50 protein-coding genes (2 of these 50 cut by a window edge) are annotated in these 57671 nt (G+C 41.3%); 23 read left to right on the top strand and 27 right to left on the bottom strand.

Features of this window, described 5'->3' with window-relative positions; all coding sequences use genetic code 11:
- The 16 genes from L2730_RS16220 to L2730_RS16150 form a co-directional block, all read right to left on the bottom strand.
- Positions 1-569 carry the 5' portion of a tetratricopeptide repeat protein gene (locus tag L2730_RS16220; RefSeq protein ID WP_248975543.1) on the bottom strand. Its footprint begins 463 nt before the window's first position, so only the first 569 of its 1032 coding nucleotides appear in the window; it begins with the start codon at positions 567-569; the stop codon falls past the left edge of the window.
- A 35-nt stretch (positions 570-604) separates the two neighbouring features.
- Entirely contained in the window at positions 605-1573 is a 969-nt protein-coding gene (locus tag L2730_RS16215; RefSeq protein WP_248975542.1) for a type II secretion system F family protein, read from the bottom strand.
- 1 nt (position 1574) lies between these two features.
- Positions 1575-2552, bottom strand: coding sequence for a type II secretion system F family protein (locus L2730_RS16210; RefSeq protein WP_248975541.1), 978 nt, complete (start codon positions 2550-2552; stop codon positions 1575-1577).
- 11 nt (positions 2553-2563) lie between these two features.
- The gene (locus L2730_RS16205) at positions 2564-3895 is read right to left on the bottom strand and encodes a TadA family conjugal transfer-associated ATPase (RefSeq protein WP_248975540.1); all 1332 of its coding nucleotides are present in this window, start codon (positions 3893-3895) and stop codon (positions 2564-2566) included.
- A gap of 1 nt (position 3896) precedes the next feature.
- Positions 3897-5129, bottom strand: coding sequence for a CpaE/TadZ family protein (locus L2730_RS16200; protein ID WP_248975539.1), 1233 nt, complete (start codon positions 5127-5129; stop codon positions 3897-3899).
- An 83-nt stretch (positions 5130-5212) separates the two neighbouring features.
- Positions 5213-5659: a TadE/TadG family type IV pilus assembly protein gene (locus tag L2730_RS16195; RefSeq protein ID WP_248975538.1), complete on the bottom strand. Its 447-nt coding sequence runs from the start codon at positions 5657-5659 to the stop codon at positions 5213-5215.
- Entirely contained in the window at positions 5656-6135 is a 480-nt protein-coding gene (locus L2730_RS16190; RefSeq protein ID WP_248975537.1) for a TadE/TadG family type IV pilus assembly protein, read from the bottom strand. The genes L2730_RS16195 and L2730_RS16190 overlap by 4 nt, the downstream gene beginning before the upstream one ends.
- 10 nt (positions 6136-6145) lie before the next feature.
- Positions 6146-7480 (bottom strand): Tad domain-containing protein, encoded by a 1335-nt coding sequence (locus L2730_RS16185; protein ID WP_248975536.1) that lies wholly within the window; start codon positions 7478-7480, stop codon positions 6146-6148.
- A gap of 14 nt (positions 7481-7494) precedes the next feature.
- Positions 7495-7785 carry a hypothetical protein gene (locus L2730_RS16180; protein ID WP_248975535.1) on the bottom strand — a complete coding sequence of 97 codons (291 nt, stop codon included), beginning with the start codon at positions 7783-7785 and terminating at the stop codon, positions 7495-7497.
- 16 nt (positions 7786-7801) lie between these two features.
- Positions 7802-9238 carry a type II and III secretion system protein family protein gene (locus tag L2730_RS16175; RefSeq protein WP_248975534.1) on the bottom strand — a complete coding sequence of 479 codons (1437 nt, stop codon included), beginning with the start codon at positions 9236-9238 and terminating at the stop codon, positions 7802-7804.
- 46 nt (positions 9239-9284) lie between these two features.
- Positions 9285-10088 carry a Flp pilus assembly protein CpaB gene (gene cpaB / locus L2730_RS16170; protein ID WP_248975533.1) on the bottom strand — a complete coding sequence of 268 codons (804 nt, stop codon included), beginning with the start codon at positions 10086-10088 and terminating at the stop codon, positions 9285-9287.
- A 32-nt stretch (positions 10089-10120) separates the two neighbouring features.
- Positions 10121-11443: an ATP-binding protein gene (locus tag L2730_RS16165; RefSeq protein ID WP_248975532.1), complete on the bottom strand. Its 1323-nt coding sequence runs from the start codon at positions 11441-11443 to the stop codon at positions 10121-10123.
- Between the two features lie 9 nt (positions 11444-11452).
- Entirely contained in the window at positions 11453-12016 is a 564-nt protein-coding gene (locus tag L2730_RS16160) for an A24 family peptidase (protein ID WP_248975531.1), read from the bottom strand.
- Between the two features lie 77 nt (positions 12017-12093).
- Positions 12094-12285, bottom strand: coding sequence for a Flp family type IVb pilin (locus L2730_RS16155; protein WP_220736441.1), 192 nt, complete (start codon positions 12283-12285; stop codon positions 12094-12096).
- A gap of 548 nt (positions 12286-12833) precedes the next feature.
- Positions 12834-13184: a helix-turn-helix domain-containing protein gene (locus L2730_RS22095; protein ID WP_428848465.1), complete on the bottom strand. Its 351-nt coding sequence runs from the start codon at positions 13182-13184 to the stop codon at positions 12834-12836.
- A 65-nt stretch (positions 13185-13249) separates the two neighbouring features.
- Positions 13250-14482: a L,D-transpeptidase family protein gene (locus tag L2730_RS16150; protein ID WP_248975530.1), complete on the bottom strand. Its 1233-nt coding sequence runs from the start codon at positions 14480-14482 to the stop codon at positions 13250-13252.
- A gap of 695 nt (positions 14483-15177) precedes the next feature.
- Between L2730_RS16150 and L2730_RS16145 the strand changes: the two genes are divergently transcribed.
- The 3 genes from L2730_RS16145 to L2730_RS16135 all read left to right on the top strand — a co-directional run bounded on the left by L2730_RS16145 (position 15178) and on the right by L2730_RS16135 (position 18967).
- Positions 15178-17187, top strand: coding sequence for a sulfatase-like hydrolase/transferase (locus L2730_RS16145; RefSeq protein WP_248975529.1), 2010 nt, complete (start codon positions 15178-15180; stop codon positions 17185-17187).
- Positions 17180-18481 carry an O-antigen ligase family protein gene (locus L2730_RS16140; protein WP_248975528.1) on the top strand — a complete coding sequence of 434 codons (1302 nt, stop codon included), beginning with the start codon at positions 17180-17182 and terminating at the stop codon, positions 18479-18481. The genes L2730_RS16145 and L2730_RS16140 overlap by 8 nt, the downstream gene beginning before the upstream one ends.
- Before the next feature lie 66 nt (positions 18482-18547).
- Positions 18548-18967 (top strand): secondary thiamine-phosphate synthase enzyme YjbQ, encoded by a 420-nt coding sequence (locus L2730_RS16135; RefSeq protein WP_248975527.1) that lies wholly within the window; start codon positions 18548-18550, stop codon positions 18965-18967.
- A gap of 128 nt (positions 18968-19095) precedes the next feature.
- On the opposite strand, the gene L2730_RS16130 is transcribed toward L2730_RS16135, so the two are convergent.
- The 3 genes from L2730_RS16130 to L2730_RS16120 all read right to left on the bottom strand — a co-directional run bounded on the left by L2730_RS16130 (position 19096) and on the right by L2730_RS16120 (position 23412).
- Complete coding sequence (locus tag L2730_RS16130) at positions 19096-20313, bottom strand: RsmB/NOP family class I SAM-dependent RNA methyltransferase (RefSeq protein WP_248975526.1); 1218 nt, start codon at positions 20311-20313, stop codon at positions 19096-19098.
- Between the two features lie 152 nt (positions 20314-20465).
- On the bottom strand, positions 20466-21731 hold the full coding sequence (locus L2730_RS16125; RefSeq protein WP_248975525.1) for a sugar MFS transporter: 1266 nt from the start codon (positions 21729-21731) through the stop codon (positions 20466-20468).
- A gap of 52 nt (positions 21732-21783) precedes the next feature.
- Positions 21784-23412, bottom strand: a complete 1629-nt coding sequence (locus L2730_RS16120) for an alpha-amylase family glycosyl hydrolase (RefSeq protein WP_248975524.1) — start codon at positions 23410-23412, stop codon at positions 21784-21786.
- A gap of 474 nt (positions 23413-23886) precedes the next feature.
- On the opposite strand from L2730_RS16120, the gene L2730_RS16115 reads away from it, so the two are divergent.
- From L2730_RS16115 to L2730_RS16100, 4 genes are all read left to right on the top strand, one after another.
- Positions 23887-26709 carry a TonB-dependent receptor gene (locus L2730_RS16115; RefSeq protein ID WP_248975523.1) on the top strand — a complete coding sequence of 941 codons (2823 nt, stop codon included), beginning with the start codon at positions 23887-23889 and terminating at the stop codon, positions 26707-26709.
- A gap of 82 nt (positions 26710-26791) precedes the next feature.
- Positions 26792-28723, top strand: coding sequence for a glycoside hydrolase family 13 protein (locus L2730_RS16110; protein ID WP_428848464.1), 1932 nt, complete (start codon positions 26792-26794; stop codon positions 28721-28723).
- A 40-nt stretch (positions 28724-28763) separates the two neighbouring features.
- Positions 28764-30830, top strand: a complete 2067-nt coding sequence (locus L2730_RS16105; RefSeq protein WP_248975522.1) for an alpha-amylase family protein — start codon at positions 28764-28766, stop codon at positions 30828-30830.
- Positions 30831-31049: 219 nt separating this feature from the next.
- Positions 31050-33179 carry a glycoside hydrolase family 97 protein gene (locus L2730_RS16100; protein WP_248975521.1) on the top strand — a complete coding sequence of 710 codons (2130 nt, stop codon included), beginning with the start codon at positions 31050-31052 and terminating at the stop codon, positions 33177-33179.
- Positions 33180-33262: 83 nt separating this feature from the next.
- On the opposite strand, the gene L2730_RS16095 is transcribed toward L2730_RS16100, so the two are convergent.
- Complete coding sequence (locus tag L2730_RS16095) at positions 33263-33775, bottom strand: aldolase/citrate lyase/malate synthase family protein (RefSeq protein ID WP_248975520.1); 513 nt, start codon at positions 33773-33775, stop codon at positions 33263-33265.
- A 156-nt stretch (positions 33776-33931) separates the two neighbouring features.
- On the opposite strand from L2730_RS16095, the gene L2730_RS16090 reads away from it, so the two are divergent.
- Positions 33932-35467 carry a DUF3612 domain-containing protein gene (locus L2730_RS16090; RefSeq protein WP_248975519.1) on the top strand — a complete coding sequence of 512 codons (1536 nt, stop codon included), beginning with the start codon at positions 33932-33934 and terminating at the stop codon, positions 35465-35467.
- A 1-nt stretch (position 35468) separates the two neighbouring features.
- On the opposite strand, the gene L2730_RS16085 is transcribed toward L2730_RS16090, so the two are convergent.
- A complete protein-coding gene (locus L2730_RS16085; RefSeq protein WP_248975518.1) occupies positions 35469-35828 on the bottom strand; it encodes a hypothetical protein in 360 nt (119 codons plus the stop codon).
- 339 nt (positions 35829-36167) lie between these two features.
- Here L2730_RS16085 and L2730_RS16080 point away from each other — a divergent pair, with 339 nt between their 5' ends.
- Together L2730_RS16080 and L2730_RS16075 are read left to right on the top strand one after the other, a co-directional pair.
- Positions 36168-37721, top strand: coding sequence for an MFS transporter (locus L2730_RS16080; protein ID WP_248975517.1), 1554 nt, complete (start codon positions 36168-36170; stop codon positions 37719-37721).
- Between the two features lie 94 nt (positions 37722-37815).
- Complete coding sequence (locus tag L2730_RS16075; protein WP_248975516.1) at positions 37816-40353, top strand: glycoside hydrolase family 15 protein; 2538 nt, start codon at positions 37816-37818, stop codon at positions 40351-40353.
- Positions 40354-40477: 124 nt separating this feature from the next.
- On the opposite strand, the gene L2730_RS16070 is transcribed toward L2730_RS16075, so the two are convergent.
- From L2730_RS16070 to L2730_RS22060, 3 genes are read right to left on the bottom strand one after another with little or no spacing between them, the layout of a single operon-like run.
- A complete protein-coding gene (locus L2730_RS16070; RefSeq protein WP_283105758.1) occupies positions 40478-41011 on the bottom strand; it encodes a GNAT family N-acetyltransferase in 534 nt (177 codons plus the stop codon).
- Between the two features lie 2 nt (positions 41012-41013).
- Complete coding sequence (locus L2730_RS16065) at positions 41014-41529, bottom strand: GNAT family N-acetyltransferase (RefSeq protein ID WP_248975514.1); 516 nt, start codon at positions 41527-41529, stop codon at positions 41014-41016.
- 44 nt (positions 41530-41573) lie between these two features.
- Complete coding sequence (locus L2730_RS22060) at positions 41574-42086, bottom strand: GreA/GreB family elongation factor (protein ID WP_248975513.1); 513 nt, start codon at positions 42084-42086, stop codon at positions 41574-41576.
- A 168-nt stretch (positions 42087-42254) separates the two neighbouring features.
- On the opposite strand from L2730_RS22060, the gene L2730_RS16055 reads away from it, so the two are divergent.
- Entirely contained in the window at positions 42255-43175 is a 921-nt protein-coding gene (locus L2730_RS16055) for a transporter (RefSeq protein ID WP_248975512.1), read from the top strand.
- Between the two features lie 113 nt (positions 43176-43288).
- Here the strand turns inward: L2730_RS16055 and L2730_RS16050 are convergent, their stop codons facing one another.
- Positions 43289-44434, bottom strand: coding sequence for a cupin domain-containing protein (locus tag L2730_RS16050; protein WP_248975511.1), 1146 nt, complete (start codon positions 44432-44434; stop codon positions 43289-43291).
- 171 nt (positions 44435-44605) lie between these two features.
- Here L2730_RS16050 and L2730_RS16045 point away from each other — a divergent pair, with 171 nt between their 5' ends.
- On the top strand, positions 44606-45274 hold the full coding sequence (locus tag L2730_RS16045; protein ID WP_283105757.1) for a 3'-5' exonuclease: 669 nt from the start codon (positions 44606-44608) through the stop codon (positions 45272-45274).
- Between the two features lie 50 nt (positions 45275-45324).
- Here L2730_RS16045 and L2730_RS16040 read toward each other — a convergent pair whose 3' ends face one another.
- Together L2730_RS16040 and L2730_RS16035 are read right to left on the bottom strand one after the other, a co-directional pair.
- Positions 45325-46341, bottom strand: coding sequence for a LacI family DNA-binding transcriptional regulator (locus tag L2730_RS16040; protein ID WP_248975510.1), 1017 nt, complete (start codon positions 46339-46341; stop codon positions 45325-45327).
- 99 nt (positions 46342-46440) lie between these two features.
- Positions 46441-47139: a DUF3334 family protein gene (locus L2730_RS16035; RefSeq protein ID WP_248975509.1), complete on the bottom strand. Its 699-nt coding sequence runs from the start codon at positions 47137-47139 to the stop codon at positions 46441-46443.
- 336 nt (positions 47140-47475) lie between these two features.
- Between L2730_RS16035 and L2730_RS16030 the strand changes: the two genes are divergently transcribed.
- The 11 genes from L2730_RS16030 to kdnA form a co-directional block, all read left to right on the top strand.
- The gene (locus L2730_RS16030) at positions 47476-49116 is read left to right on the top strand and encodes a methyl-accepting chemotaxis protein (RefSeq protein ID WP_248975508.1); all 1641 of its coding nucleotides are present in this window, start codon (positions 47476-47478) and stop codon (positions 49114-49116) included.
- 107 nt (positions 49117-49223) lie between these two features.
- A complete protein-coding gene (locus L2730_RS16025) occupies positions 49224-49616 on the top strand; it encodes an ACT domain-containing protein (protein ID WP_248975507.1) in 393 nt (130 codons plus the stop codon).
- Between the two features lie 48 nt (positions 49617-49664).
- Entirely contained in the window at positions 49665-49922 is a 258-nt protein-coding gene (locus L2730_RS16020; RefSeq protein WP_220736465.1) for an HPr family phosphocarrier protein, read from the top strand.
- An 11-nt stretch (positions 49923-49933) separates the two neighbouring features.
- Positions 49934-51640, top strand: a complete 1707-nt coding sequence (gene ptsP / locus L2730_RS16015; protein ID WP_248975506.1) for a phosphoenolpyruvate--protein phosphotransferase — start codon at positions 49934-49936, stop codon at positions 51638-51640.
- Positions 51641-51696: 56 nt separating this feature from the next.
- Entirely contained in the window at positions 51697-52206 is a 510-nt protein-coding gene (gene crr / locus L2730_RS16010; protein WP_248975505.1) for a PTS glucose transporter subunit IIA, read from the top strand.
- A 232-nt stretch (positions 52207-52438) separates the two neighbouring features.
- The gene (locus L2730_RS16005) at positions 52439-52783 is read left to right on the top strand and encodes an ArsC family reductase (RefSeq protein ID WP_487250774.1); all 345 of its coding nucleotides are present in this window, start codon (positions 52439-52441) and stop codon (positions 52781-52783) included.
- Complete coding sequence (gene dapE, locus L2730_RS16000; protein WP_248975503.1) at positions 52780-53925, top strand: succinyl-diaminopimelate desuccinylase; 1146 nt, start codon at positions 52780-52782, stop codon at positions 53923-53925. The genes L2730_RS16005 and dapE overlap by 4 nt, the downstream gene beginning before the upstream one ends.
- Positions 53916-54593, top strand: a complete 678-nt coding sequence (locus tag L2730_RS15995; RefSeq protein WP_248975502.1) for a M15 family metallopeptidase — start codon at positions 53916-53918, stop codon at positions 54591-54593. Before dapE ends, L2730_RS15995 begins: the two co-directional genes overlap by 10 nt.
- Before the next feature lie 50 nt (positions 54594-54643).
- Complete coding sequence (locus L2730_RS15990) at positions 54644-55474, top strand: alpha/beta fold hydrolase (RefSeq protein WP_248975501.1); 831 nt, start codon at positions 54644-54646, stop codon at positions 55472-55474.
- A gap of 167 nt (positions 55475-55641) precedes the next feature.
- A complete protein-coding gene (gene can / locus L2730_RS15985; RefSeq protein WP_020912789.1) occupies positions 55642-56253 on the top strand; it encodes a carbonate dehydratase in 612 nt (203 codons plus the stop codon).
- A 242-nt stretch (positions 56254-56495) separates the two neighbouring features.
- Positions 56496-57671: the 5' portion of an 8-amino-3,8-dideoxy-alpha-D-manno-octulosonate transaminase KdnA gene (kdnA, locus tag L2730_RS15980; protein ID WP_220736473.1), read on the top strand. The gene runs 9 nt beyond the window's last position; the window shows 1176 of its 1185 coding nt (coding positions 1-1176); the start codon lies at positions 56496-56498; the stop codon falls past the right edge of the window.

Raw genomic sequence — 57671 nt, 5'->3', positions numbered from 1 at the left:
ACTCTTGCTGGCGAGTCTCGGTCAGGAACATAAAAGCTGCCAATCATACGACTAACTGAAACTGATGCTAACCGCTTTTGATCAAGCTCAATGGCTTTAGTCAGGTGTATTCTCGCTTCTCTATATTGGCGTTTATCCATGCTCACCACTCCCAGATCTGCATGCACCATAATGAGATTTGGGTCTAAAGCTAAAGCTTCGTTATAGGCTCTAAAGGCAATCTCAGGATTACCACGCATAGTGTGGATCCTACCTATGTGATAAAAAGTTTCTGCATTTTCAGCGTTAAAATCTAATGCTTGGATGTATGCATACAGTGCTTTTTCAAGATTTCCAGATTGTTCCTCTTTGCGCGCTTTCATTAAGGCTTCAGCTTCAGTCTGTGGCGCTTCAAAGTCTGAAGTAATAGAAGATAAGGCACCCGCATCAAGTAAGTCTTGTCTATTAGGAGCTTTGATCTCTTGTGGTTCCTCTGGTGTGGTTGAGGAACAGGCAGTAAGACCACTCAGCAGCAGGAGCATCAATAAAAAGATCAATGAACGTTTAAAAGAACCTTCAACAGCCATCATATTTATCCTTATACTTCACCGTAGTGAAGATTCTTTTAGAATGCTTGTCCCCAAACTTTCATCACTTTCAGCACCGCAGGCCCTACCGCAACAATAAAAAATGAAGGCCATATACAGCACATCATGGGAAATATCATCTTAACGGCTAGCTTAGCAGCTTGTTCTTCAGCCGCCTGTAAGCGCTTATCTCGATATTCGTCAGAAAAAACCCTAAGGGTTTCTGCAATACCAGTACCTAAACGCATGCTTTGCGAAATTGCAGAATTAAGTCCTTTAATATCTTCCAAACCTGTTCTATCTGTGAACTCTTGTAGAGCCACTTTAATCGTTAAACCTGCGCGTACCTTACTGCAGACCAAATCTAGCTCACTGGCGAGACTTGGATGACTAAAAGCAAGTTCTTTGGCTACACGCTGCAGAGCGGCCATTAATCCGAGTCCGGCTTCGCAACACACAACAAGCAGATCTAATGCATCTGGAAAACCGACCCTAAGTAGTCGCATTCTTCGGTTGGCTAAAGATTGTAGAATCATTGAGGGCAAAATGAACGCACCACCAATGAACAAACAGAATATGTAAACGATCCAGATGCCCGCGATTTTGGGGAATATGTTAAGAATGACAACTGAAATTACAGCACCAAGTAGCAAAAGCAGTAAACGAGCAGCATTGAAGATAGCTAACGAATTTTCAGAGTGAAATCCAGCGTGAATTAACAGTCTTCTCGTTTCATGATTAGAAAAGTTCAAAAATGGCTTTTTTGCCATTTCCCCAATTCCATGTTCTAGGGTTTCGGAAACTGCATCACCGCTAGTACTGGCACTAACATCACTTTCATTTAATTTTTTCAAACGCTTTCTTAGCGGAGAGTAAACCCCACTAATGAAGTATGAAATTGATATTGCTAGAGTAACCCCAGCAATTCCAGCTACTATGTATATAACCCATTCAACGTGTTGTGGATCATCAAAAAACTGTCCAAGTAAGCCTATTAAGAATTCCATATTACATATCAATCCTTATAATTTTACTAATCCAAAAGCCACCGACGAACATACCAATAGCCCCCCACATCAACAATTTGTGCCCCTCTTCCGTGCCTGTTAGCTCTCCCACGTAGCCAGGGGTTTGTAGATAGATCACAGCAAATAGAACAAAGGGTAGCAAGATTAGGATCCAAGCAGACAAGCGCCCTTCCGCTGACAAAGTTCTAACTCTTCGTCTAAAAGTAAACCTCAGCCTTATCACCCTTGCAAGATTTTGAATATTTTCGGCAAGGTTACCTCCGGTCTCTTTTTGAACCATAACGGCACTGGCAAATGCCATAGCTGAAACACTTGGCACACGCTCAATAAAACTGAGCAGTGCTCGCTTGGTATCTTTACTGTAGTTGATGTTGGCAAACATCAAGCTAAACTCTTTCGCTAGAGGTCCCTCCATCTCTTCTGTTACCAATTTTACGGCGTCAGAAAAAGAATACCCCGCCTGTAACGCTCGTCTTAATACGTCCAAGGCATCTGGAAAACTTTCTTCAATTTTGTCCATACGCTTATTGGTATCCCGCACCAGCTTAAAATTAAATAAGAAAAGAACCAACGCAAATACGAAAACGCCTGCCACTATCTCACCTAAATAAAGCCAAGCTCCAACTGAAGTAATGGACGCGGTGACTAAGGCTAAAAAAAGGAACTGATGCCCTAGTAATTTGTAATCTGCGAGTTCGAGTCGATAACTTAAATTCTCTATAAATTGAAAGCTTTCTAAATAACGCCCAACACTCCCTAGTTTTGCCAACCGGCTTTTCCGCAACAGCGAAGTTTCAAAGGTTGTATTTTCACCGTCTTCAGATAAACTTTTTAAGCGTTTTCTTACTAACGCGGTATTGGCACGTTGTGGGCTATAGACAGGTAAAAAAAGTGCTTGGGACAAAAAGATTACCGCAATAAAAATAAGACCAAGAAAGATAACTTCATTTGAAAACATAAATTAGCCTCCTAAAATTCAGCAAATGGATCGCCACAGTTAAATAGATTATAAGGAAGCTCTATACCATGCTGTTTTAACTTACTATGGAAGCCTGGAATTACGCCTGTCGCTTCAAATTCTCCAACAATCTCTCCACCTTCCTTCATACCGGTTCGACTAAATCTGAAAATTTCAGACATCGTTATAATCTCTCCCTCCATGCCATTGATCTCTTGAATACTAGTAACACGACGTCGCCCATCTTCCTGACGCTCTAGCTGTACGACAAGGTCTATTGCAGAAGCGACTTGAGTACGTATGTTGCTTACGGGCATATCAAAACCTGCCATACAAACCATATACTCCAAGCGACCTAAAGCGTCTCTAGGACTGTTTGCATGGAGTGTTGTTAACGAGCCTTCATGGCCTGTGTTCATCGCTGTAAGCATATCGAGAGCCTCACCACCACGAACCTCACCAATAACGATACGGTCAGGTCTCATACGCAGACAGTTTTTCACCAGGTCTCGCTGCGAAACCTCACCTTTTCCTTCTATATTTTGTGGTCGTGTTTCTAATCTCACGGTATGAGGCTGTTGTAACTGTAATTCTGCTGAATCTTCAATGGTGACGATGCGCTCATCGGATGGAATATAGCCCGACAGCATATTTAGCAGGGTCGTTTTTCCACTACCGGTACCGCCTGAAACCAAAATATTCAGCTTGCCTTTTACGCTGCCTTGCAACAATTCAATCATTTCTTCCGTGACCGAACCTATGTCTATAAGTTGTTTTGCATTTAGCTTATCGACGGCAAAGCGTCGAATAGATAATGATGGGCCATCTAAAGCTAATGGTGGAATAATTGCGTTGACTCGCGAACCATCAGCAAGACGAGCATCCACCATCGGTGAGGACTCATCAATGCGTCTACCGACACTCGATACAATACGATCAATAATATTTAGTAGATGGGCATTGCTATGGAATTTAATGTTAACCGGCTGCAGTTTACCCTTTCTTTCTACATAAACACGATCATAAGAATTGACCAATATGTCGGATATAGACGGGTCAGCAAGTAGTATTTCAAGCGGACCAAGCCCAAGAACTTCATCGATGATGAGCTTTATCAAGCGCTTTCTTGATGAAAGATTCAATGGTAGGCGCATGTCCGACAAGATTTTGTCGCAAATCTGACTAATTTGAATTTCTGCTTGTTCTTTTGAAACCGTTTCAATCAGCGACAAATCCATTACACTTAATAATTTGTCATAGAGCTGAATTTTAATATCTTGTTCTTCTTGGCTTAGTGGTTGAAATTCAGAAGACTCGTTCCCATTATGCTGATTAATATCCATATCATTTTCCTAGTAATCGCCCCCAAAAACCCGCCTTTTTTATACTTTCTACTTTATCAAGCGGCATTAACTTAGTTACTAGATACTGAATATCTTGTAACATCTTCTGTTTCTTAGCTATTTCAGTTATTGATTGTCCTATTTCAACGCATTCGCTCGATAACTTGTAGTCATTAACAATAGTAAAAACCGAGTCAATGCCAATAGTTTGTTTTACGTCAGCGATTTTAATATCCGATTGCTTGTCATACCGGTTAACTACCAAGTTTATATTATCGCGGGCGATCCCCATTTGATTGGTTAATTGTTTAATTAAATCTTTAGTTTGGCGCAAGTGCATAATATTTTGCTGAGTAATAACTAAAATTTTAGCATCGAGTAACAGATTCTCGTTCCATAGCTCCGGGCCTCTAGAAAAATCCAATATAACTTGCTTATAATATTGACGGCACTTTCTGACTAAATCAGTCGTTTTACTGAGATCCAGTTCACTGTTCATAGAAAGCAACTCAAACGGTTTGGATGTCAATAAATTCAAATTTTTATGGGTTGTCATAGTGCTTTTCAGGGCAACCTCATCCAGCTCTTCTAATGACCAAAGAACATCACAGATAGAATAATTAGACTCCATACCTAAAATATGAGCTAAAGAACCATGATGCAGATCGGTATCGAGTAAGCAGACATCGTAACTTTCTCTTTGTGCTGCTACGCTCGCTATACTTGCAGCAATGAAACTTGCCCCTGAACCCGCTTTTCCATTCACGACGGCTAAAACAGGTGCAAGTTCAGCCTCATCTATTAAGCGATTTGAAACCTTTAATATTGCTCCATATATCTCTTCTATAGGCGCGTCATTGGCAATAAAGTCACTTACCTTATACTGAAAAGCCAACCGTAAAATACTTGGCGGTGTATCTTTGCCTAACAAAATAATATCAGCACCATAGTTAGCTGCGTAACCGAGCGCCTGTTTTGCTTCACGTTCATCATTAGGTAAATGTAACAGTATTAGGTTGATATCATTATTCGGATCATTTTTAAGCTCTTCTAAATAGGAATTCGCAGAGCAAGACAAACGCTCTATTTCGCTAAGTAGAGATACCGATGGTTCTAAGTTTGAAAGATCTTTAACCGCAACAATTGCATTAACAGGAAAAGGTAATAGCATAGGCGTCACTGATTTAGGCTCACCATTAATATTCGCAACGCAAAGTTCTAGCGGATTGTCCATCTGCCTCCTGCCTCCCTAATTAAATTCACTTACATTGACTATAGCTATTATTTTCTAAGTTATGATTTTATTTAGATAAAAAATCAACTGCAGTTGGTAGAGCCACCTTTGAACACACCTAAACTTTCTCTAGGCAAGGTCGAAGAAAATATTGGAGAATTAAGAGTAATAAAAAGCCCTGGGACTATGAACTGATGTTGATAGTTTATAATTTCAGCCCTGACTAATTTAATGTCACTGCCATAGGTTAAGTCTGTTGACGCTGTACCATCAATATCTAAGTAACTAATCTTTAAGTTAGCTACATTTAAATTTGGAACCAAGGATGCTCCATTGAAAAGACCCAAGTTGCGAGTGTCATCAGTAATTAAACACACAACTGCGACTCTAGCAGCCCTTCGTGCTGCTTCATGCAGTACATTATAGGTGTAAAGCAGTCTTCCCACTTCTATAGCACTAAATAAAAGCAAAAAGAAAACACTCGCCACGATAGAAAATTCAACCGCATAGAGTCCACGAACACGCTTCATATTGCCCTCATTGCATATTTAGCACTCAAATTAAAACTTAAATCAATTCCATCACCAAAACCAAAACCTTGTAACTTATCAAAAAATATTGGCGTCCAATCATAGTCAACAGTAATAACCATGATGCCACTATCAGCGGGCATTTCTGCAATGCTGACATCGGTGATACTAATTCCGGACAGTAGCGCGCTGCTTCCTGTATTAGCGCCGTAAACTAACAGGTGCTTCGTATCTGAGATACATCCGTCACAGTTAGCATCAGTCAATGTAGAGGGGATTCCATTACCCGTAGTGATAACTGTTTGAGATAGGTGCCGACCAGCATCTCTGACCATTCTTGTCAAATGACTATATTGATATATACCCCGCCCTAACTCTGCGGTAATAAATATTAACAACAGGAAAATAGGGATAAGTAACGTAAACTCAACGGCTGCGACCCCAGATTGTTCTGTATAATTTCTTCGTGTTCTCATCTCAATGTCCCTAGGAGTCTGGGCTATCTGGATCCCAGTATAAAACGATGGTTGAACTATCGCCTACATAAGCGGGGTCTAAAGAAGCAGTACCTGTATTCTTACAGATACTTAAAAACTCCCCAACGATGTAGGAACTTTGACCATTGCCGCCCACCTGCTGAGTAAGAAAAAAACATGCCGTTCCAATAATATCGATATCATAAGAACCATTTTGATTTGGGTCACAAACCCCAACAACTACATTTAACTCTCTTCTGTTAGCTAAAGCATTAGGATCAGAGGTAGTCGCGCAAGCCTGTGGCGTTTCAGAATGATTATCACTGTCATACTGACTCCATGAGTACGCACCATCAGAGTTGGTAATGATAGTTTCCATCACAGGTTTTCCTTTATCGTCAACAACTGGTACGCCGTCAACTTCTGATTGCACTTCGCCTATTGTTACTGGAGTTCCTTCGCATATATTGGTGTCTCTTGGATTATCGACACTATTGGTACCTGCTTGCCCCCACTCACCAAATCGGGTATTCATCCCCTGTGCAGCCGGGCCCACAGTATTACCCGTTTTGGTCGTTGCAGTAATTCCGGCGCCGACACACTGATCCGGTGAATATGTTCCAGAGAAAGCATCGCGTAAGTCACTACCGCCACGATCTCCGTTAAGACTAATTAGCTGAAAGTTACCGGCACCATTAGCACTTGGTGCGCCAGATCCGACTTTCATAACATGCAGCCCTGTTGCCAATCCGTAGTTATCTTCCGCAGATGAACCAGGATCACCACAGACTAATAAAGGTACAACTTTATTAACACACAGTAAGTCTTGACTTCGACCCGCAACAGCAGAGGCTCGAATATGTTTACTAAAATTTAATATGTCTGCTAAAAAGTTTGATAAAGGTACATCTTCAACCTTAACTCTTACGTATTCACTGCCTTCAAGGAGCACGGCGGTAAAAGGGTCTGGTAGTTGTGAGAATTCGATCTGAAGATGGCTAGTTACTTGAGTTTCATTGAAATCAGGTGTTACAAGTGAGGCTGCGGTTTTTAATTCGCCATTTTCACTAAAGTTTAGATTCTGAACTAAGATTTCGTAAGCGGCTTCTCTTGCTTCGTATAATGTTGCGCCATCTTGCAAGACTTTTGCAGCACTCAAAGCCGCTGCATCTACAGCATTTTGTAAGCGCCCTTTGCTTAACAACATGTGTCCACCATCTAATGCAAGTGCCGCAAATGCGACAATGGCAAAGATACCGATAGTGAACATGACCAGAATAGCTCCGGATTGAAACTTGTTCTTAGTTTGAATTATTGGTTTGCGAAAACGCTTTAAATCACGCATAACCCGCCTCTAGTTCAATTGCTGCTCGAACTACCCGCTGTAACCGAGCCCATACTTTTGGACGATTGAGGTGCAACAGAGCTATTTCTATAAGACTGCATTACCTTACGACCATAGTTGCCTTCAAGACTAAGTATAATACCGTCGTTTTTTTCTGCTGCATCCGGATCCAATATTTGTACTTGCTTAATCTGGTAATGACTCTCACCCATAGGAAAATCATTAACTTGAGTACAGCCTGTGGTAATGATTAACCCTGAAATAAACATTGTTAACCGAGCAAAACCTTCAGATTTTAATTTCATAATATTTTCTCCAATTCTAAAGTGAATGCCCATACTTCTGTTGAGTGCCGGTATCATCTAGTTTTGCATCTGATTCTGCTGGTTGATATGGAGTATCGCTAGTACCTTCGTTTTTTTCTTTGTGCGATAACTTACCTAACAAATAGAATTCGACGTCAGAGGGCAATACAAATCCATCTGTTGGTAGCGATATGTCTTTTCTATTGAATGGCCTGACTAATCGAGGTGTGACCAGAATGACCAGCTCACTTTGACCATTTTGAAAACTTTTACTGGTAAACAATTGTCCCAGAACGGGGACGTCGCCAAGTCCAGGTAACTTATCAATATTTTCTCTTAATGTGTCACTGATTAATCCACTAATGGCAATAGTTTGCCCATCAGCTAATTCAACTGTGGTTGCTGTACTTCTTTTAGTTAGTGAGGGAACAATTAAAGAGCTAGACGTATTACCTGAAATTGAGAAACCATTTGCTGTACTAATCTCACTCACAACAACATTTAGGTTTAGATTAATTTGGCCTGAGTCAAGAACAGTAGGTACAAATTTAACACCTACGCCATAATCACGGTACTGAACCGTTGTGTTGCCATCATCTCCAGGTACAGGAATAGGAAATTCACCACCTGATAGGAACTCAGCAGATTGCCCGCTCATTGCGGTCACATTGGGCTCAGCCAACACTTTTGCAAGTCCATTTTGCTTAGCAACATCCAGCGCAAAGTTCATTAAAAGATCACCATTCACATACTGGGCAAAAAGCCCCTTGCCGTCTACACCTCCAATTCCACCAGGGTCAAAACCACCTCCACCGCCAATAACACCACCCGCAAGATTGTCCCCCTGATTGAAAATAAAGAACTTGGAGTCAAATTGGCGAGCAACATTACGCTGAACTTCTGCTACAACGACTTCTAACATCACTTGGTGATCGCCACCAATAGTCATCATATTTAATACACGGCTTGGAGCGGTTCCTCCGGCAGCGGCCTCTGCATATCCTTGCGCTAATTCTACTGCTGTATTCATTTTTTGCAGGTTAGAAGCTTGACCACTTAAAAGTAGTTGTCCTTGTGAAGTCTGAACACCCAGCTTCTCAGTTGGCAAAAACTCATGTAATCTAGTTTTCAATCCATTAAGATCATGGGTAACCTCGATATCCATTATCTTCGAAAGTTGCTCATTCTTATCCCATATCATGATATTGGTACTGCCAAGCTGTTTCCCCAAAATATACAACTCATCATTGGGCAACAGCTTAATATCAGCAATACTAGGATTACCGACAGAAACTCTATGTACAGGCTCTTTAAGCATAAGAACTCGTGACTTGAATATTGGTATTTTTTGAATGTCACTTCTAACTTTTGCGGTCGGCCCTCCAGCATTAACGAGTGAAGTAAAAAGCAGTGCTAACAAACATAAAAATGAATATTTCCTAAAGAGTGGCATGTTGTTCTCCTGTCAAACACTATGCATTGCACTTGTTAAGTACTATCTAATTATTTACTTTAATCTCTTGCTCTTTCATACCTTTAAGTAAAAGAATTTTATCTGTATTTTTAGGCTCAGATCTCATGACCGATTGCACTAACAGTGGTTTTACTTCTTTTTCTTTTCTAATATCAGCTTCTTCAACTTCAGCAAGTTCAATGACGGCTTTATCATTTGGATTACGTAGCGCAAGTTGTAAAGAACCTCTACTTTTAGCAATCATTAATATTTCAGCCTGATCGAGACTAAGTTCTAAAGTGACAGCCCTAACTAAAACAGGCTTGTTCTCATCATTGGAAGCACGCTGATCTATCGCCAATATCTTTACATTAGAAAGCACTATGTCGGTCTTAATGCCACTGCTCTTAAAAATATTAATGATATCGACTCGGTTACCTGGTAACAGAAATCCTGCGACACCGACTACGTCGTTAACTCGAATGGTAACTGCTCGCATTGTGGGAGTAATCAAGCTTGCTAACGTACTACCCTCTCCCTTCGCAGTTAAGCGTTCAGATCGCAGCACTTCACCTGGATAGAGTTTCTGTTTAACTACCTTTCCTTCAGCCTCTGCTAAATCCACTACAGCTCCTTTGGGGATCAGTGCCTCAGGAACTGATGTCAGTGAAAGGTGTTTACGTTGTAATATTGCTCCTAAAGGAACTTCGGTCGCCATAGTGATTACCGTTCCACTAGAGGTTACAACTTCCTCTTTCGTGTTAGATTTTAGCCAGTTCTGGGCAAGGTAAACCGCAGTAACGCCAAATACTAATGATAAAACAACAAATAAAAGGGTTTTATTATTCATTTAGAGCTCCTACAACATGTAGATTATTGTCTTTAAACAAAATAGATTGACCATGCAGAATCAATCAAAGAAGGAGTGACTACAGATTCAAACTCCATAAAACTTATTTGATCTGACATAATCCCTAACAAGTCTCTTGGGTAACAAGGTATTAGTGGCTTGTTATATCTCTGATGAAATTCAATCAACAAGTATTGAAAAACTTCTTCTGTACAATTTAGGTTTAAATCGGCACACACCTGAAACCATATTTTTCGATATAATTGCTCATCTAGTGCATCAAAATGAATCTTGTATCCTAAGCGTCTTAAAAATGCTTCATCTACCAACTCCTTAGGATCAAGGTTAGTAGAAAAAAGTAGAATTAGTTCAAAAGGGATCTCAAAATGTTCACCGGACTGTAAACTAAGAAAATCCCTTCGCTCTTCCATGGGAATGATCCACCGGTTAAACAACTGCTTAGCACTGATTTTTTGTCTACCTAAATCATCTAAAAGCAATATCCCGTTGTTTGCTTTTAACTGCAGTGGAGCCATATAGGTCCGACTATGACTATCAAACTGCACTTCCAACATTTCAGCAGTAAGTTCACCACCAGTGATCCGTAACGGCCGTTTACATCTTAACCAACGTGGATCATGCCCTTTTGCGAGATCTAAACTTGCAGGTGCAGTATCCCCAACAACTCTATGATGCAACTCGGGATCATAAACTTGAATAACTTCGTTACCGATTGCCAAAGCGTAAGGGATTAAAACATCATCGCCAATGGTGAGATTAAGGTGACGGCACAAATAACTTTTACCAGTACCTGGTGGGCCATAAATGAGTACAGGACGGCTTGAATTCATAGCAGGACCTATTTTGAATAATAAATCCTTTGGCAGCACTAGTGCTGACAATCCTTTCTCAAGCATCTCAAATGTTATGGGATTTGCGCGACTAGACTGTTTCCTGCACACAGTATTATATTGAGCTAGAGGCACTGGCGCTAATCCAAGGTAGCCATTGCGGGACAAAGCTTGTTTAGCATGTAGTTCTCCGCCCATACTTAGTGCGTAACGCATTTGTCCATCAGCGGTTGTCTGTCTATTTTCTACCCAGGCAAGGGTTTTTGCAGCGTCCAATAAGTATTGAATAATGCCGCCAGTCACGCCCATCAACTTGACCATTTGCTCTTTAGTTAGCACGCCACCATTTAATAAGTGCTTTAATAACAGGTCGAGTAAAAGAGACTCAGACAATCCAGTATGTTCAATGCTCGTGGGTCTTGGTGCTAGGCCCCCTGGTCCAGCAGATATTGAACTGACCTTAAATTCAGGAGAAAGTTGTTTTAAGTGGGAATCTTGTTGCATAAATCACCTCTAAAAATAACTTTGGCTAATCGTAGTATATAAATGATTTATTTGTGGGTTGATACTACACGCCCATAACCAACCAAGTGCAAGTGCGGGTGCGTAAGGAACCTTTTGTCCTGCGGCTTCACCTTGCTCTGGTTTAAAGTAAGTTCTTAAATAGAAACAATCCCAATATCGTTTAGCAGTAATTTTTATACCGGTAATACCCGTTTTCCAAGCAATTAACATAATGCTTGTAATAGCACCGGCAACAACAGCATATAAAATACTCCAAAGAAGTAGTGTAGGCCCCATAATGGCCCCTATACCCATCATAAGCTTGATATCGCCAGCACCCAGTATTTTCAAAACAAAGGTTGGAAATAACAGCACAAAAGCAGCAGTAAAACCAATAAACGCAATAAGTAAGCCGCTCAACTGAGCAAAGTAACTATTGATTGCAAATCCTGAGAAAATGGCTATGAGACAAAGCCAATTTGGTATTCGTTCTTTAGACAAATCAAAGACTATTGCAAAAGAGAAAAACACGCCAGCCATGATCACTTGAATAGTAATTTGCAGGTCACTCATTACTGTCCTTAAATTGCTAGTTGTACCGATTAAAGCCCACTTTACAGTGGGCGTTTTTCATACTTCTAAATGCTTTATTAACCACAATCAGAACTTTTACCGTTCACCGCAGATGCAAGACAGTTGATCTTACTTGTTGCATTGTCACCTAGGAGATTGAAGGCTCCAATCATCCCGCCAACAACCAAACCTCCAGCAATAGCGTACTCAACTGCCGTTAAGCCACTCTCATCTTCAATAAACTCTGTTAATAACGATTTTATGTTCATGTTGTACTCCAGAAAAAATTAAGTTGGTTATGGCACTAATCTAAAGGTTTTGGATACCTTATTTACTCAACATCGTTTATTACGTTAACAATGCTTACGTATAAAGGTAGCAAAGCTGTAGGAAACTGCCTTTGTTGAATAATTATGTGTACTACCTGTAAGCTTTATATATTCCTCAACGAACGCCTAATTAAACTTGCTCCCTAATGATAAAAAGACCAAACACCAACCTAAATCTTCCTTAATCACAAAAATGTGTATGATACCATCAGAACCTTGACCTAATTTAGTAAATGGCTAAAGAACATGCACATAAAAGGAAGTACGAGTCTGAGAATGATATGTGAAAATTTTATTAAATTAGACCATAAATTTATTCTGCAATACGCAGTAAAAGTAAAGTCAAAAGAGTATTAAACTTTGAGTTTCCCCATAAATTCTATAAGTTAGCGAAAAAAAGTAGGCCACGGTGATAGAGGTATAAATTAAAAAAGGATTAATTTTGAAGAAAATAAATAAGAATTGAAAAATTAAACAGCGTAAATGATTTAGTGATTATTATAGCCCAAGCGCTCTAGAATCTTATAAATACTTGAGATCTCATATTCAATTCCAAATTCGGAACTTATATACTTTTGTATTTCAGGCCCTTTTAACTTAACAGAATGCGGATTTTTGTTACTACTATCAATAAAATTAGTCAACTTTGACCTCTGCGCGGTAGATAATGCTGATGGGCGTCCTGTATGCTTTTTTTCCTCTAAGCCATGCAAACCATTTGAAAGATAGTTACTAATCCATCGATTTACACTTGTTCTGCTCACTTTAAGATATGACGCTATTTGATATCGGGACTTACCATCTTGAAAGTGCAGTACTGCTAGTAACTTAAGTCTCATCCTAGCGTTTTTTTCCTTTCTAATCAGTTGATTCAAAGCAAGATTGTCATGGCAGTAATTATCCATTATTCTGTAACCTCTCGATTATAAACATTGGCTCTCACCTGCAGTACATTATCCTTATCTACCCAGACATTCTGATTAGTTATTACGATTGGAATAGGCCTTTTCAATTTAATATCGACAGTTTTGGTTCCTTGCTTTGCTACAGATAAGCGATTTCGACTGTAGGATTGTTCTCGCTTAATTAAGTAGTTTGCCAATAATTCGGGCTGAGCAATTCGGATACAACCATGACTTAATGCCCGGTTTCTCTGTAAAAAGGCTTTTTTATTCGGAGTATCATGCAAAAATATTAGTTGGGAATTTGGAATGGTGAATCGATACTTACCTAGTGCATTCCAGTAACCTGCTGTTTGAACAAGTTGATAGTGTTTTAATGATCGTTTTACTTGTTGTACCGTCATCCCTTTTAAACTCTTAACCTCCTGTTTTGAGTCCCTGTTGACTAACACGAATCTCTCATTTACAAGAAAGTCAGCGTCATTTTCTAATGCTAGAAGCAGTTCATCATACAAAATTGAATTAGGAGGCGTCCAAGTCGGGTTAACAGTGATTTTACTAATATGTGTATTAAGAAGTGGAGTCTTATTATTTATTCTGCCAACAATTATAGGAAGCTCAAGTTTTGATAAGTCGTCACCTTTTATGCGTAGCTTAAAATCAGCGATATTAACTTCAATGTAAGTGCCTTGTTGATATTCGTACTTTGATATTTTGTACTGCAATGCCCGTTGTAGCTCTATAAGCCTCTCATTAGGGTTCACATTTAGAAGTTTTATCGTTTCAACAGTTAGTTCTCCATCAGGAATGAAGCCGTGACGCTTTTGAAAATGTTTAATCCCCCTTGTTATACTTGGATCATAAACTTGTTCTCTATAAGCAGAGATGTTTTTAACTTCTAAATCATCGAGTTCTGTCAACATCCATCTAAGCTTAGCTATATCCTTCGCCTTTTGCCCTAGCTGAAATTCATTGGGTTGTAAGTGTGGCCATTTGTATTGTGAGAGTTTCTTATACTGCCTTATTTTAAACCTTAACCTTTGAATCTGTTTATCTGAATCAGTAAACGCTACCAATTTTTCAAAATTAGACATATCTGTAAGATATAGCTCTCTACGGTTAACGTAGCCTTCTCTTTGGCTAAAAACTCTTTCTATAATTTCACCCTTAAGCAGCTGAAATTGTTTGGCATTAATATCTCCCTCCCCTAGATTCACTCCAAGATCTTTTGCCAACTCATAGGTCCTGTCGCTTATTGACTCAGTTAACGCAGCGCTTGCGCTAGAGAATACAAGACACAAAAAATAGGTAAAGAGCTTCAAATTATTAACCTCAAGGTACTGACTTTAGAAATAGGTAGACTTATTTCTCAACGGCTTCATCCTTGAATATTAGGAATATCACATATTACATATTACACTGAGAGAATATGTACTTTCCTGACAATATTTTTAGTCTATATCTCCAAAGAACACAAAATTTCGACGCAATTTTTATAGCAGTAATTAAGATTTTATTGCGATATCACAATTTTCTAGCTTCCTTAGATGAAAATAACCAGCAATTAATCAACTATTTACCAAAGAGCATCTATACTTAATGTGAATATCTAAAAAATAATGTTTTATTTAAAAGGGTTATGATAAATGGCACAGAATAGGTACAAGATCATATCTATTAGTCAGTTAAAAATTATGGTGCTATTGGTCCTCATTATTACTACTTCTGCTATACACTTTGAGGCTCTGCTCTATACCTACCAGAGTGTTGAAAACATAAGGTCGGAAAACCCATCGGGTTCTACATTAGCAGAAAGGTATCTAATTTTAGGTGATTGGCCGGCTAGTCGAACTAACAATCTAAACAATTTCACCTTAAATTACCAAATCCTAAAAAGCTCAAAAGAGCCAACGATAAGTAAGGCTGATGAATGAAGAGTAATAGCAATAACTCATCTTTAAGAATATTACTTAGAACTTTTGGAGTACTGCTGTTATTTACAGTAATGCTGGTTAACTATCGAAGCAGTATCCTACCCTATTCGGCATTCTCTATTGCCAATGCGATGACACACCTAGATTTTGAACACTTTAATAGCATTGGCCTGATAAAAGATATTATGTACTTTTTCATAATACTATTGCTCCTACATGTTGTTTGGGCAATGTTGATAACAACTAGTTTCAACTCAGTAAAAGACTCTAATTCCAGTGATTTAAAAAATGAACTCACATGGTTGTTACTGGTTCTGAGTCACCTAACTTTTGTCGTAGGATTAAATTCTTATCTCTACCCAACATCCATAACCGCTTACTTCCGAAATTCTTTTTACTCTAACCCAATGTTTTTATTGATACTTGGAGTTGTTTTATTAGTACTTTTTATCATTGGAGTAACACATTACAGAGCTAAAAATTTTATTTTCACAACAGTTTTAGCATCTACGCTACTTCTTGTTTACCCATTAGCAGTCAACAAAGGAACTCAGACATCACTATCCAAGCCCAATATACTAATCGTTGGCGTTGATGGACTGAGACCAGACCACCTTTCATATGCTGGAGCACCTGTAACCGATGCTCCTTTTATAAATAATTTATTATCAAATTCTTATGTATACAGGAATAGCTATAGTCCCCAAGGGAGAACATATGTTGCTTGGATGAGTATTCTAACTGGACAGTACCCTAAAACAAACGGAGCAAGATTTAACTTAGCTCCTCCAGAACTAATTAATAAAAATTTACCAATAATTGAATCTCTTAATTATAATGACTATCACACTGTTTATGCTATGGATGAGAGAAGATTTAATCAGATAGATAGGACATACGGATTTAGCAGCACAATTGGCCCTAAAATTGGTGCGGCAGATGCTTTTATTTCAAGTTTCGCTGACTTGCCGATTATCAATACTCTACTAAATCACCCATATTCTGGGTTTATTTTTCCTTATTTACATAATAATAGAGCTTATGGAAAAACTTATCAGCCCAAATTATTTAATAATGAGGTCATCAGTTCATTAAGCACTACAAAACCCAACTTTTTAGCGGTTCATTTCTGTCAACTGCATTGGCCATATACATCAAATGATTTTATAGATAATGAGTCTTCAAGTTGGGATGGGAACTATAGTCATTTTATGTATAAAGCGATGCTGAAAAAAGTAGACCAACAATTAGCGCATTTTTTTGCCGAATTAAAGGAGAAGAATTACTTAGAAAATTCAATAGTGTACCTAATCTCCGATCATGGAGAGGGGTTCAAATTAAGCGATAGTTTTAATTTAGAAGTAGATGATAATGCACCTGCCCCTCAGTCCTGGGGGCATGGAACAAATATATTAGATCAGGCTCAAGCTAATGTATTGCTTGCACGAATGCAATTTGCAAATGGTGAGGTATCCAGTGATCCAAAAATCATCGAAGGGCTTTTTTCGCTTATAGATATTTTACCTACTATCAATAAGCAACTAAAGCTAAACTTAGTCAGTCAATTCGATGGTTACCCGTTACCTACAGACTCGACAGATTTTAATGCAGAACGACATCTATTTGTTGAATCATCACTGCCCCTGAAAGCAATGAACGCAAGCTTTATTGATGAAAAGAAAGTTGTTTCAGAAGTAGGCTCCAGTTATACCGTTCGCTCATCGGGTAAAGCCGTTATGAAACCGCAAGAATACTTAAGCTTAGTCTCTCGAAAACAACGATCTGTTTATCAGGCCAATCATCAATTAGCACTTCTACCTGAATCAGACAGTTTGGTATTAGTCGATTTTGCAAATAAAGATCTTAAAGTCATTAACGATGATGAGAACAATTTACGCGCCAACAAGTTGTTGACCATGCTTTGTCAGTTTTACAAAGACGATTATGGCTTTGATGAAACGAATCGATGTCTACGCCTAAACGAGAAAGGCGGTAACAATGGATAATGAAATCAGTTCTCCAATCTCTAAGGCTTACATTTATCGTGACCAACTACTCTACATATCTTTATTGCTATTTTCTGTTTCCGTACTGCTGATAGGTGACTTTTCCGCTTTCAAGACCGGCATATATACAGCCGGCTACCAAATCGCTTTCATTATTATTTATTTATTTTCAGACTTTAAAAGTAAAGAATCAATTTCAATAGTAAACGGTAAAAATAGTCTTTTCATAACTACGTTAGCAATTTTATTATATTGTACCTATGTATTATCCTATATGACAAACATCATTGATGTTAACTCTGAAACCCATAGGTTAGCAATGAGTTTGAAAATGTTATTTTATACGACCCACCTCTGTTTCTTATACACTTTAATACAATATTTCTATAAAACAATCAGAGTTAACACCAACTTCTTTTCCGTTGTGCCAGTCACGGTCACAATTATTATCAGTTGCATATTATCTATCTACTTTATATATTCAAATCCACAGATAGATTACACCGCAACAAACATACCGTTTGCGACAAATATAAGGCACCTCGGGTATATAGCTACGATGGGTTCAGTTATTTCCACAGTGAAAATACTGCGCAATTTCAATACAAAAAATTTAAGCTTAGCTATGTGGATGGTTATATTAACACTTAACCTCTCCTTGCTATTCTGGCTTGGCGGGCGAGCGGCGCTATTATCTTACACATTTACTATTGCGATATACTCCTATTTCTTATTAAAAGATTATTCATTTTTAAAAAAGTATTTAATTTATATTGTCATATCGATAATAATAGCTATTTTTATTTCCACATCGGTCTCAATATACCCTTGGAATGGAATACTCAGAGTAAAAGAGTCAATAGAAGAATTTAGCGATGTTAACCAACTATCAAGCAATAGGCTTGAAATGTGGACTCATTGTTTTCGATATGGATTAGAAAGTTTTTGGCTTGGACACGGTCCAGACGCTTACCGCTTTATGCCTACAAAAACGGCAGGAGTTCAACCTCATAACCTTTTTTTACAGGTTTTCTTAGAAGCTGGTTTTATCGGATTACTCTGCTTCTCTGCAATACTCATCTCCTCGATTTATAAAGCAATTTTATTACTGGTTAATAAAGTGAAATCAGAGCATGAAGAAGCAGTATCACTAGCCTTCGTGGTCATAGTAGCAATGACTATCCACGGCACTCTATCAGGAACCTACTACCATGCCCAACCCTTGTATTTCATTATGCTATCCTTTGCCGTCATAGCGAGCATATCTATCCAACATCAAGAATGTAGAAAATAATTAATATTACTTTATCCCTTTAGTCCCGTTAGTTTATAGTAAGGTTTTACTAAAAAGAATCTGACTATGTGGCTACAAACAAGTATCAATTTATCTGCTCGAAGAAGAGGCTTCCACTTAGTCACAGACGAGATTGAGCGTGGCTTACCTTCATTAGCAAATATGACTGTTGGTATTGCTCACATTTTATTGCAACACACCTCGGCATCTCTGTCACTCAATGAAAATGCAGATCCAAGTGTTCGGGTTGACTTTGAGTCCTTTATCAATCGATTAGCGCCTGAACGTGCGGCTTACTATACCCATACCTATGAGGGAGATGATGATATGCCGGCACATCTCAAATCAAGTCTACTTGGCGTCAGTTTAACGCTGCCGATTACCAATGGCCGATTTAATTTGGGTACTTGGCAAGGAATATATTTAGGTGAGCATAGAGATTATGGCGGGTCAAGAAAGGTCATCGTCACCTTACAAGGTGAATAACTTTATCCCAATGGGAACCGCTATTTAATCGGATATAGTGTTTAGGTGTAACACCCTAAGTCATCGAATTTTAGCTAACAAAAAGAGCGCATCAAGCGCTCTTTTTTAGATATTGGCCAGTAGCATTATTACGCTTCAGCGATACGTTCTAGTTTAGCGTAGTAAAAACCATCAAAGCCCGTTTCAGCTGGACTGATGTTCTCATCTTCTATAAATCGAAAATGCTTATTCTCAGCTAGAAATGCTTCGACTTGATCGCGATTCTCTTCAGGCATAATTGAGCAAGTAGCATAAATTAAAATTCCACCGACTTTGACCATTCTGCTATAACTTTGCAAAATGTGCTTTTGCAGTTCAACGAGAACGGGTAACCGCTCAGGAGTATCACGCCATTTCGCATCAGGGTTACGTTTAAGTACACCAAGGCCTGAACACGGTACATCAAGTAAAACTCGATCGGCTGATAGCTTAAGACGCTTAATCGTTTTGCTGCTAGCAATAATGCGTGTCTCAACATTATGAGCGGCAGCTCGTCGAGCACGCTGTTTAAGATTATCGAGCTTCCATTGTTCTACGTCCATCGCGAGCAAACGGCCTTTGCCCTCCATTTGGGCAGAGATAGACAGTGTTTTACCGCCCGCTCCGGCACAAGCATCAACAACACGCATACCTGGCTTTGCATCAAGCGCTTTGGCTATAAGCTGCGAGCCAGCATCTTGCTGCTCAAACCAACCTTTCTTAAAACACTCAGTTCTAAACAGTGCTGAATCAGAAACCACCTCTAAAGCAGTGTCAACGCCTTCAACTTCTATCGTTTGCACCCGTTCATTACGCAATTTTTTCGCTAATTCATCACGGGTACATTTGAGAGTATTAACACGTAAAAAACGTTTAGCAGGCTTGTTAAGTGCAGCTCTCTCTGCAGGCCAACGGTCGCCCATTTGTGCCTGTCCCATCTCGTTTAGCCAGTCAGGACAGCCATCCCACAATACAGGTTGCTGCTTTGCAGTTTTAATACGTGTCGCCAGTTCTTGCTCATCGACTTGTAGAGCATATTTCATTTTTGGTAACGGTAATTGGTGAAATATATGCCATACGTTTAATAAACGCGACCCCATTCTCGCCATCTCCTCTGGCTTTACGTCAGACAAAAAGCAGTAAAGGTTTAAACGTCTTAAGATATCACCCGTTACTAGAGTGATCCGCCCCTGCTCAGAAGGTTCTAGTTGCAGCCCCGAAAAGTGCTGCGAATAAGCTCGATCCAGTGGTTTGCCCTCTTTTAAGACAAGGTCAAGAATACTAATCACAAGTTCTGTAGAGCTAGGGGATAAAGACGAATTCAACATTAAAAAGTTACCATAGAAAGAAAACGCAGCGATCATAGGAGTAAAGTGCTAAATACGCAAGCTTACTCGTGAAAAGTCGCAATAAAAAAGCGACTTGAAACAAGTCGCTTTTCATAAGTAATTACAAGTGCTGCTATAGCTAATCTAAAATCCTACAGTTTAGAACCTTTAGCGCCATAATATAGAATAAACCCATAGCAGATAACGGGTAGGATAAATGCAGGTTGGATCCCCATACTATCGGCCATCACACCTTGTAGTAACGGAATAATTGCACCGCCCACTATCGCTAAGCATAAGAATCCACTTCCTTGAGAGGTATGTGGGCCTAAATCACGTAGCGCCAAACTAAAGATAGTTGGAAACATGATGGAGTTAAACAGTCCGACCGCGAGTATTGACCACATTGCAACTTCACCTGAAGTATTCATCGCAACAACAACTAGGCTAGCAGCCATAAATGCATTAAAAGCCAATACCGTTCCTGCAGGAATTTTTTGCATCACCGCGGAGCCAATAAAACGTCCTACCATCGCCCCGCCCCAGTAGTAAGCGATATATTTTGCAGCGTCAGCTTCTTTCATACCGACAATATGCTCTTCACCTAAAAAGTTAACTAAAAAGCTACCTATCGAAACCTCTGCACCGACATAGACGAAGATCCCAACAGCACCAAGCACCAAGTGCTTATACTGACTTGCACTGGTTTTACCGTTTTTATCAGCGACACCTTCAACAGTCGGCTCGGAATGAGCTGTAATGACTGGTAGTTTTAGCCTTGAGAATATAATCGCTAAACTGGCTAACATTGCTGACAATAGTAGATACGGCAATTTGACAACTTCTGCTTCCGCTTGCATTTGCGAAAGCCCTGATTGAGCCTCTACCGCAACAGATAGTATTAAGATTGCACCAAAATAAGGTGCAACGGTTGTACCTAATGCATTAAATGCTTGAGTTAGATTTAGACGACTTGAAGCCGTTTCAACACTACCTAATGCATTTACATAGGGGTTAGCCGCAACCTGTAGAATAGTGATCCCCGAAGCAAGCACAAACAGTGCGCCAAGAAATAGCGGGTAAATCGCCAGCGCCGCAGCAGGATAAAACAATGCACATCCTATACTTGCAATAACAAGCCCGGTGATAATCCCACGCTGATAGCCCATGGTCTTAACCAGCTTACCTGCTGGTACTGACACTAAAAAATAGGCACCAAAAAAGCAAAACTGGATGAGCATTGCTTCAGTGTAGCTAAGCGAAAAAACTGCTTTTAAGTGGGGGATCAAGATATCATTTAAGCATGTGATAAAACCCCACATGAAAAACAGTGAAGTAAGTGAAACCAAAGCAAAGCGATAATTGCCGTTATCAGCCGCTGCTGCAGTCGCTGTATTAGAACTAAAAGATGAAGCCATATTATTTTCTCTCTTATCAGGTCAATCTTCTCGAATTGATGTCATTTAACGACTATTTATGACTAAGTTTGGCGTAAAAACTGCCGTAGGGTGGCAAAGTTAATACTCCGTTCTTGATGTTACCCTTGACCAAACCATGGTCGTTAAACTCATGTTCCACTTCTACATTGGGTAGCGGCACTGACAGCTGTTCTTTTCCCAAATTAAAACAGACTAAATAGCTGATACTGTTATCGCTACGAATAAAACACAGTGTTGGTTCCGGAGTATCAATAAAGCGAATGTTGCCATCAATGAGCACCGGATGCTGTTTTCGCCACGCAAGAAAGGCCCTATAACAGTTTAAAATAGAGTCCTTTTTCAGCTCTTGGCTTTCAACCGCCAATGAATAGTGCTCTTTGGCAACAGGTAACCAAGGCACGCCATCACTAAAGCCAGCGTTAAGCATTTGATTAGACCAAGGCATCGGGGTGCGACAGCCATCTCGACCTTTGAACATTGGCCAAAATGCAATACCGAATGGATCTTGTAGTTGCTCAAACTCTATTTGGGCTTCAGTTAACCCAAGTTCTTCACCTTGATAACTACAAACGCTGCCTCTAAGCGAACATAACAAGGCATTGAGCATCTTTATCATATCGATAGAAGCTCGCCCTTGACCCCAACGTGATGCCACCCGCTGTACATCATGGTTACCAATAGCCCAACATGGCCAGCCATCCCCAATCCGGCCTTCTAGCGCTTCAACGGTCTCCCGAATGTAACTTGCACTGTAGTCATTGGTTAACAGCTCAAAACTATAAGCCATATGTAATCGGTCATTACCTTGGGTGTATTCAGCCATTGTGGCTAAGGAGTCTTCTGAAGAGACTTCACCTAAGGTTACCGCACCGGGATAATGGTTAATCAGAGCCCGCAACTCTTCTATAAAACTAACAGTTTCAGGGCGAGTATTGTTGAAATAGTGATACTGATAAGCATAAGGGTTATCTTCACTAAAACCGCGCCCCTGACGTTTGTCTTTGGGTTTTGCCGGGTTATCACGTAGAAGATCATCATGAAAGCAGAATGTAATCGCATCGAGCCTAAAGCCATCAACGCCCTTATCTAACCAAAATTGCACATTGGCTAATACGGCTGAGCGCACTTGCGGATTGTGAAAATTAAGATCGGGTTGGCTGGTTAAAAAGTTATGCAAGTAATATTGCTGCCGTCTTGGTTCCCATTCCCATGCACAGCCACCGAAAATAGCTAGCCAATTATTAGGCGCTGTGCCATCTTCTTGTGGTTCCGCCCAAACATACCAATCATGCTTAGGGTTCGATCTATCTTGTCTGCTCTCGATAAACCATTGATGGTGATCAGAGGTATGGCTAAGCACCTGGTCAATGACGACTTTAAGGTTGAGAGCGTGTGCTTTGGCAATGAGCAGATCGAAGTCGGCCATGTTACCGAACATAGGATCAATATCTCGATAATCACTAATGTCATAACCAAAATCTTTCATTGGCGAAGTAAAAAACGGTGAAATCCAGATGGCATCAACATTTAGGCTGGCAATGTAATCCAGCTTTTCAATAATCCCTTGTAGATCCCCAATTCCATCACCATTTGTATCCAACATACTACGAGGATAAATTTGATAGATGACAGCGCCACGCCACCATGTGAGTAGATCCATTCTTGCCCCTTAACACTCAATATTTAGAACTAACAAGTACGACCGCTAGTTAAAACAATGTTGCAACCTAAAGATTGATCGCTTTTGTTGTTAGAATGTTGGCAGCATACGTGATTTGCGAAATAAGGTTCAATATCTCTGCATACGTATGCATTAAAACCGTTAACAACAGTGAAACATTACAATTTGATAAAATCCTTTATAAACAACAACAAAAATCCCAATTAGCTATCTACAAATGGATTAACAAATCACTCTGCTAGAGTCATTTTTAGAAGGTGAAATGATTGAATACGTATGCATAACATTGTTATGGTCAGAATCTCGGGAGTAATATCTTCACCGTTGCGCAACAATATACTTATAAACGCTGCGAATATGTTGTAACACGTGCGCTTCTGTACCCAATTTCGTTACAACGTCAGTGATAATTAAAAAAGTAACTAGCCGACAGTCTAGTTAAAGGGGATGAAGATGTTGCAATTTAAACCTAGCGTGCTGACCTTAGCATTAGTCGCTGCTGGCGCGAGTATGAGCAGTTATGCTGCTGAAGAATCCAAAGCAGAAAAAGACGAAAAAGCGCAAGAAGAGCAAATAGAAGTTATTGAAGTTAAGGGATTTCGAACCAGTGTCATTAAGTCGCTTAATGTAAAACGCTTTGCAGATACCGTCTCCGAAAGCATCTCTGCGGATGACTTAGGTGCTTTGCCTGATCAATCTATCGCAGATGCGCTAACTCGCCTACCAGGTGTCACTGCAGTCAGAACGGGAGGCCAAGCCAGTGGTTTGAACATTCGCGGCTTAGACGGAGATTTCGTTTTCGCAACGTTAAACGGCCGTGAACAGGTAACTACCGGCGGTAAACGCGCAGTAGAGTTTGACCAATACCCTTCCGAATTGATCACTCAAGCCCAAGTCTACAAATCACAAAAGGCATCACTTATTGAAGGTGGAGTTGCCGGTACTGTAGAGCTTAAAACAGCTGACCCGTTACAAAATGAAAAAGAACACTCTTTTGTCGTTAACATGCGCGGTAGTTTCAATGACCAAGCTGCAGATATAGCCGATGCAGAAGAATTCGGTAACCGCTTAAGCTTTTCATACCAAGGTAAATATTTAGAAGACACTTTAGGCGTGGCTGTTGGTTACGCTCACCTCTACCAACCTTATGTAGCTAGCCAATTCATTGGCCTTAGGTTTAATGATGATTCACGCGACGTTAATGGTGACGGTGAAGCAGAATCAATCAGCGAAGGTTTTGAGATGCAACAAAAAGGCGGCGAAGATACCCGCGATGGCTATATGGGTGCAATCCATTGGCAACCCAATGATAACTGGAGCATCAAAGGCGATGTATTCCACTCCAAATTTGATTCAGAAAACTTTGCCCGCGGTTTTCGCGTAAAATCGCTTAAAAATGGCGAGATCAGGAACGCTACAGTCCAAAACGGTTCAATGACTGGCGGTACAGTATCCACTGATGGAACAGACAACTTTGCCGTGTTTGTTGTCAATGATAACGATTCAAAATACTCTAGCCTTACCTCAGGTGCGTTTAACGTCACCTGGAATAATGGCGATGCACTTACCGTTGCAGCAGATATAAGTTACTCAAAAGCTGATGGTGAGTTCGTTAATGGTGGCACTAGAGCAGTCATTTATGACGATATAGATAATCAAATTCGTGCGTCAGAGTCGATCGATTACCAATTAAACGGTCTTAATCCAGCAGATGTCAGCTTCGACAAGAGTTATACCGATACAGCCACTCTAGGACTTAGAGAAGTGGGTATGTGGCCTTACGATCAACAAAACGATCTTATCGCTTATAAACTCGATTTTAACTATGTATTAGATAACGACTTTATCTCTTCTGTTGATTTTGGCGTCCGATATTCACAGCGAGAATTTAACGCCCAGCGCTCACAAGCGGGATACGGCTTCGAATTTGGTGACAACCCAGGCAATCAGCCCGTTCTTCACCTAACCGATGATATGACCGACGTAGTTAACTTCGGTGGTGATCTTTCAAACTACCCAAGTTTTCTTAAAATTGATTTTAATAAAGCGGTTGATTTAGTTAACCAACAACTTGCAGCTACCGGGCAAGATCCATTTACTCCAACAGCAAATTGGGATAATAATTGGACAATGATCCAAAGTGGTTCAGTTAATGAAGACGTACTAGCCGGTTATGTGCAGGTAAACCTAAACATGGAGATCGGCAGCTTACCCGTTACCGGTAATATCGGTGTACGTGTCGTCAATACTGACCAATCGAGCAAAGGCTTACAACAAGTTGGTTTTGGTTTAGGTGAAGAGATCGCCGATGAAAAAGGTGTCATTAGCACCGATTATGTTCGCAACGAAGTCGGTAAAACCTATACCGATTACCTGCCCTCAATGAACTTGAACTTTCACCTTACTGATAATGACCAAATTCGTTTTGCCGCAGCTTCAGTTATGGCTCGCCCACCTATCGATAAGTTAAAGTCGGGTATGGGCTCTTGGTACGATGACTCAGCGACACCGGGATACAAAAAGTACAACGCATGGGGTAATACGAGTCCGCTACTTGACCCGTTTTATGCAGACCAATTTGATCTGTCTTACGAACATTACTTTGAAGACAGCGAAGGCGCAATTGCATTAGCCTTGTTCTACAAAGACATTAAGTCGTTTATCAACAACTTTACCATTCAGCCATTTGATTTTGAGCAAGCTGGTTTTATTGTTCCAGATACTATTGTCGATAATGGCGTTGAATTCCCGGTGGTTAAGGATGAAGGTCAATATCAAACTGCAATAAACAACGACAATGGCGGCTACATCCGCGGTGTTGAACTTGCTTATACGCAAATCTTTGACTTTTTACCTGGCGCATTTGCAGGCTTAGGTTTCACAGGGAGTTACTCATACTCAGACAGTGAAGTAGAGTTTGAAACTGACCTAAGTGGCCAATCACTCGCTATCCCTCTTCCTGGTTTATCAGAACATGTTGCTAACACTACACTGTTCTACACATTGGAAGGTTTTGATACTCGTGTGAGCATGCGCTACAGAAGTGAATATGTTTCAGAGCAAGTTGCAGTTGAATCTCAACTCGCTTTCTTTGATGCAGAAACAATATTTGATTACCAAGCATCGTACGCGATGGAAAACGGCTTAAAGCTACTATTCCAAGTGAACAACCTCACTGATGAACCAAACAAAACTTACTTTGGTCAGCCACAACAAACTGGAACCATTCAAACTTTCGGTCGTCAATATTACTTAGGATTTAGCTACAGCATGTAATCTTAATTAACCAAAGCCTACTTCTTGAAAGAAGTAGGCTTTTTTTGATTTAAAAGGCTCTATAGGCAACAAGGCTCTGATAATGAACTCATCTCTAAAATGGCTTAGCGCGCCAACGATTTCGATACTTTTCTGTACTGCTTTAATGCAAGATTGTCAGGCCGCTAGCCTGTCAACATCAACCTTAGAGCAAACATTGAAAACGGAGCGACTTAGAGTAGAACCGGAGTTCTGGTGGGCGGATATGGTCAATCCAACGCTTGAGCTGATGTTTCACGGCGACAATATCGCGTCAATGCAAGCATCCTTACTGACTCGTTCCAATATCAATATTGTTGAGCAATCAACCACAGAAAATCCAAACTATTTATTTATAAAGTTATCTCTAAAAGATGCTAAAGCGCAGACCATCACTCTGTCGCTAACAAAAAATAAGACTCAAATGCATCAGTTTGATTACCAAATCAAGCAACGACGTACTGGTTCTAGCCAGCGACAAGGCTTCGATAACAGCGATGTCATCTACCTAATTACTCCAGATCGCTTCGTTAACGGCGATACATCAAATGATAATCACAGCTCAATGCTTGAAAAGGTCAATAGAGCAGATAAAGATGGTCGTCATGGCGGTGATATACAAGGTATTATTAATAGCCTAGATTACTTACAAAAGCTTGGTGTGACCCAGCTTTGGGTCAACCCACTGCTTGAAAATAATCAGCAACAATACTCCTACCATGGCTACTCAACAACAGATCACTACAAGATTGACCCGCGTTTCGGCAGTAATGCGGACTACCGTCAACTTAGTGATGCCGCTAAAGATAGGGGCATTGGGATCATCAAAGATATCATCGTCAACCATATCGGCTCTAACCATTGGTGGATGACAGATATTCCTAGCAAAACCTGGATCAATGGTTTGGCTGCTAATCAGCCCATCAATACCAGTAAGTTGCCGTTTACCACTCATCGTCGTACTACAGTACAAGATCCCTACTCTGCGCCAAGCGATTTGAGCAACTTCGTCGATGGCTGGTTTGTTGATAGCATGCCAGATTTAAACCAAACGGATGAAAAACTAGCAACTTACCTGATTCAAAACAGTATCTGGTGGGTTGAGTACGCCAATTTATCCGGCATTCGCGAAGATACCTACTCCTATGCCGATAAAGCATTTTTGGCCCAATGGTCGAAAGCAATTATGGCAGAGTACCCCAAGTTTAATATTATTGGCGAAGAATGGACTGCCAATCCCATAACAGTCTCCTATTGGCAGAGGGGAAAAGTCAACCAAGATGGCTATGTCTCTTACCTTCCAAGCCTAATGGACTTCCCACTCTACGAGACCATGCTAAAAGCCTTTAATCATCCAGAATCTTGGGACAAAGGTTTTATTGAATTATATGAGATAATGGCAAATGATGTGGTCTATGCAGATCCAACTAATCTAGTGTTATTTGAAGGCAACCACGACACCAACCGTTTATTCAGCCTTTTGGATAACAATTTATCCCGTTACAAGATGGCAATGGCGTACACATTGACGTCCAATCGTATTCCGCAGATTTTTTACGGCACTGAAGTGTTAATGCAAAGCCCGGTAGAGGGTCGCCACGACGGTGCAGTAAGAGCTGACTTTCCCGGTGGTTGGTCATCCGACGCTAGCAATGCGATGACCCAACAGGGATTAACCTCGCAGCAGTTGGACGCCCAACATTTTGTAAGTACATTACTCAATTTTAGAAAAGGCTCATCAGCCATTGCTAACGGTAAGCTGATTCATTACGTACCAGAAAACGGCGTTTATGTTTACTTTAGAGCGGATAAGACAGAAACGGTGATGGTCGTGATGAACAAGAACGATGAGCTGATAACTCTAGATAGTGAAAGATTCAAAACACAGTTGAAAGACTTTTCAACCGCAACCGATGTGATAACAGGTCAATCGCAAAATATCTTACATAGCTTAAAAAGCCCTGCAAACTCGGTGTTAGTACTAAGCCTAAACTAATCAATAAGAACAACTAAATCAATGAATAGGGTTAGATTTCATGACGTTTAAAACAAAGTTAGTTGATGTATGTGGAATTAACAATACTGTTGAAAAGAGCAAACTAAAGATATCAAAAAGCGCGTTAATAGTCAGTCTTGTCTTACCTGCGTTTTTTGCAACCGGTTGCACAGAATCATCAAAGAATAGCGACGTAAACACTGCAGAAAAAGCACCTGCAAACAAAAGCACTGTTTCGACGCATAAACAAGTAAAGCCGGTGGTTTATCAAGTCTTCACGCGCTTGTTTGGCAACAAAAACACCAACAATCAACCATGGGGAACACAACAGCAAAACGGCGTTGGCAAGTTTAGTGATTTTGATAATACTGCATTGCAAAGTATTAAAGCCCTCGGAGCTACCCACATTTGGTATACCGGCGTTCCCCATCATGCTTTGGTTGCTGACTATAAAGCCTACGGTATTAGCGACGATGACCCAGATGTCGTTAAAGGACGCGCAGGTTCGCCTTATGCTGTAAAAGATTACTACAATGTGAACCCAGATCTTGCTGATAATGTAGAGAACAGGCGGCAAGAGTTTAAAGACTTAATCAAACGCACCCATGAAAACGGCATGAAGGTAGTAATCGACATTGTGCCAAACCATGTTGCTAGAGCTTATCAATCTAATTATACCCAGCATGGCGTTAGTAGCTTCGGCGTTAATGATGACACCAGTACAAGTTATAAAAGACATAATAACTTCTACTATGTGGTAGACGATATTGGCAATGAGATAACAGCAAGAGCTTTCAAAGTCCCTCAGTTAGCACACGATAATGCACCGCTAGGAGGAGAGGCTCATCCCCTTTCCGATAGTAAATTTGCAGAATTCCCCGCTAAGTGGACCGGCAATGGCTCTCGCGCAGCGCAGCCGGATGCAAATGACTGGTACGAAACCGTGAAAATCAATTATGGCGTAAAACCAGACGGCAGTTACGACTTCCCTAGCCTGCCTTCTTCACTTGCAAGTCAAGACGCTAACGTCCACTATCAGCATTGGTTAACAATAGAAACTGAAGATAAAGCACTGCCTTTTGAAGACAAGCGCATTCCCGACTCATGGGTAAAATTCAAACAAATCACTCAATTTTGGCTAGCCCAGGGTGTCGATGGTTTTCGTTATGACATGGCAGAGATGGTGCCGGTGGCATTTTGGAGTTATCTAAACGCAAATATTAAACACACCAATCCTGAAGCGTTTTTATTGGCCGAAGTCTATAACCCTGCGCTTTATCGAGACTATATCCAACTTGGTAAAATGGACTATTTGTACGACAAAGTGGATATGTACGATACGCTAAAAGCCATTATTCAAGGGCAAGAAAGCACAGCCGCTATCGCAGAGAAACAAGCCTTAGTCAGTGATATCTCATCAAACATGCTGCATTTTTTGGAAAACCATGATGAGCAAAGGATTGCCAGTGCCGATTTTGCTGATGATGCTTTTGCCGCACTGCCCGCTATGGTTGTTTCAACTACCATAAGCTCCGCCCCTACTCTTATTTATTTCGGACAAGATGTTGGTGAAAAAGCAGCAGAGAAAGCAGGTTTTGGTAGTCCTACCCGTACCAGTATTTTCGATTATATCGGTGTTCCAGCCCATCAGCGCTACATGAACAACGGCAAATTTGATGGCGGGCAATCAACGGCAAAAGAACTTGAACTTAGACGATATTACACAAAGCTGCTCAACCTAAGCCATAGCGCGTCGGCACTAACAGGTGAGTATATCGAACTCGATAGTTTTAACCGCGCAAACAAAGTGATTGGCTATGATGAGCAAACATTTGCATTTAGTCGATACAATGCTGAGCAGCAACTGATTATCGTGAGTAACTTTAGCCAGCAACACAGTAAGATGTTTACCTTACAACTACCGCATTCACTCATCTCGAAGTGGAAGATTAACGCCAAGCAAATAGCGCTGGTGGACCTTTTAAATGAACCTCAAAAGTCATTAAGCGCCCGAGAGTACACACTGACAGTTGACGATCATAAGGGAGCCGTCGCTTTGACCCTTGAGCCTAATGAGTCAAAAGTACTGATGCTTAATCATCAATAAATACCAATATCCATACCAATAAAAAGTAATACAAAGCCCGTATAGACGGGCTTTGTTATTTATCTGAAAGCTAAACTTAACCAAAATGCTCTACAACTATCTTCTCCATTTGAATACGTATGCAAGCCATTGCAGCTGGTTTAAGGTTCAACTTAGTATGCTAACAACACCGCGATTACAATAAAAATATAACAATAAATTAGACACAAGGATGGCACCATGAACTCACAGCACCTCGCACCACTTTCACACGATGATGACGCCTCAACACATAAACACGACTTTAACGCTAAAAAGCATTCATTATCTAAATTGGCCGCCATCACTTCAATTATACTAGGTACGGCGTTTAGCAATGTCGCAGTGGCTAAAACGGTTTCAGTAACCTCTCCCGACAAACAAATAGTGATCTCTATTTTTGATGACAATGGCCAGCCAGAATATAACGTTGAGTTTCATGGAAAAAAGGTCATCTCTGACTCTCGCCTTGGGCTAGTTTTTCAGTCTTTAGGGGAATTTTCAAAAGGCTTTACCATTGAGCAAAGCAAACTAAGCAACACTCAAAATCGTTGGCAGCAGCCATGGGGCGAGCAAGAATGGATAGAAGATAATTACAACCAAGCTAACATCACCCTAAGCAATGGCGAATATAAGCTTAAATTGCATTTTAAAGCCTATGATGACGGTATCGGCTTTCGATATGAGCTGCCAAAACAAGCAGAGCTAAGCCAATTAACCATCACCAATGAGTTGACCGAATTTTCAGTTCCACAGCCCGAAAAAGCGCAAGCCTGGTGGATCCCTGCCCGAGGCTGGAATCGTTATGAGTACCTATACAGCAACAGCGCTTTAGACAAAGTGACTAATGTACACACCCCTTTTACTTTTAGGCTTAATTCAGGTGTGCACATGAGCATTCACGAAGCGGCACTTGTTGACTACGCTTCGATGACCCTAAATCAGCGTCGTAGCGGTAAACTAAAAGCTGATCTCACTCCCTGGTCAGACGGCAGTTTAGTCAAAACTCAAGCCGGCTTCTTCTCTCCATGGCGTACCATCCAGATAAGCGACGACGCTGCAGGTTTACTAAATTCGCATTTAATTCTGAATTTGAATGAACCCAATAAACTTGGCGATGTAAGCTGGGTAAAGCCAGGGAAATATGTCGGTATTTGGTGGGGGATGCACCTTAATGAGAATACTTGGGGCTCAGGTGAAAAGCACGGCGCCACCACCAGCGAAACCAAGCGTTATATGGATTTTGCAGCGAATAATGGCTTCGATGGTGTGTTAGTAGAAGGCTGGAATCTAGGTTGGGATGGCAGCTGGTTCCATAATGGTGACGTGTTCAGTTTTACTCAAGCCTACTCCGATTTTAACCTTGATGCGGTGAGTCATTACGGCAGCCAAAAAGGGGTTAAGCTAATTGGCCATCACGAAACCTCTGGCTCAGTGACAAACTACCGAAATCAGATGCAAGACGCCTACGATCTTTACCAACAGCATGGCGTCAGCCAGATAAAGACTGGCTATGTCGCTGATGGCGGCGATATTAAGCGTATAGATGAAAACGGTATTACTCGCCATGAATGGCATGATGGTCAATTTATGGCAAACGAATATCTATATAGCGTTCAGGAGGCAGCTAAACGTCAGCTCAGTATTAACACTCACGAACCGATAAAAGATACCGGATTACGCCGTACCTATCCAAACTGGATTTCTCGTGAAGGTGCCCGTGGACAAGAGTTTAACGCCTGGGGCACACCGCCGAACAATCCGGCACACACCACAACGCTTGCCTTTACCCGCATGTTAGCTGGGCCAATGGATTTCACCCCAGGTATATTCGACCTTGCCCCAAAAGGGCTTGATGCGATTAATCGAGTACAAACCACTTTAACCAAGCAACTCGCTCTGTATGTCGTACTTTATAGCCCTATTCAGATGGCAGCGGATCTTCCTAGAAACTACCTTGAACGCCAAGATGCGTTTCAGTTCATCAAAGATGTACCCACCGATTGGCATCAAAGTATCGCCTTGGCAGGTGAAGTTGGCGAGTATGTGGTATTTGCGCGACAAGAACGAGCTGGAAAAAGTGACGGCAAAGATTGGTACCTAGGTGCAATTACCGACGACAACGCCAGAGAAATTGAAGTAAAACTTGATTTTTTAACCCAAGGAATGCGTTACGAGGCGCAGATCTACCGTGATGGTAAAGGCGCTAACTGGCAAAATAATCCTTATGACTATGTCATCGAGACCAAACTAGTAAACGCTGCAGATATACTCACACTAAAGCTTGCTTCAAGCGGCGGAACCGCAATTCGTTTTAAGGCTGTTGATTAGAAAAAACTCGCCTTTTCTATGGCATAAACTGAAAAAAGCCCTTAATTAAGGGCTTTTTCTTTTACTTACTTTCTTAGCAAGTTTTAGCGCTTTAGCTGGTAGTCGCTACCATCTTTCGCGGTAAACTCTTGATCGAGTACCGATGAGGCAACCACAGTATTTTCAACATTGACCAGGCTTATCCAGTACTGGTGACCTTCAACTAGAATATCCTCAATGTTGGCACAATCTTCTGCGCCCTTTTCACTTTGTCTATCAAAAGTTAGCTCCACATGCACGCCATTATCTTTAAGCAATATTGCGGTAGGCTCACTCTTATGACCGTTAAGCGCCACAAACTGTTTAGGGCAACGTAAGCCCGTTTGGCTACCGTCTTTCATAAACACTAGCAGTTGTTGGTAGTAGACAACATAGCTGCAAGCATCCTTGTGCGATCCTTTAGATAGCGGAAACTTGTCATCCAAAAATATTTTGGCACAAGGTGTTGAGGTATCATTTGCTGCCTGACGGACAACATTCACATCAACAAAATCCGAACCAATATATACATTATTCTCGTGGTTGTTTGCAGTGTTATTGATTGTTGATATATCCATTGTCCTGTCCTCATTCGTTCCTAAAATAGGTCACTCACCGTTACTTGCTTTGAAAGCTTTCAAAAAACTGTTTATTTCCTGACTGCTTGATTTGTAGTCTAGTGTAAAAATCGCTACAATTTCACAATAAAAATTTTACAATGTGAATTTTACAATATGAAAAGTAATCAGAGCCTGATCAGAAAGTCACATTTTCTCGGTACCAAGATTAGAAATTTGCGTAAGAGAAACCACCTTACAATGGAAGATCTTTCAGCCCGCTGTGTGCGTGTCGATCCTGAGTCAGCCCCCTCTGTATCTTACCTTTCGATGATTGAACGGGGTAAACGAGTTCCTAGTGCTGGTATGCTGACGGTGATTGCTGCAGTGTTTCAAAAAGAGGTTGATTGGTTTCTTGATGACGTGCCAGAAGACAACGCAATAACACCAGAAAAAGGTCGCCGCGGTGGAATAAGTGGCATGGCTTTAGAGCCAAGTTTTCTGTTTTCGAGTGATATTTTACAGATTGCCATACCCGAAATGCTGTCGCAAACCGGGACAACCGGTCGAGAATTTGCCCATTTATTGATCCGCGCACACCAAGAACACCATCAAAACCACTTTCCAGATCTTGAACGCGCCGCAGAAGAAGTTGGTCAGAAACGGCTTCCTTTGGCATTAGATGACTTGAAAGATATTGCCAAATCACTTGGATTAAAGCTGAAATGGGTCGATAGAACCCCGCAAGAAGTAGAAGATGAGATGGGAGTCAGTACCGCCCATGTGGTGACTTCGTTCTTTGAGCCGCCATCAACTATCTATCTCAACAAGATGCTCAAATCGTTTCCAACAAGACTCAAATATGACCTTGCGGTGCATATTGGTCACTGCGTCTTACACAATAAAGACGGTTTAAAGTGCGTGTTAACAGCCGGAAGAAGACATACCGCGGCCCACGATGAGTTAACAACTCCCGCATCATCGACTTTGAATGCCCAAGATATTTTGCACGCATGGCGTGATTTCGAGTCTAGCTTTTTTGCTGGGGCACTGCTTTGTCCAAAAGTGCCGTTCAGACAATTACTAGACAGGCACGGCTATGAAATAAATGTCAACAAAGCGGTTGGTGTGTCGGCATCGGTTGCAATGCGCCGAATGACCGTCGTTTCTCCATACCCCCACTGGCATTACTTTGATGCCTACGCACCCGGCAAATTGAAAGCAGTTTATCGCGGTAACGGCATTCCTCTTCCCTGGGGCAATATGCGAGTGGTTGAAGACCCCTGTCAGCATTGGGCTGTGTTTAGAATGATCAATGAACCCAAAGTTGGTACATCAGCTCAAATATCTATTTTAGAAGTTGCTGAAGAACCACGGATCTACTGTTGTGAATCGGTGAAAGTAGAAGATATGGCAGGAAATAATCACGTGCTTTGCGCGGGAATCGATCTCAACCCAGCAATCGATGCTCAAGGGGGGGATTCAGGATCTATTGCCACCGAACTAAAACAGATCTGTGCCGAAAATAGTGGTTCAGTTGAAATGCCAAAACATATTAAACAAAACCTTTTAAGCGTGGCAAAAATCCTTAACATTAATTGGATAGAACGCGGCATAGACAATGAAGCTCGGCTTATTTGTTCAAGAGGCGCTGTGTGCCCAAGACAACCAAGTTGTTATAAAGCGGGTAAAGCGCTTTGTGATGCAGATTAGCTTAACGATTTGCTATGCCCATTGCAGTTGCATGCACAATGATGCACTGCTCTGAATAGCCAAATTCAATTGCCAGCGTATCGTCGATAATCATATCAGCGAGTAAGACGGTACCGGCAATTTTTTGCTTAGCTTGCTCAATAGCCAGCAATGTCGACACACCTTCATCGATCGGTAGTAAATATAAAAACTGTGTTTGACAGCTCTCACCAACGACAGCACCTAATTCAACAAGCTCTTCAGACTGAACCGCACCATCAAAGGTCTTAGAGGTAAATGAACCGTGATTTGCAATGTTACAGCCACTCAAGATTAAAAAACACATAAAAACAAAAGCTTGTATTTTTATTACTTTAATCACCAATATTACCCCGTTAAATATAAGTTTTATAATTGTTAATTACACAGCATGAATACGTATGTATTCTGTTGTGCCAAATTCAAGCTCAAGGGTAACATGGAAACCTACTTTTATTCATGCTCTGCTTGTGGTGTGGTCGTTAAAAGTATGGTCGTTTCTAACGGTTTAACCGTTAGTTTTACCATTCTATAACAAGCTTCAGCCCAACAACATTAACATGTTTGGTTATCGCTTGATTAGCATAGGTATAGGGTAACGGCCAGCAGAGGTCGCTAGTTGTTACCCATTTTTTTAGATTCGACCAACAATAATAATTCTAACACCGAAAAGGTCTGGTTAATGTCTGAGAACAACCCTCAACAACAAAAGCCACAGCTCAGCTTCTGGCAAATATTCAATATGTGCTTTGGATTTTTAGGCATTCAATTTGGCTTTGCACTGCAAAACGCCAATGTAAGCCGAATATTCCAAACTCTTGGGGCTTCAATTGAAGATATTCCCATCTTATGGATTGCAGCGCCTTTAACCGGACTCATTGTACAGCCAATCATCGGTTACCTAAGTGATAACACTTGGGGAAGATGGGGAAGAAGGCGACCATTCTTTGTACTCGGCGCAGTTTGTACTGCCTTAGCACTCTTTGTTATGCCCCACTCGCCTGCTCTGTGGATTGCTGCTGGCATGCTATGGATAATGGACGCTTCAATTAACATTGCCATGGAGCCTTTTCGCGCATTTGTTGGCGACAACCTGCCTAACAAGCAACGCACTCTTGGTTATGCGATGCAAAGCTTCTTTATCGGTATTGGCGCGGTCATCGCATCAGCACTGCCCTACATTTTAAGTAATTATTTTGATGTGAGTAATACTGCGCCCGCTGGTGAAATTGCTGATTCAGTACGTTACGCTTTCTATTTTGGCGGTGCTGTTCTTTTCCTTGCTGTAATGTGGACCGTCATTTCAACAAAAGAGTACTCACCTGAAGAGTTAGCTGAATTTGAAAAGCACACTGACGAAAGTCCCATCCAAACAACGGGTCAACGTAGCGCAACACAGTACCGAAACGGAAGTATCCTCTGGGCAAGTATTGGTAGCATTTTTACTGCCACTATTTGGTTGTGTGAGTGGGATAAACAGCTATTTATTCTCAGTATCGGAATATTAAGTTTTGGTCCATTGCAGCTATACTGTGCAACCAAATTAAACCAACTAAAGCAGCATTCTGAAACAACAAAACAGTTAAGTACAAACCGTGAAAAGCAGAGCTTAATCTTTTGCGTGGTCGATGACCTATTCAATATGCCCAAAGCGATGCATCAACTCGCTTTAGTGCAATTTTTCTCATGGTTTGCACTATTTGCCATGTGGATCTATACCACAGCAGCCGTGACTGACTATCACTATGGTAGCCAAGATGTATTATCAAAAGCCTATAACGATGGTGCTGACTGGGTCGGTTTACTCTTTGCTGTTTATAACGGTTTTGCAGCAATCGCGGCCATTTTCATCCCTATTCTCGCTAAAAAACTGGGTTTAAAAGTTACTCACTGTATTAATCTTTTTTGTGGTGGGCTTGGCCTTATTAGCTTTAAGTTCATTAGCGACCCGACATTATTGTGGCTGCCAATGATAGGTATAGGCATTGCTTGGGCTTCAATACTCTCCGTCCCATACGCCCTGCTTGCTAACGCGTTACCTGCAAAGAAAATGGGCGTTTACATGGGTATATTCAACTTCTTTATCGTCATCCCACAATTACTTGCAGCAAGTGTGCTCGGGCTTATCGTCAGAGTGCTTTTCGATGGCGAACCGATTTACGCACTGATAACCGGTGGTGCGCTGATGATGGTTGCAGGTATAGCAGTGTTAAGAGTCAATATCGACAATAACTAGTGAGCCTTGCTGAAGAGAATACAAGCAGCAAACGTTAATATCACGCTTTGTGTCTGACATAAAGTAAATTAAAAAGTACATTTTGGGGAAGCAAATGGTAGGTCCAATCACATTTAAACAATCAGTACTTACCGCCGCGGTTAGCATGGCGCTGTTACTAGCCGGCTGTAACAATAAAAATACAGAGAAAAGTACTCAGTTAAGTTCTGCTAAAAGTGATACTACGCAACTAAGCAGTGATAATCAGCGAAACTCTATTGCACCGGGAATTCCTGGAAGCAACCCAACATGGGCTTTTGCAGGAAAAACCGGCATAGGTACCTCTTATGAGCCCTATACCGATGGCAGTTATCAAGATAGCACTGAAAACCCTATCAGTCGGGTGTGGTTCTCACTCGCTCAAGGAATTGTCACTGAAACCATGTTTGGCTTGATTCACAATGCACAGCTTAAAGATATGCAGTTTGTTGTTACCGGTAAAGGTTTTGTTGATACAGAAAAAGATGATACTGAACACACTATTGAGTATTTGCACACTGATAAGCACGGCAAGCCGCTATCACTTGCCTATAAGCTTATCAATAAAGATAAAGACGGCAAATACCAAATAGAAAAACACATTTTTACTGATCCTGATCGCGATGCACTAATGATGAAAGTGGTCTTTACTGCATTTGAATCTGGGATCACCCCTTACCTAGTCGTTAACCCACATATAGACAATAGCGGTGCAAACGATATTGCTCAGTATGACGATGCCAATAAAGTGTTTACCGTTAATACTACCGATAAAAACAGCAGCGTTATGAGTGTTAAATCGAGTGTTGATTTTAGCCAAGCAAGCGTTGGCTTTGTCGGGATCTCTGATGGATTAACCGATCTAAATAGTAACGGTGAAATGAACTGGCAGTACAGCACAACCTCAGAGGAAAACCAAGGAGGCAATGTCGCACTCACCGCCCAGTACCCAAGCCCAATAGTAAAAGCCGGCGAGCAACAAGCAAAGATCAGTTTTGATCTCGTCATCGGTTTTGGCAGCGACAAGCAAACCAGTTTAGCTAATACAGACGCGACTCTCGCTGTTGGTAGTAGCAAAGTACTTGCCGCATTTAACGGTGAAGGCGAATCATTAGGCTGGGAAGATTATCTAAGCTCACTCGATGCATTAAATAACATGGTTAATACCACCACAGATAGTGGCAAGTTGTTATACGCCAGTGCATTAGTATTAAAGGCACAAGAAGATAAAACCCATGCAGGTGCGTTAATCGCCTCACTTTCTAATCCATGGGGAGATACGGTTTCAGCAAAAGTTGGCAGTACAGGCTATAAAGCTGTTTGGCCACGAGATTTTTATCAATGCGCAATGGCCTTTTTAGCAATGGGCGACAGCCAAACGCCAAAAACAGCCTTTGAGTATTTAGAAAAAGTTCAGGTGAATAAAAATACCCCGGGTTATAGCGGTACCCCGGGATGGTTTTTACAAAAAACCCACGTAGATGGACAGATTGAATGGGTCGGCGTGCAGTTAGATCAAACAGCGATGCCCATCATGCTCGGCTGGAAGTTATGGCAAGCAGGTGTATTAAGCGATACCGAAATAAATCATTGGTATAAAAAGATGCTCAAACCTGCCGCTGATTTTCTAGTTAACGGCGGAGAAGTTAATCTAGATTGGAACCATACCAATATTACACCACTAAAAACTCAACAAGAGCGCTGGGAAGAGCAACAAGGCTACTCGCCCTCCACAACAGCTGCAGTTATTTCAGGGTTGATAAGCGCCAGCGATATTGCCACTCATGCTGGTGATAAAGAAGCGGCTAAGCGCTACTTAGCAACAGCTAAAAATATGCAAGGTAAAATCAATGATCTAATGGTTACAACCGCAGGTCTATTGTCAGCTCCCAGCAGCGTAGAACGTGACAATACGCAAACACAGACCAGTCTGCCCTACTTTGTGCGCTTAGCACCAAATGGAGAGCCAAATAAAGATAACAAGCTTGGCGATAACAATGGTAGAGCTGGTTTAGATCAACGTTTGATTCTCGATGGTGGTTTCTTAGAGTTAGTGCGCTATGGCGTCACTCCAGCAAATGATAAGACCATCATCAATACGATTAACCTTATTGATAATCAGCAGCTCGAGGATAACTTAAGAGTCAAGTACCAGTTCAATGCCAAAGATGGAACAGCCATTCCGGGGTTTAGACGCTATGGTAATGACGGCTACGGTGAAGATGAAGTCAACGGTAATAGCTACGCCGAGAGAGGCGTTAATACAGCAGGGCAACGCGGGCGTGTTTGGCCATTCTTTACTGGAGAGCGCGGGCACTTCGAACTCGCTAAGTCGCTCCAAAATAATAGTTTAAGCAGCAAGGAACACCAAGCACTCATTAACACCTATGTGCAAGGAATGGAAACTTTTGCTAATGAAGGGTTGATGTTACCAGAGCAAGTATGGGATGGAGTGGGTAACCCTACACGTTACCACTATAAGCTAGGCCAAGGCACTAACTCTGCAACCCCGCTTGCATGGACTCACGCTGAATACATTAAGCTGGTACGCTCCATTTCCGACAAAAAAGTATGGGATAATTATTCAATCGTGAGCGACAAACTCAAGCAGTAGCTGTACTGATTTAGCAACTTTAGTTCAATACATGAAAGCCCGTTAGCAACAAGCTAGCGGGCTTTTAAAATAGGTGTATTAATGGGTCGATCGCATCCTTTAATATTTAGCCTGAATAACTCGGCTAATCTCTTTCCGTCTTAAGTAAGCCATATTGGAACTCGCTTCCCCAAGTCCCCTTAAAAAATATATTATTGATAAAATGCGCTTCCCTACGAAACCCGACTCTTTCTAATAATTGATAAGAAGCATGATTGTCGCAGTCAGTAGTCGCAATGATTCGGTGCTTATTCATATCATGAAATAAAAACTCAATAAATGCATTTAACGCTTTAGTCGCTATCCCTTTACCTTGATGCTCGGGTGCCAGGGTAAAGCCCACTTCAACTTGTTCAGCATCGATAAAGTGGATTGCAAAATCACCTAACAGTACATTGGTTTTAGTTTCAACAATTGCTAGCTGAAACCACTGCCCTATTTCGCCAAAATGATGGCCCTGCATGGATTCATACAAGCTGTTAGCTTTCTCTATTGAGTATTGACTCCAGCTTTGGTATTGAGCAACCGCTTCCACCGCTCGATAACGCGCAAATATCTCTAAGTCTACAAGTTCAAACTCTCGGATAGTTAAATCATCCACTGTAAATACCTTAGACATTGTTATAACTCAATTGTTAATTTATACAAACGGCTCTCTTCATCATATGCAGCTAACTTTTCAATACAATTAAATACAAAACCTACACGTTCTAACGTCTTTATCGATGCCTGATTGTCCATAGAAGTCACTGCAATAAACTCCTTTGCCTTAAGTACATTTTCACCATAATCGAGTACCGATTTTACCGCTTCTTGAGCATATCCTTTAGACCAAAAGGCTTTTGCAAAAGCATAACCCAGTTCAAAGTCATCACGATAATCGCGGCGTATCAAGCCACAGATCCCTATAGGGATTTCACCTTGCCGCAATGAAACCAAGTACATACCGTAACCGTTATCATGATAGCTTTTAGTGAAACTGTCATTGATATACTCTACCGCTTGTTCGAGGCTATGCACTTGTTTATCAGCTATCCCCTCAATAAAGCTAGGTTCATTAAGCAAAGATAAAATAAAACTTGCATCAGCAGCAGTAACCTGTCTAATTGATAGTCTTTCACTGGTCATTAACGCCATATAAATCCTTTTACAATCACGCCCATATATCTGTTAATTTGTTTCTAATAGATCCCAACAATTTCATAATGATATAGCTTACCTGCGACATTAATCGAGACTTCGTCACCGACTTCACGAGAGATCAGTTTTTCGCCAATCGGTGACTGCGGTGTGATTAGCATAAAATTGCGTTTAGCTAAATCGATTTTTAATCCACCAGCATTTGGTCCCATAAACAACAAGCTAACAATATCTTGTTCGTCAACAAGCTCAACTAAATGACCAAGCGCGATTTGTTTTGGTTTATGACTATCGCTTTCGTTCAAAGCTCGGTGCTTTAACAAAGTGAAAAGTTGCTCAAAAGCGGTGATATCGGTCTGGCACTGCGCTACCCTCACCGACTGACCATGAGCAAGGTATGACGCCTCCAACCCAAAAGTATCGTACTTATTTTCAGCAACGCTTTCACTACTGGTTGCTGTATCGTGGGCACGCTTGGCGGCATTCACCGCATCCTGATGTACATCGATTAGGGCTTGATGAATCGAATGCTCTATCTCTTCTCTGGTAAACACGGAAAACCCTGTAGATAATTCAAAACAATGTTAAATATTGGTTTTAAGAGCTTGCAGCATAACATGCTTGATTAAACTGATAAAATGGTTAACTTAGTGTATGTGCAATCGAATTAGCTAAGTAGCGCAGCAGCTTAGAGTGCATCAATTTTCAGTTAGGGATCATCAATGCAAAACAGCCATAATAAAAATAACATCAGGCTCCTCTATTTTGGCTTGCTCAGCGTAGCAATGGTCGCAACGACATGCACTGCGCAAGATCTTGAGCCTAGAAGCTATACTAATATTCCCATTGGAATGAACTTTTTAGTCGTCGGCGCAGCACATTCTGAAGGTGAACTATCACCTGCGCCTACAGCACCCATCGAGAATGCTGATATTAGCATTAATGCCGCTGTTGTCGGATACGCCCATACTTTTGCACTGGCAGGGAAATCATCAAAAATTGATATGACAGCGAGTCGACTTTGCTACAAAGGCAGCGCTGACTTTCAAGGCGAACGAGTCACTGCTGATAGATGTGGCTATGGTGATGCTAATATTCGACTCTCTTGGAATTTTTTTGGTGCGCCAGCTTTAAAACCTGCCGACTTTGCAACATGGAAGCAAGGCGTTGTGTTAGGTACTAGTCTGCAAATAACCGCCCCTACAGGAAATTATGATAAAGATAAGCTGCTTAATGCTGGTGCAAATCGTTGGGTATTTAGACCTGGTTTAGGTATGTCACACAAACTCGGCGATTGGTATTACGATTTAATCGCTTCTGTGCGTTTTTACGGTGATAACGACGAGTATTTCAATGACGTTGAATTAGAGCAAGATCCACAATATACGCTACAAGGTCACTTAATTTACAACTTTAGCCGAGGTCACTGGTTATCACTCAATGCCAACTTTTATTTTGGCGGTGAAACCCACAAGAACAATATCGACTCGTTTGATTCTCAGGAAAACTCTCGCTTCGGCATGACCTATTCTGCGCCCATTAACAGAAGCAATAGCATTAAGCTTTATGCGAGTACCGGTGTTGTCACTCAAGTCGGTAGCGATTTTGATACGCTCGGCGCTGTATGGCAGTACATATTCTAAAACGAATAACCCAAAACCAGTAACTCAACTTAATACACTAATAAAATGGTTCAATGGCGGTACTGTCGTTGAACCATTTCTATTTGTAGTTAAGCATTGATAAATGCTAGCGGTTACTCAATATCGTCGAAATACCAATAACCCGCATTAACCCAATCAGTCAACTGGTTGAGTGTTTCACTATCATCCAACCAAGGAGCAAGCGTCTCTAGTGTTAACTGATGCGAGTCGCACAACAGTTCAATTAATGACTCTTTAGTTTTACCTAATTGGATCTGTTCACCATTGATATAGAGAACACCATCAGCGGCTGTTGCCTCAAAATACAAACAGCGCAAGCCTCCAAGCTTAATTAGGGGCTGTAACTTTAACTGCTCAGTCACATCTAAACTTTGAAAACCTAAATGGTCTTCAGGTAAATCAAGTTCACATTTCGACTGAGTAAGGTAACGCCCACTAAACTCACTGATTAGCTTGTCATCTAACGTGGCAAATAGTTGCTGCTTAATTCGCGCTAAATCAGAGTTGTTCACCGCACCAGAACCACTGGCGAGTTCACGGTCAGGATCGGCAATCTGCTCATTACACAAATCATTATCGATGATGTGATCAGCCATCGCGCTCACCATGTCTTTAGCCGAGGCCGTTCTATAACCGACAGAGAAGCTCATCGAGGGCTCAAGAGTCACACCATCATGAGGATACCCTGGTGGTAGATACAAGATATCGCCAGGCAAGAGTTCAACATCTATGATTGGCTCAAATGCCTCTGTATGAAGCAATGCTGGATGAGCTGCAAACTCTTTATGAGGACCGAGATCCCCCACTCTCCAACGTCGGCGACCCGAACCTTGGCATATAAACACATCGTATAGGTCGATATGAGGCCCGACTCCACCGCCAGGTGTGGCATAGCTCACCATGACATCATCAAAACGCCAGCGTGGAATAAAATCAAAACATTGAATTAACTCTTCTGCTTCTGGTAGCCAGTTATTCAGTGCTTGAACAATTAAGGTCCAATCTTTTTCACCAAGTTCTTCGTAAGATTCAAATGGGCCAAACTCAGCTTGCCACTCATCATTTGCTTTAAAGACTCGGCGTGACTCAACCAATTCATCACAAGCAAGTCCCGCCATCTCTTCAGGAGAGAGTAGATCTTGAAAGTTTTTAAAGCCTTGGCGGATCACTAGTGGTTTTTTTTGCCAGTACTGCTCTAAGAACTGCTGCGGCGTAATACCATTTAAATCTAATTGCATATTTATTACTCACTATAATTTGCGGCGATCCTAGCAAGTATTAGCATTTAGTTATTTGGGCAAGATCATAAATTGGCAAGTTGCTGAACATTCAATTTGCGTTACATTTAAATTGACTCCCCACAATGTCGCTCTACAATATGCGCAAACTCGACTTGTAAGAACTGCACATTGGCACACTCTTTTGCTTCACCCCACTCGACAGAATTTCAAACCGATATAGCCCTAGATGCAAGCACAGTGATCGTGCTCGATTTTGAAACCACTGGCCTGTCTCCAAACCAAGGCGACCGAGCTATAGAAATTGGTGCGGTAAAATTACGAGACGGCATTGTTATTGATCGTTTTCAAGAGCTAATGAATCCAGGCTTTCGTGTTAGCGGTTTTATCGAGAGTTACACCGGCATTAGCAACCAAATGCTAAGCAGTGCAGCTCCTTGTGATGAAGTCATGGATCAGTTTGCTGACTTTATCGCTGACTATAATATGGTTGCCCATAATGCATCTTTCGACCAACGATTCTTAGACGCCGAGCTCAACGCAATTGGACGTGATTATCGCGGTGAGTTTGCTTGCTCTATGTTAATTGCTAGAAGGCTGTATCAAGAGGCGCCAAATCATAAACTTGGTAGTTTAATAAATTACAAGCAGATTAAACATGATGGTGTATTTCATAGAGCGTTAGCTGATTCAGAGATGACTGCCGATTTATGGTTAGCAATGCTAGATGATCTAAAACAAGATCATTGTATTGATAAAGTTGAGTTTAAATTAATGCAAACGATAACAAAGCAGAGCAAAGCCAACGTATTTAAATTTTTATCTAATTACAGTAACTAACAACTTATGCCGAGCATGATATTTTTCATCGCTCGGCAGTTAAAAAGCGATTAAGTCGACTGACGCACCACTAGGTTTGTCGGGATAAGCTGCGGCGATACCTCTTCCCCGTTAATCAGTTTAAGTACACTCTCAACCAAGATTTCACCTGCGAGCATGGTATTTTGCTTAATCGTGGTTAATGGTGGATTAGCAAAACTGGCTACAGGAATATCGTCATAGCCCATTACAGCGACATCTGCCGGCACCGCCAGTCCTTTAGCGTTCAGCGCCCTTATGGCACCAATTGCGATAAGGTCGCTTGCCGCAAAAATAGCATCGAAAGTCTCACCGCTATTCAATAAGTCATTGGTCGCATCAAATCCCGATGTTTCAGTGCTTATCGCTGCAAACTGTATGGCGTTATTTTCTTTGATCCCAGCTTTTTTCAGTGCGGCTAGGTGACCTAAGTAACGGTCACGAAACTCTGGGCTATGGCTGGATGAATCGCCAATAAAAGCAATGTTGTTATGCCCTTTTGACAAAAGATGCTCAGTAGCACTCACGCCACCTTGATGGTTATCACAACCAATGGTCAATACCGATTTATGATTGTGCTCCGCACCCCAAATGACAAAGTGAGTATTTTGTTCCAATAATTTTTCAAGCTTTCTCTCGTAATCAACAAAATCGCCATAGCCAAGTAAAATAATACCATCCGCCTTATTACTGTCCTCATAATCAGCATGCCAATCACTGCTTAACTGTTGGAATGAAACCAGCAGATCGTAGCCCTTTTGCGCGGAAGCTCTAGTGATTGACCCTAGCATAGATAGAAAGAAAGGATTGATCAGCGAATCGTCATTGGTAGGGTCTTCGCAAAGCAATAACGCAAGCGTCTGACTGTTTTGCATGCGCAAATTGCTGGCGTTTTTATCAACTTTATAATTAAGCTCTTTCGCTATAGCTTGGATACGTTGACGAGTTTCCAAGTTAACCAACGGACTGTCCCTTAACGCTCTAGAGACTGTTGATTGAGACACTCCTGCTTTATATGCTATATCAATGGACGTTGCTTTTGTAACCATGATTTTTTCAAACCTTTATTATATTTTTATTTAGTTTTTATGTAGTAGTTACTTGCTTCATCTCCATCAATATAGCGTTACAGCGATATTGGAATCAGCTTATATGCCTAACTCGTCAAACAGATCGTCTGCACTGCTCATTTGCTTCTCTTTTGAGCTAGCAACGGGTTCAATCTGCTTAGGAGTGCTACCTTGCCCGTGCTCAGCTAACAGATCGTCTAAATCAAAATCCTCGTCTGCATCGAAATCCGTTAACTTAATAAACTCCGTTTTATCCATCGCAAATTCAAGATAAAAAATATGATTATTTTGAGTTTTAAAAGAAACCCTTCTCGCCACAGCTTCATCAAGGTTTGTATCGACCGAAATAGTCAGCTCTTTATTAATGGTCAGCATTTTCGGCTGGCTTTGACTAATTGATGTCTGCAATTCCTTACTGATTTTGTTAATGAAATCCCCTAGCATTTGGTTCATCAACTCTCCCATCACATTACCGACTTCGTCAGACGTGTGCGAAAACGCCAACTCTGACTCAGGCATTCCCATATTAAGCATATATTCTCGATAGATCTCAATCGCAGCCGGAGCCGAAAAGTTGATCACGACTAGCCCTGAAAAACCCCCATCAAAAATAGAAAAACAACCTAAATCAGGTTTTAAACAAGTACGTGTAATCGACTGCACCATGCCAGCATGGGTGATCTGGCTATTTGTTGTACTAGAAAGTACGTGAGAGACTGATATACAAAGCTTACGTAGTATGTCATCAGTGGTGACAGAATCTTGCGTTGTTAGCATAATGAAAACCTTCTTATTGTAATCTTTTCATAGTGCCGCAAACTTTTAACAAAACAAAGCAAAAACATGGCTAAAATCGATAATAATTGCTAGCTCGTTCAGTCTTTAGCCGATCCTATTCGTTAAGTTAGTAGCATATTGGGATTGAACACTCCAAGTAAAATGATAGTAGGACTTTTTGACTATCTCCGATCCCAAATAGATGACTGATAATAGAAGTTAGTAGAAGAAACGATGTAGTTAACATTTTAAAAATAAACATAATCTTAGCTGTTCTTTTTGGCCGAAAGACAGGGTACATTTAGGCTACTCTTTATTTAGTAGAGCTTAGCTATCATGACAGCCATATTACGACAACTTACCATCCTCCAGCGACTGATTTTAATGCTTATGCTAGCTGCAGTCGGTACAGTTGTTTTTGCTAGTTTTTCGATCAATGAACAATACAACAATCTTGTGACACAAAAGCTGCAACAAAATGATGCTCAACTTAATACTGTCATCAGTGTTATTGCTGCACATAGACAGCAAGTCCTTAAAGGTGAAATATCTGAAGATGATGCAAAAGTAGAATCAGCAAACTTGCTGAACCAAATCAACTTCGGTAATGACGGTTATTTTATCCTTGCCGATAGCGACAACACGATTTTGGCACATGGTGGAAATAAACAAGCAATTGGCAGAAACATCGCGAGCATCAACCGATCTGGCAATGACACAACTCTTTCAGCGCTAGTAGCCAAAGCTTCAACTGCCGGAAGCGCAAAGGGTGAGGTTAACTTCACTAACCCTCAAACCAAAGCGTTAGAAAGTAAGTTGGTAGAGGCTAGATATTACCCTGCTTGGAATTGGACACTTATAACTGGTAGCTATAAAAGCGAGATAAGCTCTGTCATGTATTCGATGGCGATTGATTACCTCGTCATTATGTTAATGATCTCAATTCCTATTTTCAGTTTCTTTCTGATGCTTAACCTTTCTATTACCGCGCCACTAAAAGATGCAATAGCAGCGATGAAAGATATCGCACAAGGTGAAGGCGATTTAACCAAAAGACTGCCCACAAAGGGGAAAGATGAGGTTGCAGAGCTCGCAGAAGCATTTAACCTGTTTGTCATTAAAATTGCTGATACTGTCGCTCAGTTACAGCCTTTAGGTAAAAGTCTTGATGATGACGCTAATCGCTTGCTTAACGCCGTGCAGGAATCCAATAGCAGCGTTGACCACTTACACCAAGAAACCAGCAGTGTCGCTACAGCGATAAACGAGATGTTATCAACCACACACGAGATGGCGACTAACACAAGTCAAGCTGCAGATGCGGCTAACAGTGTTAAAGTGCAGGCACAGCTTAGCATGGAGAAGATGGGCAGTACTTTAGACAATACCCAGCGCTTAGTTGAAGAGCTTAAAACCTCTGAGCAGATCACTCATGACCTCGGCAGTTCCTCACAACAGATTGGCAGTATATTGGATGTGATTAGAGGCATAGCCGACCAAACAAACCTGTTAGCCCTTAACGCAGCGATTGAAGCAGCTCGCGCAGGATCTCATGGCCGAGGGTTTGCCGTCGTAGCCGATGAGGTGCGTGCACTTGCTAATCGAACTCAAGACTCTACCAATGAAATCCAGAAGATCATTACGGAGATCCAATCAGGTGTCGGCTCGGTAGTCTCAAGTAATGAACGCACGCAGCAGCAATCAGAACAAGTACAAAGCCAAGCAAAAGGTGTGGGTGATTCTCTAGGAGAAATCTTAGCCTTAATTGCACATATTAGTGACATGAACACTCAGCTCGCCAGTGCAACAGAAGAGCAATCTTTAGTTACTGAAGAGATTAATCGAAATATTTGTAGTATCACGGAATTAACAGAAGTCTCGGTTAAAGCGAATGAAAGTAACCATAATGCTGCCGTGTCATTACAATCTATTAGTCAGAACTCAGCTAAAACCCTAGGCCAATTTAAGGTAAGCTAAACACCGTATTCCCACTCTAAAAGGGGCACTATTTGCCCCTTTTTCATTTCTCAATCTATGTTAAGCTAAATTCAATCTGGAAAACTTATCTAAACGGAATTGAATTTATGGCACGTATGACACTAGCTGTTCATCCGCAGCTTTTTACTATCCATAGCCTGGCTCCCGATACCATCGTGCCAAGCAGCATATTCCAGCAAGAGATCTATTTTATCGGTAAGACACGGGAAGAGTTGTCGGTTGTCGTCGATTCCACTTTCGAAATAGACAGCCTAGAACAGGAGCATGGCTGGAGTTGCTTAGAAGTGCTCGGGCCTTTAGGTTTTTCAATGACAGGTATTTTGTCGAGTGTATCTGGCGCTCTTGCTGAACGAAAAATATCAATCTTCGCGATTTCTACCTTTGATACTGATTATATTTTGGTAAAGAAAGAAACACTTACCGAGGCCACTAAGGCGCTCAAAAAAAAGAACTATCAGATAATCAATCATCAAGGATAGTTACGGTGATGACTTAGCCACTCGTTTTGCGCCAGATAGAGAAGATATATGTATCAGAAAACAGTAACAATTACCGCCAAACACGGTATACACACTCGCCCAGCAGCGCTTTTAGTGAAAAAGGCTAAATCATTCGATTGTGATATTTTAGTCGAATGTAACGGTAAACAAGCCAGTGCAAAAAGTTTATTTAAACTACAAACTCTTGGACTCTACTATGGTATTGAAGTGAAGGTAATTGCAGACGGTGAACAAGCAGAGCAAGCCGTAGAAGAAGTTTCCGAATTACTGATTACTCTTAGTTAAAAGGCTACGTCATGTCTATTAAAGGTATTGTTGTTTCTTCAGGCGTTGCATTTGGCCAAGCCCTACATTTAAACCTGCATCATGAAAAAATTGATTACCGTAGGCTACCAACAGCACAAATAGCAGATGAACAGCGAAAACTAACTCAAGCTTTTAACAAGCAAAAGTGTCACTTAGAAGAAGGGTTAGCAAAACTAGAAGTTGGTTCTGACCACTATGATCTCATTGAAGCTGACATACTCTTTTTAGATGATGAATCTCTGTTAGAACTCGTATTAGCGGAAGTTGAGCAGCTACAGATTAATGCAGCCGTTGCTATTGAAAGGGTTTTTGCACTGCAAGCATCTGAATTAGAGCAACTCGATGATCCCTATCTAGCCAATAGAGCCCAAGATGTGTTATGCCTTGGCAGCCGGCTGATTGCAAGACTCAGTGGTGCGCAGCATCTAGATCTTAGCCAATTAACTCAGCCCACAATTATACTAGCCCATGATTTAACCCCTGCAGAGTTTGCCATGCTACCGCTAGAGCACATCGCAGGCTTAGTACTTAATACCGGCGGGCTTACCAGTCATACAGCCATTTTGGCTCGCAGTGCAGGCTTACCCGCACTGTTAAGTTGTCAATTCACCCGAACGCAGATCCATAACGGCGATGAAGTCGTTCTTAATGGCATCGATGGCGAGCTTCACCTTAAACCCAACGCCGAAACGTTTAAAAAATTAACCGAGCTTCGTTTACAAGATGAGGCACATAAGCAACAGCTACTATTGCTTAAAGATCTCCCAACGAAAACACTTGATGGCCACAGTGTAGGCCTTCTTGCCAATGTCGGTAGCTTAAATGAAATAAGCCACCTTACAGACGTGGGTGCTGAAGGGATAGGTTTGTTCAGAACAGAGTTTATGTTAATGAACACCACCACGATTCCATCGGAAAAAATTCAGTACCACTTTTACTGTGATGCGCTGCACCTGATGGATGGCAAGCCTTTTACCATACGCACACTCGATGTTGGAGCGGATAAAGAGCTCCCTTGTTTAAATCCCGCTTGTGAGGACAATCCAGCGTTAGGAGTGAGAGGCATACGCTATACCTTTGCTCACCCAGAAATATTGATTACACAGCTGAAAGCTATTTTGCGTGCGGCAAACCACGGGCCTATTAGATTGATGTTTCCAATGCTTAATCAAGTTGAGGAGCTAGATACGCTTTTTGAGTTAATAGAGCAGTGTAAAGTCAGTTTAAATGAAGAGGAAAAAGGCTTTGGTCAGCTTAGCTATGGCATAGTGGTAGAAACGCCGGCAGCAGTTATTAATCTTGAATCAATGTTGCCAAGGCTTGACTTTATTAGCATAGGCACCAATGATTTAACCCAATATGCGATGGCAGCTGATCGAACTAACCCACAACTAACAAGAGATTACCCGTCACTATCACCCGCAATATTAACCTTGATTCAAATGACAATCGATAGTGCGCAAAAACACAATGTTAAAGTATCACTCTGCGGTGAGCTAGCCAGTGATCCAATCGTAGCACCGCTTTTAGTTGGTATGGGAATAGACGAGCTCAGCGTCAACTTGGCTTCATTACTTGAGGTCAAATCTGCAATAAGAGCCAGTTCGCACCAAGTCTGTTTAGAAATGGCAAAACAGGCACACAAATTAAAAAGAATAGAGGAATTAAATCTTTATCTAACAGGTCTTAATTTATAGAGATATAATAAGTGCAGTCTAATTTGAATATAATAATGATTCCAAGGGGCAAATAAATGGGATTTTTAAGCCGCATTAGACGTCTTGTTTCCGGACAAACAGACATCGCGGGAAGTGTAAATGTATACGCGCCCGTTTCAGGCAAAATTGTTGCTATCGAGAAAGTACCTGATGCGGTATTTTCCGAAAAAATAGTTGGTGATGGGTTAGCCATAGCGCCAACGGGTAAGCATATTGTTGCGCCAATTGACGGAACCATAGGTAAAATTTTTGAGACGAACCATGCATTCAGCATTGAGTCTCCTCAAGGTTTAGAGATATTCGTCCACTTTGGTATTGGTACTGTTGAGCTTAGAGGCAACGGTTTCCAGCGTCTTGCCGAAGAGGGGCAAGAGGTAAAAATGGGTGAACCTATTCTTGAATTTGATATTGAATATTTAAAAGAGCATGCAGATAGCTTATTAACGCCAGTACTTATCGCCAATATGGAAGATATTCAAGATTTGGACAAAAAACAAGGTAGTTTGGAAGCTGGTAAAGATGTTGTCTTTTCTGCAATACTTTAAGCCTATGTTCAATATTCGAGCAGCATAATTGTAAATAGCCTAAGCAAAGCCTAATGGTGCCATTAGGCTTCATGTTGCAACAATGTAAACCCTGAGAAAACAAAATTCAGATAACATTCGCATTGGCGTGAATAAACCTCATTAACAGCATTACGGCACCATTTCATCTTGAGCCTTTATAAAACCAATGCCACAATGCAAAGCACAAAAAACAGATAATGGAGTACCCACCTTGACACTTTTCGGCATTAAGAATTGCGATACCGTACGTAAAGCCCGCAAATGGCTTGAACAGAATAATCTTAGCGTTAATTTTCACGACTTTCGTGAAGATGGACTTACCGAAGAGTTAGTAAAAGAATGGTCTGCCATTATCGGATGGGAAACCTTATTTAATAAACGTAGCACTAGCTTTAGAAACCTCACTGATGCAGAAAAAAATGACATCAACGAGAAAAAAGCCATCGCATTAATGGTGTTGTACCCGACTTTAATAAAACGCCCTGTACTCGCCGATAACGGCAAGGTGATGGTTGGCTTCAAAGAAGCTGATTATAAAGCGTGGTTCGAACTATGAGCCAGTTAAACGATTCGCCTGTACTTGCACTGGCTAAAGACCTAATTTCTCGGCCTTCAGTTACGCCACTGGATGAGGGCTGTCAAACTTTGATGGCTGATAGACTGAAAGATGCTGGTTTCAATATTGAAGATATGGTGTTTGAAGACACCACAAATATGTGGGCAAGAAGAGGCACACAAAGCCCCGTATTTTGTTTCGCCGGTCATACTGACGTGGTACCCGTTGGCGACCTCAATCGCTGGCATACCCCTCCCTTTGAGCCCATAGTCATTGACGATTACCTCCATGGGCGTGGCGCTGCCGACATGAAAGGCTCACTTGCTGCGATGGTTGTTGCCACAGAGAGGTTCGTAAACAAACACCCAGATCATAAAGGCTCTATTGCGTTTCTCATTACCAGCGATGAAGAGGGACCGTTTATTAACGGTACTACGCGCGTCATAGATACCTTAGAAGCGCGTAATGAGAAAATTACTTGGTCACTTGTCGGAGAACCGTCATCTACTCATAAGCTAGGTGACATTGTAAAAAATGGCCGCCGCGGCAGCTTAACCGGCAATTTAACGGTTAAAGGGATCCAAGGCCATGTTGCCTATCCTCACCTGGCCGACAATCCAATTCATAAAGCTGCTCCCGCACTAGATGAGCTAGCTCGTATGAAGTGGGACAATGGCAATGAATTTTTCCCGCCTACCAGCTTCCAAATCGCTAACATCAATGGTGGAACCGGTGCATCCAATGTCATACCGGGTGCACTTGAAGTAATGTTTAACTTTCGATACTCAACCGAAGTGACTGCAGAGATCCTAATAGAACGAGTATTGAACATCCTCGATGCTCATGGACTAGATTATGACATAGATTGGATTTTCAATGGCTTACCTTTTATAACCGGTGATGGTCCATTACTCGATGCGACCCGAAATGCAATTAAAAAAGTGACGGGATTAGATACAGACCCACAAACATCAGGTGGTACTTCAGATGGTCGCTTTATTGCCCCTACCGGAGCACATGTACTTGAATTGGGCCCTGTCAACGCCACTATTCATAAGGTAAATGAATGTGTAAAAGTATCAGATCTTGAGCAGCTTACGCTATGCTACGAAGCTATTTTGGAAAACTTACTTTGCGAGTAGCCTCACCTCACCTTTACGGACTGAGCAGTGCTCATTTAGTTGAGTACTACGGCTTTCTGCTCGAAAGTGAAACCGCGGTCGCATTTGACAAAATGCGCACCGCGGCCTCCAAAGACGGTATCGTGTTAGAGATATGTTCCGCTTTTCGAGACTTTGATCGGCAGCAACTTATCTGGAATGCAAAAGCCAGCGGCAAACGAGTGTTGCTGGATTCGGACTCAAAGCCGGTAGACATTGATAGAAAAAGCGCCGAGCAAATAATAGCACTCATCTTATTGTGGTCAGCACTGCCCGGCACTTCACGCCATCACTGGGGAACTGATATCGATGTTTTTGATAGCAAAGCGATATCAAAAGCCAGCTTGAAACTCATACCGCAAGAATACGCGTCGAATGGTCCTTGCCATCAACTATATACTTGGTTAGTTAACAATGCGGAGCAGTTTGGTTTTTACTTTCCTTTTCAGCATGGATTGAGCGGTGTAAGCGCTGAGCCTTGGCACTTGAGCTACTACCCTGTATCTAAAGGATTTGTAGACGATTTCGACCCTCGGGAATTGCGAAAAATACTGCAAGACTCTTCAGTATTACATAAAGATTCGTTACTCTGTAATCTAGAAAGCTTGGTGCAAGAGTACGTTTTTAGAGTCGCACCAACTCCACAGTAGTACAGTATTAATTAATATCTAATAAATTCATATTTGACAGAGAACACCTCGTGAAAAATCAAGATTTCGCCGATCATAGACAGCAATATACAATCGATAATCAAACGTTAAGCTTTATTGATATTGGTCAAGGACCAACCCTTTTGTTTGGTCATAGTTACTTGTGGGACGCACTAATGTGGGCGCCGCAGATTGAATTATTGAGTCAACACTATCGCTGTATTGTGCCAGATCTATGGGGTCATGGTTTGTCAGATCCAATGCCAACCAAAAACCGTAATCTTCTCGATATATCGACTCAAATGTTGGCGTTGATGGATAGTTTAGAAATAGAAGAGTTTTCTATTATCGGCCTATCTGTAGGTGCAATGTGGGGCGCAGAACTCGCCCTTTCAGCACCGACGCGAGTTAAACGTTTAGTCATGCTAAACAGCTTTATCGGTTATGAACCGGAGATCACTCGCGATAAATACTACGCCATGCTTGATGTGATAAAGCAAGAGCAATCCGTCTCAGCTTCACTACGCTCAGCAATAACGCCGTTATTCTTTGCTGACCAGCCAAAGATAGAGCTAGTAGAGACATTTAACGCTCGCTTAGCAAATCTTGATAATGAGCAGATAGACACTATTTATCGGTTAGGTAAAATGGTTTTCGGTAGACGAGATACAACCGAAGAAGCCGATAAGCTAACCCTTCCCTGTTTAATCATGGCGGGCTTGCAAGATAAGGCTCGCTCAGTATTAGAAAGTTATTTAATGCACGATATCATTGACGGCAGTAAGTTTGTTCATATCCCAGATGCCGGGCATATATCAACACTTGAACAGCCTGAATTTGTTAACGAACAGCTTAGTCAGTTTTTAAAAGCCACAGACTAAGTTTATTTGTTACCGAATGACGCTGAACTTTAACAATTGGTTAAGGTTTATGTTCTATGCTGTTACCTAGCATTAAAGCACGACTGAATAGACCAGCAAGGCAAATCATTAGTGCTATGCTGGCAACGCATCAATATTCTCGTTAACAGACTGAAAATAAGACCAGAATGAAATTACTTAAACCGCTTTTTGATAACAACAAACGCTGGGCTGGCCGTATTCTTGAAGAAGACCCAAAATTCTTTGAACAGTTAGCTAAACAGCAAAACCCTGAATATTTGTGGATTGGTTGCTCCGACAGTAGAGTACCATCTAACCAAATCATCGATCTTATGCCTGGCGAAGTCTTCGTCCATCGCAATATCGCTAACATGGTCATTCATACTGATCTAAACTGCCTATCGGTACTGCAGTACGCAGTCGAAGTTCTTAAAGTAAAGCATATTATGGTGGTTGGGCATTATGGTTGCGGTGGCGTAAAAGCCTCTATGGGAACTGAGCGCTTAGGCCTTATCGACAACTGGCTTGGGCATTTACGTGATATACATCGTCTACACAAACAAGATTTAGATCAGTTAGACGAAGATGCCCGCTTTGACCGACTGTGTGAGCTCAATGTAATGGAGCAAGTGGCTAATGTTAGTAGTACGACTATAGTGCAAGAGGCTTGGCACAACGGCCAAGATGTCGCTATTCACGGCTGGATCTATAGCGTTGAGAACGGGCTTCTTTCGGACTTAGATGTCACTGTAAATAAAGAAAGTGAGCTTGGGAAGTAAGCATTAGTGACAGTTAAAATAGGCTACCACTCTTCCCTGACTGGTAGCCTTTTATTTTACTATTTAGTACCAATTAACCTCTTTGTAGCAAATCAATCATGCTAAATCCGCTTGATTAAGGGATATTTGATATATATCCGAAGAAAATCATCAAGAAATCTCGCAGTTACCCCCATATCGCAGTTATAATCCATTAGTTATTTTTAGCGCTTTTATGCGCAGTGAATTCTAAGGAAATTTCCATGCCTGGTTTTGAATTATTTGGTCCTGAAGAGAAGCAGGAAGTTGCAGACGTAATGGAGAATGGTTTTACATTCCGTTATAACTTCGATCATATGCGTAATGATCGTTGGAAGACCCGTGAAATGGAAGCGCTACTTTGCGAAAAAATGAACGCAAAGCACGCACATTTAGTATCGAGTGGCACAGCAGCATTGCAAACAGCTATGGCAGCAGCTGGCATCGGTGCTGGCGACGAAGTTATTGTACCGCCTTTCACATTTGTCGCTTCTGTAGAAGCTGTTTTCATGGCTGGTGCGGTTCCTATTTTTGCAGAGATTGATGAAACACTTTGTCTATCTCCAGAAGGCATTGAAGCGGTTATCACGCCGAAGACTAAAGCGATTAATCTAGTTCATATGTGTGGCTCTATGGCCAAAATGGACGAAATTAAAGCCGTTTGTGCCAAGCACAACCTAGTCATTCTAGAAGATGCTTGCCAAGCCATTGGAGGCAGCTATAAAGGCCAAGCCCTTGGTACCATTGGTGATGTTGGTTGTTACTCTTTTGATTCTGTCAAAACGATCACTTGTGGTGAAGGTGGAGCAGTAATCACCAATAACGAAACTATCTACAACCATGCACACATGTTCTCAGATCATGGCCATGACCACGTAGGTAACGATCGCGGCGCCGAAGGCCACCCTATCATGGGCTTGAACTTCCGTATCTCTGAAATGAACTCTGCCATGGGTTTAGCTCAGCTACGTAAGCTTGATAAAATTATTGATATTCAACGTACCAATAAAAAAGTTATCAAAGATGCTATGGCAGCAATCCCAGAAGTGACATTCCGTGAAATCCCAGATCCTGCTGGAGATTCTGCAGGCTTCCTCACTTTCTTTATGCCAACTGAAGCACGTACTATTGAGATCAATAAAAAGCTTGCTGAAAATGGCGTTGACGGTTGTTTCTACTGGTATATCAACAACTGGCACTACCTGAATCAGTGGAAGCATATCCAAGAGCTTAAGTCGCCAGCAGCTTTGCCGATCACATTAATCGAAGATAGACCTGACTATACTCAAGTATCAGTACCTAAGTCTGATGCCATTATGAGTCGTACGATCTCAATGTTGATTAAACTGTCTTGGACTGAAGAAGAGATTAACCAACGTATTGAAAACATTAAGCGCGCT

This window comes from Shewanella kaireitica (genome assembly GCF_023284045.1).
GTDB lineage: Bacteria > Pseudomonadota > Gammaproteobacteria > Enterobacterales > Shewanellaceae > Shewanella > Shewanella kaireitica.
Note: the sequence above shows the minus strand (reverse complement) of the source record. Positions and strands in the feature narration are given on the sequence as shown.

What these genes read in the sequence shown, in the direction of transcription:
- L2730_RS16215 (WP_248975542.1), bottom strand. Translation starts at nt 1,573, where the DNA reads ATGGAATTCTTAATAGGCTTACTTGGACAGTTTTTTGATGATCCACAA.
- L2730_RS16210 (WP_248975541.1), bottom strand. Translation starts at nt 2,552, where the DNA reads ATGTTTTCAAATGAAGTTATCTTTCTTGGTCTTATTTTTATTGCGGTA.
- L2730_RS16205 (WP_248975540.1), bottom strand. Translation starts at nt 3,895, where the DNA reads ATGGATATTAATCAGCATAATGGGAACGAGTCTTCTGAATTTCAACCA.
- L2730_RS16200 (WP_248975539.1), bottom strand. Translation starts at nt 5,129, where the DNA reads ATGGACAATCCGCTAGAACTTTGCGTTGCGAATATTAATGGTGAGCCT.
- L2730_RS16195 (WP_248975538.1), bottom strand. Translation starts at nt 5,659, where the DNA reads ATGAAGCGTGTTCGTGGACTCTATGCGGTTGAATTTTCTATCGTGGCG.
- L2730_RS16190 (WP_248975537.1), bottom strand. Translation starts at nt 6,135, where the DNA reads ATGAGAACACGAAGAAATTATACAGAACAATCTGGGGTCGCAGCCGTT.
- L2730_RS16185 (WP_248975536.1), bottom strand. Translation starts at nt 7,480, where the DNA reads ATGCGTGATTTAAAGCGTTTTCGCAAACCAATAATTCAAACTAAGAAC.
- L2730_RS16180 (WP_248975535.1), bottom strand. Translation starts at nt 7,785, where the DNA reads ATGAAATTAAAATCTGAAGGTTTTGCTCGGTTAACAATGTTTATTTCA.
- L2730_RS16175 (WP_248975534.1), bottom strand. Translation starts at nt 9,238, where the DNA reads ATGCCACTCTTTAGGAAATATTCATTTTTATGTTTGTTAGCACTGCTT.
- cpaB (WP_248975533.1), bottom strand. Translation starts at nt 10,088, where the DNA reads ATGAATAATAAAACCCTTTTATTTGTTGTTTTATCATTAGTATTTGGC.
- L2730_RS16165 (WP_248975532.1), bottom strand. Translation starts at nt 11,443, where the DNA reads ATGCAACAAGATTCCCACTTAAAACAACTTTCTCCTGAATTTAAGGTC.
- L2730_RS16160 (WP_248975531.1), bottom strand. Translation starts at nt 12,016, where the DNA reads ATGAGTGACCTGCAAATTACTATTCAAGTGATCATGGCTGGCGTGTTT.
- L2730_RS16155 (WP_220736441.1), bottom strand. Translation starts at nt 12,285, where the DNA reads ATGAACATAAAATCGTTATTAACAGAGTTTATTGAAGATGAGAGTGGC.
- L2730_RS22095 (WP_428848465.1), bottom strand. Translation starts at nt 13,184, where the DNA reads ATGAGACTTAAGTTACTAGCAGTACTGCACTTTCAAGATGGTAAGTCC.
- L2730_RS16145 (WP_248975529.1), top strand. Translation starts at nt 15,178, where the DNA reads ATGAAGAGTAATAGCAATAACTCATCTTTAAGAATATTACTTAGAACT.
- L2730_RS16140 (WP_248975528.1), top strand. Translation starts at nt 17,180, where the DNA reads ATGGATAATGAAATCAGTTCTCCAATCTCTAAGGCTTACATTTATCGT.
- L2730_RS16135 (WP_248975527.1), top strand. Translation starts at nt 18,548, where the DNA reads ATGTGGCTACAAACAAGTATCAATTTATCTGCTCGAAGAAGAGGCTTC.
- L2730_RS16130 (WP_248975526.1), bottom strand. Translation starts at nt 20,313, where the DNA reads ATGTTGAATTCGTCTTTATCCCCTAGCTCTACAGAACTTGTGATTAGT.
- L2730_RS16125 (WP_248975525.1), bottom strand. Translation starts at nt 21,731, where the DNA reads ATGGCTTCATCTTTTAGTTCTAATACAGCGACTGCAGCAGCGGCTGAT.
- L2730_RS16120 (WP_248975524.1), bottom strand. Translation starts at nt 23,412, where the DNA reads ATGGATCTACTCACATGGTGGCGTGGCGCTGTCATCTATCAAATTTAT.
- L2730_RS16115 (WP_248975523.1), top strand. Translation starts at nt 23,887, where the DNA reads ATGTTGCAATTTAAACCTAGCGTGCTGACCTTAGCATTAGTCGCTGCT.
- L2730_RS16110 (WP_428848464.1), top strand. Translation starts at nt 26,792, where the DNA reads ATGAACTCATCTCTAAAATGGCTTAGCGCGCCAACGATTTCGATACTT.
- L2730_RS16105 (WP_248975522.1), top strand. Translation starts at nt 28,764, where the DNA reads ATGACGTTTAAAACAAAGTTAGTTGATGTATGTGGAATTAACAATACT.
- L2730_RS16100 (WP_248975521.1), top strand. Translation starts at nt 31,050, where the DNA reads ATGAACTCACAGCACCTCGCACCACTTTCACACGATGATGACGCCTCA.
- L2730_RS16095 (WP_248975520.1), bottom strand. Translation starts at nt 33,775, where the DNA reads ATGGATATATCAACAATCAATAACACTGCAAACAACCACGAGAATAAT.
- L2730_RS16090 (WP_248975519.1), top strand. Translation starts at nt 33,932, where the DNA reads ATGAAAAGTAATCAGAGCCTGATCAGAAAGTCACATTTTCTCGGTACC.
- L2730_RS16080 (WP_248975517.1), top strand. Translation starts at nt 36,168, where the DNA reads ATGTCTGAGAACAACCCTCAACAACAAAAGCCACAGCTCAGCTTCTGG.
- L2730_RS16075 (WP_248975516.1), top strand. Translation starts at nt 37,816, where the DNA reads ATGGTAGGTCCAATCACATTTAAACAATCAGTACTTACCGCCGCGGTT.
- L2730_RS16070 (WP_283105758.1), bottom strand. Translation starts at nt 41,011, where the DNA reads ATGTCTAAGGTATTTACAGTGGATGATTTAACTATCCGAGAGTTTGAA.
- L2730_RS16065 (WP_248975514.1), bottom strand. Translation starts at nt 41,529, where the DNA reads ATGGCGTTAATGACCAGTGAAAGACTATCAATTAGACAGGTTACTGCT.
- L2730_RS16055 (WP_248975512.1), top strand. Translation starts at nt 42,255, where the DNA reads ATGCAAAACAGCCATAATAAAAATAACATCAGGCTCCTCTATTTTGGC.
- L2730_RS16050 (WP_248975511.1), bottom strand. Translation starts at nt 44,434, where the DNA reads ATGCAATTAGATTTAAATGGTATTACGCCGCAGCAGTTCTTAGAGCAG.
- L2730_RS16040 (WP_248975510.1), bottom strand. Translation starts at nt 46,341, where the DNA reads ATGGTTACAAAAGCAACGTCCATTGATATAGCATATAAAGCAGGAGTG.
- L2730_RS16035 (WP_248975509.1), bottom strand. Translation starts at nt 47,139, where the DNA reads ATGCTAACAACGCAAGATTCTGTCACCACTGATGACATACTACGTAAG.
- L2730_RS16030 (WP_248975508.1), top strand. Translation starts at nt 47,476, where the DNA reads ATGACAGCCATATTACGACAACTTACCATCCTCCAGCGACTGATTTTA.
- L2730_RS16025 (WP_248975507.1), top strand. Translation starts at nt 49,224, where the DNA reads ATGGCACGTATGACACTAGCTGTTCATCCGCAGCTTTTTACTATCCAT.
- L2730_RS16020 (WP_220736465.1), top strand. Translation starts at nt 49,665, where the DNA reads ATGTATCAGAAAACAGTAACAATTACCGCCAAACACGGTATACACACT.
- ptsP (WP_248975506.1), top strand. Translation starts at nt 49,934, where the DNA reads ATGTCTATTAAAGGTATTGTTGTTTCTTCAGGCGTTGCATTTGGCCAA.
- crr (WP_248975505.1), top strand. Translation starts at nt 51,697, where the DNA reads ATGGGATTTTTAAGCCGCATTAGACGTCTTGTTTCCGGACAAACAGAC.
- dapE (WP_248975503.1), top strand. Translation starts at nt 52,780, where the DNA reads ATGAGCCAGTTAAACGATTCGCCTGTACTTGCACTGGCTAAAGACCTA.
- can (WP_020912789.1), top strand. Translation starts at nt 55,642, where the DNA reads ATGAAATTACTTAAACCGCTTTTTGATAACAACAAACGCTGGGCTGGC.